This window comes from Streptomyces sp. NPDC048664 (assembly GCF_040650555.1).
In the GTDB taxonomy this organism is placed as follows: Bacteria; Actinomycetota; Actinomycetes; order Streptomycetales; family Streptomycetaceae; genus Streptomyces.
This window is the reverse complement of sequence record NZ_JBEZHK010000040.1, coordinates 1-57671: the sequence shown is the minus strand read 5'-3', so window position 1 is coordinate 57671 and position 57671 is coordinate 1. Positions and strand designations below refer to the sequence as shown.

Annotated in this window: 55 protein-coding genes and 1 pseudogene (1 of these 56 running past the window's edge); 52 read left to right on the top strand and 4 right to left on the bottom strand. The window is 70.3% G+C overall.

Translation table 11 applies throughout. The features are described from left to right. From AB0C59_RS31390 to AB0C59_RS31280, 23 genes are all read left to right on the top strand, one after another. Positions 1 to 501: the 3' portion of a GntR family transcriptional regulator gene (locus tag AB0C59_RS31390; RefSeq protein WP_363010614.1), read on the top strand. Its footprint begins 276 nt before the window's first position; the window shows 501 of its 777 coding nt (coding positions 277-777); the start codon falls outside the window, past its left edge; it ends in the stop codon at positions 499 to 501. Between the two features lie 181 nt (positions 502 to 682). Next, the gene (locus tag AB0C59_RS31385) at positions 683 to 811 is read left to right on the top strand and encodes a hypothetical protein (protein ID WP_363010612.1); all 129 of its coding nucleotides are present in this window, start codon (positions 683 to 685) and stop codon (positions 809 to 811) included. A 711-nt stretch (positions 812 to 1522) separates the two neighbouring features. Continuing rightward, positions 1523 to 3175, top strand: coding sequence for a hypothetical protein (locus AB0C59_RS31380; RefSeq protein WP_363010610.1), 1653 nt, complete (start codon positions 1523 to 1525; stop codon positions 3173 to 3175). Positions 3176 to 4698: 1523 nt separating this feature from the next. Beyond that, the gene (locus AB0C59_RS31375) at positions 4699 to 5652 is read left to right on the top strand and encodes a hypothetical protein (protein ID WP_363010608.1); all 954 of its coding nucleotides are present in this window, start codon (positions 4699 to 4701) and stop codon (positions 5650 to 5652) included. Positions 5653 to 5834: 182 nt separating this feature from the next. Further along, entirely contained in the window at positions 5835 to 6101 is a 267-nt protein-coding gene (locus AB0C59_RS31370) for a hypothetical protein (RefSeq protein WP_031048149.1), read from the top strand. Beyond that, positions 6098 to 7222 (top strand): conjugal transfer protein, encoded by a 1125-nt coding sequence (locus AB0C59_RS31365; RefSeq protein ID WP_363010606.1) that lies wholly within the window; start codon positions 6098 to 6100, stop codon positions 7220 to 7222. Before AB0C59_RS31370 ends, AB0C59_RS31365 begins: the two co-directional genes overlap by 4 nt. Positions 7223 to 7238: 16 nt before the next feature. Beyond that, positions 7239 to 7580, top strand: a complete 342-nt coding sequence (locus AB0C59_RS31360) for a hypothetical protein (protein WP_024126634.1) — start codon at positions 7239 to 7241, stop codon at positions 7578 to 7580. Continuing rightward, positions 7577 to 8140: a hypothetical protein gene (locus tag AB0C59_RS31355; RefSeq protein ID WP_024126635.1), complete on the top strand. Its 564-nt coding sequence runs from the start codon at positions 7577 to 7579 to the stop codon at positions 8138 to 8140. Before AB0C59_RS31360 ends, AB0C59_RS31355 begins: the two co-directional genes overlap by 4 nt. A 42-nt stretch (positions 8141 to 8182) precedes the next feature. Beyond that, a complete protein-coding gene (locus tag AB0C59_RS31350) occupies positions 8183 to 10786 on the top strand; it encodes an ATP-binding protein (protein ID WP_363010603.1) in 2604 nt (867 codons plus the stop codon). Beyond that, positions 10783 to 13215, top strand: a complete 2433-nt coding sequence (locus tag AB0C59_RS31345; protein WP_363010601.1) for a hypothetical protein — start codon at positions 10783 to 10785, stop codon at positions 13213 to 13215. Before AB0C59_RS31350 ends, AB0C59_RS31345 begins: the two co-directional genes overlap by 4 nt. A gap of 132 nt (positions 13216 to 13347) precedes the next feature. Continuing rightward, positions 13348 to 13983, top strand: a complete 636-nt coding sequence (locus tag AB0C59_RS31340) for a hypothetical protein (protein ID WP_363010599.1) — start codon at positions 13348 to 13350, stop codon at positions 13981 to 13983. Positions 13984 to 14197: 214 nt separating this feature from the next. Beyond that, positions 14198 to 15433: a peptidoglycan DD-metalloendopeptidase family protein gene (locus AB0C59_RS31335; protein WP_363010639.1), complete on the top strand. Its 1236-nt coding sequence runs from the start codon at positions 14198 to 14200 to the stop codon at positions 15431 to 15433. Between the two features lie 222 nt (positions 15434 to 15655). Further along, on the top strand, positions 15656 to 16141 hold the full coding sequence (locus AB0C59_RS31330) for a hypothetical protein (protein WP_331724492.1): 486 nt from the start codon (positions 15656 to 15658) through the stop codon (positions 16139 to 16141). A 31-nt stretch (positions 16142 to 16172) separates the two neighbouring features. Then, the gene (locus AB0C59_RS31325; protein WP_363010597.1) at positions 16173 to 18659 is read left to right on the top strand and encodes an ATP/GTP-binding protein; all 2487 of its coding nucleotides are present in this window, start codon (positions 16173 to 16175) and stop codon (positions 18657 to 18659) included. Continuing rightward, positions 18656 to 19690 (top strand): replication-relaxation family protein, encoded by a 1035-nt coding sequence (locus AB0C59_RS31320; protein WP_363010595.1) that lies wholly within the window; start codon positions 18656 to 18658, stop codon positions 19688 to 19690. The genes AB0C59_RS31325 and AB0C59_RS31320 overlap by 4 nt, the downstream gene beginning before the upstream one ends. Positions 19691 to 19726: 36 nt before the next feature. Then, positions 19727 to 21070, top strand: a complete 1344-nt coding sequence (locus AB0C59_RS31315) for a ParB N-terminal domain-containing protein (protein ID WP_363010593.1) — start codon at positions 19727 to 19729, stop codon at positions 21068 to 21070. Continuing rightward, the gene (locus tag AB0C59_RS31310) at positions 21067 to 22182 is read left to right on the top strand and encodes a DUF4417 domain-containing protein (protein WP_363010591.1); all 1116 of its coding nucleotides are present in this window, start codon (positions 21067 to 21069) and stop codon (positions 22180 to 22182) included. The genes AB0C59_RS31315 and AB0C59_RS31310 overlap by 4 nt, the downstream gene beginning before the upstream one ends. A 79-nt stretch (positions 22183 to 22261) precedes the next feature. Beyond that, on the top strand, positions 22262 to 22663 hold the full coding sequence (locus AB0C59_RS31305; RefSeq protein ID WP_363010589.1) for a hypothetical protein: 402 nt from the start codon (positions 22262 to 22264) through the stop codon (positions 22661 to 22663). After that, entirely contained in the window at positions 22663 to 25281 is a 2619-nt protein-coding gene (locus tag AB0C59_RS31300) for a hypothetical protein (RefSeq protein ID WP_363010587.1), read from the top strand. Before AB0C59_RS31305 ends, AB0C59_RS31300 begins: the two co-directional genes overlap by 1 nt. Then, the gene (locus AB0C59_RS31295; RefSeq protein WP_363010585.1) at positions 25281 to 27524 is read left to right on the top strand and encodes a hypothetical protein; all 2244 of its coding nucleotides are present in this window, start codon (positions 25281 to 25283) and stop codon (positions 27522 to 27524) included. The genes AB0C59_RS31300 and AB0C59_RS31295 overlap by 1 nt, the downstream gene beginning before the upstream one ends. 20 nt (positions 27525 to 27544) lie before the next feature. Continuing rightward, positions 27545 to 28015, top strand: a complete 471-nt coding sequence (locus AB0C59_RS31290; RefSeq protein ID WP_363010583.1) for a hypothetical protein — start codon at positions 27545 to 27547, stop codon at positions 28013 to 28015. Positions 28016 to 28177: 162 nt separating this feature from the next. Beyond that, complete coding sequence (locus tag AB0C59_RS31285; RefSeq protein ID WP_363010581.1) at positions 28178 to 28606, top strand: hypothetical protein; 429 nt, start codon at positions 28178 to 28180, stop codon at positions 28604 to 28606. Positions 28607 to 28860: 254 nt separating this feature from the next. After that, entirely contained in the window at positions 28861 to 29367 is a 507-nt protein-coding gene (locus tag AB0C59_RS31280; RefSeq protein ID WP_363010579.1) for a hypothetical protein, read from the top strand. 68 nt (positions 29368 to 29435) lie between these two features. On the opposite strand, the gene AB0C59_RS31275 is transcribed toward AB0C59_RS31280, so the two are convergent. Then, entirely contained in the window at positions 29436 to 29639 is a 204-nt protein-coding gene (locus tag AB0C59_RS31275) for a hypothetical protein (protein ID WP_363010577.1), read from the bottom strand. Between the two features lie 144 nt (positions 29640 to 29783). Here AB0C59_RS31275 and AB0C59_RS31270 point away from each other — a divergent pair, with 144 nt between their 5' ends. Beyond that, the gene (locus tag AB0C59_RS31270; protein WP_363010575.1) at positions 29784 to 30557 is read left to right on the top strand and encodes a hypothetical protein; all 774 of its coding nucleotides are present in this window, start codon (positions 29784 to 29786) and stop codon (positions 30555 to 30557) included. Positions 30558 to 30823: 266 nt separating this feature from the next. Continuing rightward, a complete protein-coding gene (locus tag AB0C59_RS31265) occupies positions 30824 to 32176 on the top strand; it encodes a hypothetical protein (protein ID WP_363010573.1) in 1353 nt (450 codons plus the stop codon). 304 nt (positions 32177 to 32480) lie between these two features. Here the strand turns inward: AB0C59_RS31265 and AB0C59_RS31260 are convergent, their stop codons facing one another. Continuing rightward, on the bottom strand, positions 32481 to 34076 hold the full coding sequence (locus AB0C59_RS31260; protein WP_363010571.1) for an ADP-ribosylglycohydrolase family protein: 1596 nt from the start codon (positions 34074 to 34076) through the stop codon (positions 32481 to 32483). Between the two features lie 306 nt (positions 34077 to 34382). On the opposite strand from AB0C59_RS31260, the pseudogene AB0C59_RS31255 reads away from it, so the two are divergent. The 27 genes and pseudogenes from AB0C59_RS31255 to AB0C59_RS31125 form a co-directional block, all read left to right on the top strand. After that, positions 34383 to 34790 (top strand): annotated as a pseudogene (locus AB0C59_RS31255) (HU family DNA-binding protein); the annotation flags it as partial. A gap of 138 nt (positions 34791 to 34928) precedes the next feature. Then, a complete protein-coding gene (locus AB0C59_RS31250; protein WP_363010569.1) occupies positions 34929 to 35750 on the top strand; it encodes a hypothetical protein in 822 nt (273 codons plus the stop codon). Between the two features lie 14 nt (positions 35751 to 35764). Beyond that, positions 35765 to 36535 carry a hypothetical protein gene (locus AB0C59_RS31245; protein WP_363010567.1) on the top strand — a complete coding sequence of 257 codons (771 nt, stop codon included), beginning with the start codon at positions 35765 to 35767 and terminating at the stop codon, positions 36533 to 36535. Between the two features lie 188 nt (positions 36536 to 36723). Then, the gene (locus AB0C59_RS31240) at positions 36724 to 37074 is read left to right on the top strand and encodes a hypothetical protein (protein WP_363010565.1); all 351 of its coding nucleotides are present in this window, start codon (positions 36724 to 36726) and stop codon (positions 37072 to 37074) included. Further along, positions 37071 to 37676: a hypothetical protein gene (locus tag AB0C59_RS31235; RefSeq protein ID WP_266552566.1), complete on the top strand. Its 606-nt coding sequence runs from the start codon at positions 37071 to 37073 to the stop codon at positions 37674 to 37676. The genes AB0C59_RS31240 and AB0C59_RS31235 overlap by 4 nt, the downstream gene beginning before the upstream one ends. Positions 37677 to 37737: 61 nt before the next feature. Further along, positions 37738 to 38724: a hypothetical protein gene (locus AB0C59_RS31230; RefSeq protein WP_363010563.1), complete on the top strand. Its 987-nt coding sequence runs from the start codon at positions 37738 to 37740 to the stop codon at positions 38722 to 38724. Further along, the gene (locus AB0C59_RS31225) at positions 38721 to 39179 is read left to right on the top strand and encodes a hypothetical protein (RefSeq protein ID WP_363010561.1); all 459 of its coding nucleotides are present in this window, start codon (positions 38721 to 38723) and stop codon (positions 39177 to 39179) included. Before AB0C59_RS31230 ends, AB0C59_RS31225 begins: the two co-directional genes overlap by 4 nt. Positions 39180 to 39245: 66 nt before the next feature. Then, complete coding sequence (locus AB0C59_RS31220; protein ID WP_363010559.1) at positions 39246 to 40607, top strand: hypothetical protein; 1362 nt, start codon at positions 39246 to 39248, stop codon at positions 40605 to 40607. 27 nt (positions 40608 to 40634) lie between these two features. After that, a complete protein-coding gene (locus AB0C59_RS31215; protein WP_363010557.1) occupies positions 40635 to 41945 on the top strand; it encodes a DNA methylase in 1311 nt (436 codons plus the stop codon). 134 nt (positions 41946 to 42079) lie between these two features. Next, positions 42080 to 42637: a hypothetical protein gene (locus AB0C59_RS31210; protein ID WP_363010555.1), complete on the top strand. Its 558-nt coding sequence runs from the start codon at positions 42080 to 42082 to the stop codon at positions 42635 to 42637. A 156-nt stretch (positions 42638 to 42793) separates the two neighbouring features. Beyond that, positions 42794 to 43468, top strand: a complete 675-nt coding sequence (locus AB0C59_RS31205; protein WP_363010553.1) for a GNAT family N-acetyltransferase — start codon at positions 42794 to 42796, stop codon at positions 43466 to 43468. Between the two features lie 92 nt (positions 43469 to 43560). After that, positions 43561 to 43794 (top strand): hypothetical protein, encoded by a 234-nt coding sequence (locus AB0C59_RS31200; protein WP_030578726.1) that lies wholly within the window; start codon positions 43561 to 43563, stop codon positions 43792 to 43794. 217 nt (positions 43795 to 44011) lie between these two features. Continuing rightward, positions 44012 to 44479 carry a hypothetical protein gene (locus tag AB0C59_RS31195; RefSeq protein WP_200402285.1) on the top strand — a complete coding sequence of 156 codons (468 nt, stop codon included), beginning with the start codon at positions 44012 to 44014 and terminating at the stop codon, positions 44477 to 44479. A gap of 61 nt (positions 44480 to 44540) precedes the next feature. Beyond that, complete coding sequence (locus AB0C59_RS31190) at positions 44541 to 44843, top strand: hypothetical protein (RefSeq protein ID WP_051860019.1); 303 nt, start codon at positions 44541 to 44543, stop codon at positions 44841 to 44843. Positions 44844 to 44977: 134 nt separating this feature from the next. Beyond that, positions 44978 to 45343, top strand: coding sequence for a hypothetical protein (locus AB0C59_RS31185; RefSeq protein ID WP_166630434.1), 366 nt, complete (start codon positions 44978 to 44980; stop codon positions 45341 to 45343). Positions 45344 to 45486: 143 nt separating this feature from the next. Continuing rightward, positions 45487 to 46506, top strand: coding sequence for an N-6 DNA methylase (locus AB0C59_RS31180; protein ID WP_363010550.1), 1020 nt, complete (start codon positions 45487 to 45489; stop codon positions 46504 to 46506). Between the two features lie 44 nt (positions 46507 to 46550). Next, the gene (locus AB0C59_RS31175) at positions 46551 to 46904 is read left to right on the top strand and encodes a hypothetical protein (protein WP_363010548.1); all 354 of its coding nucleotides are present in this window, start codon (positions 46551 to 46553) and stop codon (positions 46902 to 46904) included. A gap of 13 nt (positions 46905 to 46917) precedes the next feature. Beyond that, entirely contained in the window at positions 46918 to 47913 is a 996-nt protein-coding gene (locus AB0C59_RS31170) for a DUF4007 family protein (protein ID WP_363010546.1), read from the top strand. A gap of 161 nt (positions 47914 to 48074) precedes the next feature. Further along, on the top strand, positions 48075 to 48683 hold the full coding sequence (locus AB0C59_RS31165) for a hypothetical protein (RefSeq protein ID WP_205383903.1): 609 nt from the start codon (positions 48075 to 48077) through the stop codon (positions 48681 to 48683). Between the two features lie 128 nt (positions 48684 to 48811). Continuing rightward, complete coding sequence (locus tag AB0C59_RS31160; RefSeq protein WP_363010544.1) at positions 48812 to 49498, top strand: hypothetical protein; 687 nt, start codon at positions 48812 to 48814, stop codon at positions 49496 to 49498. A gap of 304 nt (positions 49499 to 49802) precedes the next feature. Then, positions 49803 to 50252 carry a hypothetical protein gene (locus AB0C59_RS31155; protein ID WP_363010542.1) on the top strand — a complete coding sequence of 150 codons (450 nt, stop codon included), beginning with the start codon at positions 49803 to 49805 and terminating at the stop codon, positions 50250 to 50252. Continuing rightward, positions 50249 to 50611 (top strand): hypothetical protein, encoded by a 363-nt coding sequence (locus tag AB0C59_RS31150; protein WP_363010540.1) that lies wholly within the window; start codon positions 50249 to 50251, stop codon positions 50609 to 50611. The genes AB0C59_RS31155 and AB0C59_RS31150 overlap by 4 nt, the downstream gene beginning before the upstream one ends. Then, positions 50608 to 51366, top strand: a complete 759-nt coding sequence (locus AB0C59_RS31145) for a DUF6884 domain-containing protein (protein WP_363010538.1) — start codon at positions 50608 to 50610, stop codon at positions 51364 to 51366. Before AB0C59_RS31150 ends, AB0C59_RS31145 begins: the two co-directional genes overlap by 4 nt. Before the next feature lie 38 nt (positions 51367 to 51404). Next, positions 51405 to 52115 (top strand): hypothetical protein, encoded by a 711-nt coding sequence (locus tag AB0C59_RS31140; RefSeq protein WP_363010536.1) that lies wholly within the window; start codon positions 51405 to 51407, stop codon positions 52113 to 52115. A gap of 75 nt (positions 52116 to 52190) precedes the next feature. Then, positions 52191 to 53360, top strand: coding sequence for a site-specific integrase (locus tag AB0C59_RS31135; protein WP_363010534.1), 1170 nt, complete (start codon positions 52191 to 52193; stop codon positions 53358 to 53360). After that, positions 53357 to 53704 (top strand): helix-turn-helix transcriptional regulator, encoded by a 348-nt coding sequence (locus AB0C59_RS31130; RefSeq protein WP_363010532.1) that lies wholly within the window; start codon positions 53357 to 53359, stop codon positions 53702 to 53704. Before AB0C59_RS31135 ends, AB0C59_RS31130 begins: the two co-directional genes overlap by 4 nt. A 53-nt stretch (positions 53705 to 53757) precedes the next feature. Then, positions 53758 to 56058, top strand: a complete 2301-nt coding sequence (locus AB0C59_RS31125) for a hypothetical protein (protein WP_363010530.1) — start codon at positions 53758 to 53760, stop codon at positions 56056 to 56058. A gap of 70 nt (positions 56059 to 56128) precedes the next feature. Here AB0C59_RS31125 and trxB read toward each other — a convergent pair whose 3' ends face one another. Together trxB and AB0C59_RS31115 are read right to left on the bottom strand one after the other, a co-directional pair. Beyond that, positions 56129 to 57112, bottom strand: coding sequence for a thioredoxin-disulfide reductase (gene trxB, locus AB0C59_RS31120; RefSeq protein WP_363010637.1), 984 nt, complete (start codon positions 57110 to 57112; stop codon positions 56129 to 56131). A 5-nt stretch (positions 57113 to 57117) separates the two neighbouring features. Next, the gene (locus AB0C59_RS31115) at positions 57118 to 57537 is read right to left on the bottom strand and encodes an arsenate reductase ArsC (RefSeq protein WP_363010528.1); all 420 of its coding nucleotides are present in this window, start codon (positions 57535 to 57537) and stop codon (positions 57118 to 57120) included. Between the last annotated feature and the right edge of the window lie 134 nt (positions 57538 to 57671).

Genomic DNA, 57671 nt, shown 5'->3' with positions numbered 1-57671 from the left:
CGCCGCAGTCGGGTACTGCAGCCGGCCTCCGCCATGGAGGTCCGACTGCACGAGGACGGGCTGGTCCGGCCGGCGGATTCCGGCGACAGCGGCCACAACGACATCAGGCGCGGGGATCCCGGTACCGATGCCGCAGCGGTTGAGGCTCTGGCCGTCGCGCCGGACGCCGCACTGTCCGTCCGGCAGGCGGTGCTGCTGCAGGCCGGCACTCCATGGGCACTGCAGACCCTCTTCACCCCGGCCGCGCTCACGGTGACCGCGGCCGAAGCCGCCACCGTCGCGCCGTTCACGGCTGGCCCGCTGCGGCGCGAGGACAGCCACGCCAGCAACTGGGGCGCGAGGCCGGCCACCACCGAGGAGTGCTCGCTCCTCAAGTCCAAGGTCGGCACCACGGTGTTCGAGATTCGAAGAGTCGGATTTACGGATGAGCGCCCAACTTCATACCTTTTGACGGTAGTACGGGCAGATCGCGTGACCATCCGCACAGGAAGCGCCAGTTAGCACCTCTCCGAGTCAACTGCCCCTTTTGGCTGCACTTTTCGACGTCGAGTGAACAACGCGCCGAGTGCGTGTGCACGACGGGTGTCAGGGGATAGTGTGACTTCCGCTTGATCCAATACGCCTCACCTCGGGCCCCCGGCGCACAGCGCCGAGCCCGGCGAACCGAGAAGGCGGTTCTCCCATGACCAGCACCGCACAGGCCCCGAGCGGATCCACCGCGCCGGGCGCGGAGCTGCCGTGGGCGCTGCCCGGCGTGTCCGGGCCCAGAAACGCGAAGGCCCCCTGGAAGGGGGAGTTGAGGATGTCGTAGGTCTTCCGGGCGGGCGCCTCTAGCAAAGGCTGCTCCTCGCCCCTCTCCGCCGGCTTCGGAGTTAGCAGCTCCTCTGCCGGCCGTCACCGCTCAGTCCTGGGTTAGCGGCCCAGCTTGAGCGAGGGCCAGACCGAATGGTCCGGCAATCACTGCCCTCCAGCAGCAATCCCCCCGAGGGGGTTTGTCGTTTCCCGGGGCGACCCGGGAGAACGGGGTCCATCTTGCAGTACACCCATGCCCTTTGTCAGCTCGGACGCCACCGAAGCACACCAATCGCGGCTGTTTTTCGCCCGTCCGTGACGTCAGCACCACGCTGTGTACCCACTCTCGCAATCGGCGCTCCGGCCGGGACCGGCCGCAGCGCGGTCCGGTGGCCGGCCCTTGACCACGTGCAGCCGGCACCCCTTGACCAACTCACTTCCCACTCATGCCCGAGGGGCCTTCACGGCCCCGGCATGGGACTGGTCAAAGGGGCCTGCCGCCACCCCGGACACCCCCTTGACCCGCAGGTCACAGGCTCGCCAGGGAATTTCTCGGCCGGACTGTCACACCGTCGGCTTTTTCGACACCCGTAGCAGCTGAAGGACCCGTTCCTTCAGCTTCCGCCCGAGTGCCCCTCGCCAGACCCCAGACCGCGCGTCCTTGCCGGACGCCGTCGAGACCCAGCGCACCCGAGTCGCCGCCCTGCGGCACCGGTGCGCCAGGAGAAGCGTGCCCCGCACAGCAGCAGTTCCCAGCAGCCCGCCGCCGGCGGGCGATCAGGCGCGCCCGCAGCGCCGCCAGCGGGTGAAGGTGCCCCTGCGCCTCGTCACCAACCCGCACTACGCCGACGTCGCGGTGACCGTCTACGTGAAGGTCACCGCGTTGGCATCGCGTCCGGAGGGATGCACGGCGGCGACCATGACCATCGCGGAGTACGTCGGCCTGTCGAAGTCCTCCGTCGAGCGCGGGATGACGCAGCTGATGCGCCCTGGGCCCGACGGCGTCGTCGAGCTGTCCTCGACCCGGCGTTCCCTGCCCGGCGGGAACGGCACCTCGGCGGTGCGCCGTACCCGGCCGCTGTCCGCGACGGAGCGGTTCGTGTGGATCCCGGTGGCCGCGTCCGAGGACCTCACCCCGCGCCAGCTGCGCGCGTACGCACTCATCGCCTACGCCCAGGCCCAGAAGATCCCCCTCACCGAGTCGGAGATCGCAGGGGCGCTGCACCACCACAGCGGCCGACGGGCCGGCCAGCCGCTCACCACCGCGGCCGCCGGCGAGATCGTCGACGAGCTGGAGGCGACGCGGTGGATCACCGTGGAGCGGCGGGCGGGCGTGCGCGGCCGCCACCACTTCATCGCTCACGACATCCCGGCCGCCGCCCAGGACGCGGCCTGTGGACAACCGTCCTCCTCGGCTGTCGTGCCCTCCTCCACCTCTGGTCCTGGTGAGGGATCGGGTTCGTCGGCTGATGCGGGATCACTCGCGACTATGGAAGAACCTAGGACTGACCGACCTGATGACGAGCGCGGCCTCTTCTCACCCGCCGTAGGCGAGGTACAGGTAGGTGAAGCTGTGGAAAACCGCGGTGCGCAACCTCCGCAAAGCGACGGCGAGGGTGGGCTCGCGCTGCGCGCGGATGACCACCAGACCCCCTTGACCAACCCCTTGACCAAGCCCTCGGGCACCCCCTTGACCAACCCCACCGGCGCCTACGGCGGGCCCGGGCTGACCATCAGCGCACGCGTGCACTCCGTCCTCGAGCCGGTGCACCGGCTCTACCGGCAGACCAGCGTCTACATGCAGCGGCGCATCGCCCGGGAAGTCGGCCGCCTGCTGCGTTCCGGCATCGATGACGCCCGGCTTCGGCAGCGCCTGGAGACGCGGGTCTGCCGTACCTTCACCGACGAGATCCGCGACCCCGGCCGGTGGATCCTCGGCGTCGGACTGCCCCACTGGGGTTGCGGCATCTTCGACTGCGAGGCCGGCGTCCTGTGGAGCAGCGGCCGCCGGTGCTCAGTGTGCGAGGAGATCGTCCGCGACCGTCGCCAGGCCACCGCGCAGCCCGGCGCCTCCACTCTCGCCGTCGTCCACCCCGCCCCCGTTCGCGTTCCCGTCCCGCAGTCCGCTCCCGCAGCTCCCCGGGGCCGGTGCCCGGAGTGCGGCTGCGCCGTCCTGGTGCTGAACCCCGCAGACTCGGCCGCCCCCCGGTGCAAGCCGTGCCGAGAGGAGCACGAGGGTGGACGTGCCAGCGGGCCGTCCCCGTCGGCACACCGCGAGTTGTGCGCGGGGTGGGACGGCAGTGGATGCACCCGTCCGGCGCTCGGTTCCACCGGCCTCTGTGTCCGATGCCGGACCCGCCGGATGGAGTGGGCCGCATCGTGAGCCGCCGCCCACTCCACCTCGTCGAGGCTCGCCAGTGCCGGGTGGGGCCGGTCCCATCCACCGGAGCGCGTTCCACTCCGCGGGCGCCGATGGGGCAGGGATCGGCGACCAACCGCCCCGGTGCTTCAGCAGCCGTTCCGGACAACGGGGCGCAGGCATGGTCGACGCCCATGAACCGGCCCTAGCTCCGAGGCCCCCTTGACCGGCCTCCCCGGCAGCCGGGTTCCTCCTTGACACGTAGTCCAGGTCAAGGGGAAACCTCACTGGCTATCGCCCAGCGCTGAGGCATCGACAACTCCGAAACGACGACGCGGAGTGGGCCGTGGGTGGCGTCCACCCGATGAGTGGACGCCTGCCGGGGTCAGTGTGACGGCCTCCTCCACCCGGCCCACTCGCAGAGCCCACCATCCATCGCTGGCGCCGCGCGCTGAGTGGGTTCCATCCCGGGGCCACTCAGTGCACGGTGGAGCCCACTCAGTGGAGTGGAGCTTTGGCCTCCGTCACCGAGTGGCGCCCATCGGCCCACTCCACTCGATGGGCAGCACTCGATGGATCGGCCATGGCCCATCCACGCGGTGGACTCCACTCGATGCCGCAATGCCGCTACAGCGGTGGCACCCACTCTCAGTCCACCGATGAGGAGTGGACGACAGGCGGGAGACGCCGTCGGCCCGAAGCACCGACCGGTCGTGGGAGCGGAGCGCGTCACACACCCTGGGGTGTCCGCCGCCGGACACCCTCGGGCGATGTCCGCTTCTCTCCGCTCCACCCCCTTGACCAGGTTCACCGCACAAGCCGCTCCCCCTTGACCGGCCTCGCCTCCACCCCTTGACCATGGGCCGGGGCACCTGCTGTTTCCCCTTGACCTCGGCCCGGGTCAAGGGGAAACCCAGCGGCTGCTCACCCTGCATCGCCCGGTGAGGCTGAGGCGCTGCACCGACAACAGCGGCAGCCGACCCGAGAGGCGCTGGCCGGTCGGCGGATGGGCGGCGCGGCCGGACGGGACTTCCTCCCGAGCGCGCGCCGGAGTCGTACAGGACGCTGCGCGGAGGCGATGGCAGCCCGGAGGTTCAGGCCGAGTACGTGGTGGCGTCCATCGCGATGGACGGATGGGTGGGGCGGTGGCCCACCGGGTGGCCGGAGTGCGGGTGGCCCCGAGCGCCCCGCGGCGGGTCATGTCCATCCACTCGGTGTGCTCCATCCAATCCATCCGTGTGCTCCATCCAATCCAGTGGATGGAGCCGGCCGGTGCGCCGCAGTCCATCCACTGCGAGTGGTCTCCACTCCCGCCCTCGGTGGACGTGGGGCGCGCCCATCCACCCCACTGCGCGGACACCCATCCCCCTTGACCACTCCACCCACCCCTTGACCACGGCCCCCTTGCCCAGCTGGGCCACCAGGTGGGCAAGGCCGGTTTCCCCTTGACCTCGTCAGGCCGCAATCGCGGTCAGACCGCGGTCAAGGGGCCCGTCGGGAGTGTGAGCGCCATCGAGACCAGATGGCGCGAAAGGACGGACACGGACGTGGCCACCACCCAGCACACCCCGGCACTCAACTTCTCCGAGTCCACGCCCCGCTACGACACGCTCACCGTGATGAACCGCGACTGGGCTGCGCTCTGCCGCGACCTCCGAGCGGCGGACCGCGTCGCCGCATGGGCCGGGGAACACCCGGACCTCGCCGGAGCGGCCGGTCCCCAGGACGTGGTCGACAAGATCTCCGCGTTCCACCGCCGCGGTGACCTGGACGGCCACGACCGGGTGATGCACCTGCTGGTCGAGCGGGCCGGCGGTACCGGCTTCGACGCCCACCTCGCGTGGCGGGTGGCGGTGCGGGTCCTGCTGCCCAAGGCGGTCTTGATGGCGAAGACGCAGCGGAGGTCCTACGGCCTTCCGTGGGACGACGTCTGCGCGACGGTGCTCGGCGCCGCCTTCGAGGTCGTCCGCACCTACCCGCTCGACCGGCGGCCGCGGCGGATCTTCAACAACCTCGCGCTCGACACCCTGCAGCTGACCCGCCGCACCCTGGCCGCCTGCCTCGACGACGTGGAGGACGTCCAGGAGTTCGCCGCCGGCGTCGCGCCCTTGGCCGAAGCCGAGTCCCACACCCGATACGCGCACGTCGTCGCCAGCGAGGACCCCGACACCCCGCACCACACGGTTGAGCTCGCCGACCTGTTGGTGCGGGCCGCGCAGATGGAGCTCGTCGACGTCGACGAGCCGGCCCTGTCGCGTCACGAGACGCGGACGGAGGTCCTCGACCTGCTGCTGTGGGCGGTGGAGGTCGGAGCGTTGAAGGAGCTCGAAGCCCAGCGCATCGCCCGGTACTACCTGTCCACCTCGCAGCGCCCCGACCAGCGCCACATGACCACCCGGTCCATGGGCCACGAGGGAGACCTGCTGCGGCAGCACGCCAGCCGCGCCGTGCGCACGCTGCGCGCGAAGTCGGACCTCGCGCAGTACCGCGCCGCGGCCTGAGGCCGGCGGCGCCCCTCGGATCGGGCGCCGCAGAAGTCCCTCGAAAAAACTCGGCCCGACTGTCACACCGCGCGCTTTCTCGACACCTGTAGCAGGCGAGAGGGCCGCCAGATCGGTCCCGCCCCACCTGAACACCCCCGTCCCCGCCCCTTCTCGACTCCGGGAGAACCGACGTGACCAGGATGTCCCCGGCCGGCACCGGCCGACAGCTACTCGACGCCGACGAGGCCCGTGTGGCCCGTGCTTCGCGCGAGCTGACCAAGATCGCTGCCGCGCTGGTGAGCCGGCCGATGGACCGTGACCTGCACGAGCAGATGCGCGCCTTCCTCGACAAGGAGTCGGAGGCCTCTCTGGCGTCGTGGGACGTGCTGCTGCAGCGCACGCCGGACCAGCTCAAGGAGCGCATCTCGACGGTCCTGACCGTCCAGGCCCTGCGGACGGCGTCGTGAAGCGGCAGCGCCGGCCGCGCAAGGCGGCCAAGAAGCAGCTCGTCGAGGCGGAGGCCTGGGACGAGGAGGTCGACGAGCCCCAGGAGACGCCGGCGGACGAGCCGGATGAGACCGGGTGGACGACGAGCACGGCCCAGATGGCCGGCCTCTCCCGGCTGGTCCGTGCCGGTGTTTGGGCGCTCGTGGTCTCCGGCCCGGTCCTCGGCGCGCTCGCGTTCCTCTCCTCGTCCGCTCCCGCCCAGGGCGCGGCCAAGCCGGTCGCCGCGGCGACGCCGGCGTCGCCGGTCGGGCCGGCCGGCTTCGCCGAACTGTTCGTCTCCGCCTATCTGCAGGCCGGCCAGGGCACCGAGCGGGAGCTGGCGCCGTACTACTCCGGCTCCGTCGCGCTCGCGGTCAAGCCCGGGACCCGCACGGCCACGCAGTCCACCGTGATCGCGTCCCGCGAGGTCCAGCCCGGCTACTGGTCCGTCACCGTCGCCGCCGACGTCACCGCCCACGACGACAAGGGCAAGTCCACGCGGCTGGGGGTCCAGTACTTCCGTGTCGGCATCCAGGCCACCGGCCCGGCAGGCGCCGGCGGCGCCGAGCAGGGCGCCACCGCCGGCTACGCAGCGACGTCGCTGCCGGCGCAGGTGGCCGCACCGGCCGCACTCAAGCCGGGCGGCCTGGCGTACGAGACCGACCGCGGATCGAGCAGCGCAGACCCGTCGGTCGAGACCGCCCGCGGATTCCTGGCCGCCTACCTGACCGGTACGACCGAGCTCGACCGCTACACCTCGCCCGGTACGCGGCTCCAGCCGATCAGCCCTGCGCCGTACGCCGCGGTGAAGGTGACCGGCGTCCAGGACGACTCGTCCGGCTCGGGCCAGCAGAAGGTGCCGGCCGACGGCACGGTGCTGCACCAGCTGGTCCAGGTCGATGCCACGGACCAGGCCGGCAGCCCGGTCTCGCTGAACTACGCGCTCACCCTCAAGTCCCGCGCCGGCCGCTGGGAGGTCGCGTCCGTCGACGACGCCCCGGCTATTCGCGCGAGCAGCCCGCCTTCGGCGGCGCCGCACACCACCACCCCAAGCCCCGACGCAGCCACGGCATCTGACTCGCCGTCGCCGTCGAACTCCTGAGAAAGAGGAATCGTTCATGCGCACTCTGGCAGCAGCCAACCCCGACCACGTCGTCCTCGCCGGCGACGTCCTCGACTGGGCCAACACCAAGACGGGGCAGGTCCGCACGCTGGTCCTCGCCGTGGCCGCCCTCATGGCGATCATCGCCGTGCTGATGGCCTGGTGGAAGACCCGGTCCTTCGTCGGCACCCTCGTCGCCTTCGTCCTGGCCGCCCTCGTGCTCTGGGGCATCAGCAACCTCAACGTCCTCAAGACCAAGGTCGGCTCCGAGATCGACGACACCGCAGCGTCGGTGTCCGTCGTCCACGTGACCGGCGACGCCCCCGCTCTGGCGGGTGAGGGCTGGCGGGTCTCGTGAGCGCCTCGGAGGAGGAGCTGATCGGGCACTCGTACACGCGAGCCCGTAAGCACCCCTTGGTCATCGGCAAGCTCCCGGGAGCCGGCCGGCTCCCGGGAGGGCCCTACACGATCACCCAGGTCATGACCATGGTGATCAGCTTCGGGCTCCTCGTCATGACCCGGGACCTGTGGGCCCACTTCGGCGCCATGAACTTCATCCTCATGGCACTGATCCCCTGGGGCCTGGCCTGGGTGCTGCGGTACGCGCGGCTCGACGGCCGGGACCCGGCACGCGCCGTGCGCAGCCTGCTCATCTACTCCTCCACTCCGGCCCAGGGACGTCTAGCCGGCAAGCCGCAGCGGGTCGCTCGACCGCGACTGGCGACCGCCACCTGCACGGTGCGCGTCCGGTCCGCCGAGCGGCCCGCCCCGGCGGCCGCCGCCCAGCCCGTCCCGGTGCCCGCTCCCGTGGCCAGGCGCACAGCCCGCCCGGTACCGGTGCCAGCCGCGGCCGTGGCGGCCCGGGCGGAACCCAAGACCGGGCTGCAGGCCCTGTTGGCCTCCCTCGACGAGCAGTGACGAACCGCGTCGTCATCACCACCAGCACAGAAGGAAGAACCCATGCGTCTCCCCGTCCGGCACATCAGCGGCCACCTCATCTGGACCACCGCCGCCACCGTGTGGGCGGTGTGGCGCGTCGACACCGAGAACTACACCCACGCCAGCAAGTCCACGAAGCGTGAGCGGCTGGACTCCCTGGAGGCCCTCTTCAAGTCCCTTCGGGGCGAGGCCCTCCTGCTCAGCCTGTGCCCGAGCGTCGACGCCGCGTCGGTCGTCACCCGCATGACCGCCGGCGTCGACCTCGACGCCTCCCCCGAGTACGTCGACCTGGCACTGAAGGTCCTCGACCAGCTCCAGGACCTCGAACTCACCGGCCGCGTCGACTTCCTCGCCGTCCCCCTGCCCCACCTCGACTTCAAGCAGAGCAGCCGGGCGGTCCTGTCCTCCCTCCAGGTCGAGGTCATGGGCGCACTCGGCCTGCCGGTCGCCCCGATCTCCCTCGCCGAGGAGCGCCAGCGCCTGGAGCAGGCCAACCGCCTGGCGGCCGGCTGGCCCTCCGGCATCAAGATGCGGCCGGCCACCGAGGCGGAGATCCTCTGGATCTACGGGCACAGCGCCCGCCGAGGCCTGAGCGAGCCGCTCCTTCCCGAGGACGGCGCACCGCGCGCCCTGCGCGGCCGCGGGCACACGGTGACCGCCCACACCCAGGTGATCCTGGACGAGGGCGGCCGCGGTACCCGGGCCTCCAAGGGCCCGACCAACCCCTTCAAGCGCCGCTACCTGCGCGCCACCAGCGAACACGGCGACTCCTACCAGGCGTTCTGCGTGCTCAGCGAGATGCCCGAAGCCTTCCGCTTCCCCGGCAGCGAGTATCTGGCGGCGCTGGACGAGTTCAACTTCCCCGTGGACTGGGCCGTCCGGCTGCACGTCGAGTCCGGCTCGAAGGCAGAGCCGAAGAGCCGGCGCCAGCAGCGCGAGCTCGCCCACCAGCGCGGCGAATACGACGGGGAGACCTCCGGGGTGCCAGCCTCCCTCGACAAGGCGTCCTTCGCCCTGGACGAGTACCGCGACCGGCTCACCGCCTCCAGCACCGAGGTCGAGATCCGCGCCACCGTCGCCACCTGCGTGTGGGGAACCACCCCCGAAGAGGCCGACGAGAAGGCGACGTCGCTGGCCAACCACTTCGGCGGCAACGACTACACGCTCGTGAGGCCCACCGGCGACCAGGTCGCGCTCTTCCACGGCATGCTGCCCGGCACCAAGACCCCGGGGCCGATGCTCGACTACACCCAGTACCTGCTGGCCAGGGACTTCGCCATGTCGATGCCGTTCTGCGGCGCCGGCCTGGGCGACGACTCCGGCAGCCTCTTCGGCCTCCAGCTCAACGGCGGCGGCGTCCGCCCCGTGCTCGTCGACTTCTCCCACGGCCCCCGCGTCAACGCCTCGGCATCCGCCGCGTTCGTCGGCGAGCTCGGCTCCGGAAAGTCCGTCGCGATGAAGTGCGCGATGTACTCGATCCTCACCACCGGCCACCGCGCCGGCCAAAGGAACTCCCGCGGCCGCGCCCTGGTCATCGACCGCACCCCGCAGCAGGAGTGGTCGCGATTCGCGAACGCCTGCCCCGGCACGACCCAGATCATCAACGTCGACGAGAACGCCGGCGTCTCCCTCGACCCCCTGCGCGTCTTCCGCGGCCCGCGCGCCGCCCGCTACACCGAGTCCTTCCTCACCCCGCTCCTGGACATCGGCTCGATGAGCATCGAGGGCATCACCCTCGCCGAGGCGATCGAGGCCACCCGGCTCGGGCCCAAGCCCAGCATGACCGCGCTGATGGACACGCTCGCCGACCGGGCCCGCACGCCCGACCCGGAGGAGCCGAACGACAACGCGGTCCGCGCCGCCGCCTCCGAACTCGTGCGCAAGCTGCGGTCGCTGGCGAAGAAGGACCTCGGCCGCGTCATCTTCGACCCCACGCTGCCGGTCGTACGGATCACCGACGCCGACAGCATCGTCTTCGCCGTCGACCGGCTGGGCCTGCCCACCAAGGAGGAGCTCTCCGGGCACCGCCTCCCGAGCCTGGAGGTCGAAAAGCGCTTCGGTTGGCGGCTGATGTACCTGATGACGGCGCTCTGCCGGGAGATCGCGTTCGCCGACCCGAACGAGTTCGCCGGCGTCTTCCTCGACGAGTGCTGGTGGCTCACCTCGTCCGCGGAAGGCTCCAACCTGCTGCTCGAGCTCATCGCCGACGGCCGCAAGCACAACGCCGGCGCCTTCGCAGGTTCGCACGACCCCTACGACATCGGCCCGAAGTCGGAGATCGGCGACAAGATCCGGGCGCTGCTGTCCCACATCTTCGTCTTCCGTCACCGCGGCAAGGCGCTGGCCGCCAGGTGCCTTGAGTTCCTCGATCTCGACCCGACCGACGAGGAGATGCTCAAGGTCATCACCGAGAACCTCTCCCCGCTCAACGTCAGCGAGACCGAGCGCGCCCTGCGGGCCGGCGAGGGCCTCTACCGCGACCTCCGTAAGCGAATCGCGGGGATCAAGGTGCTGATCCCGGCCGACGAGAACGCCGCCGCCGCGATCACCACGACGCCGGGGCAGGGTGCCGAAGAGGACGACGAGGCCGTGGAGTTCGCCGAGGCGGACGGAGCCCTCGCATGAGCCGCATACAGCGAAGGGGGATCAAGCGACGCCTCGGGCTGATCGCCGTCCTGATAGCCCTGTTTACCGTGGTGCTGGCCCCGGCGGCCACGGCAGACCCGTCGCCTTCGCCCAGCACCTCCGCGCCGGCTGCCGGCCCGGCCGGCAAGAACCTGAACCAGAAGCCGAAGGACGGCAGCGACGGCCTCCTCCAGCCGTTCAACGTCACCGACAAGGACGGCGTCCCGATCAGCTCCTACACCGTCAAAACGGATACCGGTGGCTGGAAGGACATCGACCTCAAGATCTGGAACATCGTCGCCCAGCTGCTCTTCGGCGTCTCGAAGTGGGTCATCGGCTTCACCTGCTGGCTGATCAAGTGGGCCCTGAACTTCGGACTGGCCAAGGTCATGGTCGGCCCCGTCGAGGACATCTCCAGCACCATCAAGAACCAGGTCATCGACAGGTTGGGGCTTCCCGGCCTGTTCCTGACGTTCGCCGGCTTCTACTGCGGCTGGCTGATCCTCTTCAAGGAGCGCTCACGAGGCTTCGCCGAGATCGGAGTCTCCCTCGTCGTCGCCGCACTGACCACCACAGTGCTCGTCTCGCCGGCCCAGGTGCTGCTCGGCCAGCACGACCAGGCTCAGCCGCAGGGCTCCACCATGCTGCTCTCGGAGGGGGGCCTGGTGGGGAAGTCGAAGGACTTCACTCTGGAGGTCGCCTCCATCGTGCTGGCCGACGACCCAGCGAGCGCCAAGGGCAGCGCCGACCCCAACAACGTGGCGAAGCCGATCACTGACGCCCTCGTGGAGGCGTTCATCGTCAAGCCCAACCAGCTCATGGTGTACGGGCAGACCTTCGACGGACAGTGCGACAAGGCGTTCCGCGAGTTCAAGCTCGCCGAGTTCAACCTCGACCAGCTCGGGATGAACTACTGGGACGCCGCGATGATGGACTCGATCTACGACACGAACTTCATCGGGCAGCTCACCGAGAACTCGAAGAAGTTCGAGGCCGCGTGCGGGGACGTGAAGCCCAAGGCCAAGCGGGCCTCCGCCGACCTCGCCTTCTCCGCTCTGTTCGTCGCGATCGCCGCCGTCATCGTGGCCATCCTCATGATCCTGGTCACCGGCACGTTCCTCACCGCGCAGGGCTGGCTGGCCTTCGAGGCGATCCGCGGCCACTGGGCCCTCACCGCCGGCATCCTGCCCGGCGGCGGCCGCGCCACCCTGTGGCGCTGGTTCTCCGCGATCACCAAGGCAGTCCTCGGCGTCATCATCTCCATCCTCTTCCTGGCGATCTTCATCCTGATCGTCCTGGCCCTCATCGACGCGGACACCGGCGACGTCCTGGCCGTCAAGTTCATCGTCATCGACGTCACCGCCGTCGCCGGTCTGGCCGGCCACAAGCGCATCAAGCAGACCGCGCAGAGCATCGCGGTCAACCTCAACCGCAAGCTCGTCAACGCCCGCGTCGGCGGATCCCGCCGCTCGGTGTTCAACAGCCCCGGCCGCTATGCCGAGACGGCCCCCGGCCTGAAGCAGATGTGGGGCGAGGCCCGCGGCGAGGCCCGGCGCGTGAGCAGGCCCGTCGGCCAGGGCCTGAAGGCCGCCAAGAACGCCTGGGTCGGCTCGCCGCAGGCCAACCGCAAGGCCAGCCGCCTGCGGACCGCTGCCCGGCTCGCCACCAACGCCGCCGCAGCCGTGGGCACCGGCGGCGCGAGCGCGGCCGCAAAGGTTGCGGCACAGCAGGCGGCCAAGCAGACCCTGAAGAAGCGGTTGGCCACGGCCGCCGCGAACAAGATGTCCCAGACCCGGGGCGGCAGGGCCACCATGGCCACTGGCAAAGCGGCCGCCGCCACCGCCAAGTACGGCGCGAAGGCAACGAAGTTCGCCTTCATGGCCACCGTCGGCGCGCCGGTGGGCATTCCCCGTGGCGTCGCCGCGACCAAGCGGGGCGCCGCTGCGGCCACCGCCCGGGCCGGGCAGGTGCGCGACCAGCTCAAGGCCGTCAAGGAACGCACCATCGACAAGAAGGTCCAGGAGGCGAAGGACTTCGGCGCCGAGTACAAGCGCAACGTCGCCACGGCCGGCAAGTTCGTCGCGAAGCAGGGCACGAAGGCGCAGGTCAACCTCGGCCTGGCACAGATCCAGTCGAACCCCAGGGCCGCGACTCCTCCCGGCCCGCGAGCCGGCGCCATCGCGCCGAAGACTCCTGGGGGCACGCCGACGGCGGCTGGAGCCAAGACACCCGGCAAGCCCGCGACCACGACAGCCGGCACGAAGACGCCAGGTTCGGTGAAGCCCCCGGCCGCCGGGCCGACTGCGGTGCCGAAGATGCCGACCCCGCCCACCCCTGCACCACCGACACCGCCGGCCAAGCCGTCTGGTCCGCCTCGGGCCATCCGGCGAGCCACCCGGCCGCCCGGGCCGCCCAGGCCCCGGCCGTAGCCGGGGCGCGGCCGGGACCTCCAAGGTCCCGGCCGCCCAGATCACCGCACCAGAACCACCTCACGGGGGACCTCCATGCCAAAAACCGATGCCGCGCGTGTACGTGCTCAGCGCGGGACGATCGCGCTGTTCGTGGCTGCGGCTGTCCTGGCAGCTGTTGGTGTCGCCCTGCTCCTCGGGCTCGGTGGAGGCGAGAGTCCCGCCGACTCCGGATCGGCTCCGCGTACGACCGCGCCATCCAGCGCAGCGGTCGGGAACGGCAAGGACGACACACCCCCAGCCGAGACCTCGCCCAATGCCGAACCGTCCGGATCTCATGACGTACCGTCCCCGGACCCGGACCCGGACCCGGCGCCGGTTCCAGCGCCGGTCGACGAGGTGGCCCGGGCCTTCACGACCGCCTGGGCCAGCCACGACGCCCGGCCGGGCCGGGACTCTTCGTTCGACGACGCATCCAGGCGCGCCGCCGCCTACGCCGCCGGGGACCTCGCCGAGGACCTGCGCACCCACACCAGCGGCAGTGCCGGCACGCAGCAGTGGCTGAGCTGGAAGGACCGCCAGATCCAGGTGACCGTGACGGTTCTGCGGGTGTCGCTGCCGGATGGAGCGCCTGCCCCCAGCGAGGACTCCAGCTTCGTGCGCGTGATCTACAAGCTGAAGGAGTCGCCGGCCAAGGGGCCCGCCACCGAGTCGGAAGAGCAGGTGGCCCTCAAGCTGCGCCGCGGCGCCGACGGCAGCTGGCGTGTCGTGGGGCTGCCCAATGTCTGAGCAGGGCGAGTCCAAGGTCCTGCGACGGGTGCTGATCGCGTGCCTTGTCTCCTCCCTGCTCGGACTCGGCCTGATCATCAGCGCCGTACTGGCCCTGTCGTCGGCGATCGGTGAGGACAACACGAGCGACGCACTGGAGAACGCGGGATTCGGCGGCGGCCTGTCGGACACCAAAGAGATACCCGACTGGCTGCGCCCCATCATCCTCGATGCCGTGTCGAGGTACGGCTGTGCGGAGGTCACTCCCTCGCTGATCGCCGCCCAGCTCTACCAGGAGTCCAACTTTCGCAAGAACCCGCCCGACGGCGGAGCCGGCGCGTTGGGCATCGCGCAGTTCATCCCCTCCACCTGGGCGACCGAAGGCATCGACGCCAACAACAAGGGTGGTGCGGACCCGCTGGACCCCGAGGACGCGGTTCCGTCGATGGTGGCCTACGACTGCAAGCTCGCTGATGAGATCCGCAGCGTGCCCGGTGACGTCGTCGACAACATGCTCGCCGCCTACAACGCCGGCGGGAACAACGTGAAGAAGTACGGCGGGATCCCGCCGTACGAGGAGACGCGCAAGTACGTCCGCGAGATCCGGGACCGGGCTGAGCGGTGGTCCGCACCGATGGACGGCAAGACGTCCGGTGGTCTGGCCAAGGTCGTGGCGGGCGCCAAGGAGGCCTACAACACCCCCTACGTCCTGGGCGGGAACTGCAAGCCCCCGTTCCAGGGCTCCAACGGGTGCGACTGCTCCAGCCTGGTCAAGTACGCCTGGAGCAAGGTCGGCGTGAACCTCCCCAGGGTGACGTACGACCAGGTCGACATCGGAACCAAGGTGAACGCGCAGAAGGACCTGCGTCCCGGCGACCTGCTCTTCTCGGGCGGCAGCGCCTCCAGCCCGGAGCACGTCGCCATGTTCATCGGCGGCGGGGAAGTGATCGACGCGCCGCATACCGGTGCCCGCGTCCGGATCAAGCCCCTCTCGTTCTGGAAAGACCGGATCTTGATCATGAAGCGGCCCAACTACACCGAGCCCGGCTCGGGCAGCACGTCGGGCTCGTGGGTCGCGCCGGTCGCCGACAAGCACATCGGCACCGGCTACCGGGTCTCGGGGTCGATGTGGTCGAGCGGCTACCACACCGGGGTCGACTTCCCGGTGCCCACAGGGACCGCGATCCGCGCGGTGGGCCCGGGCACCGTGGTGACGGCCGGCTGGAACAGCGCGTACGGCTACCAGGTGGTGATCAAGCACGGGGACGGCAAGTACTCGCAGTACGCGCACCAGTCCTCGCTGAACGTCTCCGTGGGCCAGAAGGTGAAGGGCGGCGACCGGATCGGATACTCCGGGGCCACGGGCAACGTCAGCGGTCCGCACCTCCACTTCGAGATCCGCACCGGACCGGAGTACGGATCGGACATCGACCCGCTGGCCTACCTCCGCGGTCACGGCGTCGACATCTGACCTTCGGTCGGCGTCACGTGCCCCTGCAAGGGGTCGTGACGCCGACCGAGGCAACACCGCGAAGAAATTCGGAGCGGAGTGTCACACCGAGCCGGATCCCGACACCTGTAGCAGGTGAAAGGCCCGTTTGCTCTTTGGAGGTGCCGCCGTGCTCCCGACTCCCCCCGTGCCCGCTCCGGCCGCCGCGGCGCCGCCGCGCGCCTCGTCCTCGGGCGGTGGGCGGTGACCACGAACGACCTCGTCGACGGCGCGATCGGCTTCATCGGGGATCTTCCGGGTCACGCCGAGCGGCTGGCGGACTCGGTGATGGCCAACGCCTGGTGGGTCGCGCTGCTCGCCCTTGCTGCCGGCGGCGGCGCTGCCGCAGTCCGCTGGGCCCTGTCCCGCGGCCCGATGGCCAAGCGAACGGCTCTGGAGGTGCTGCCGACCACGGGCTTCGACCCGAAGCCTGAAGAGGTCATCCGCTTCGGGCACCAGATGGCCCGCGCGCACAAGAGCGTGTCGCGCTGGCTCGTCTCCTCGACCCGCACCAGCGCCCTCCGTGTCCGCTTCACCTGCTCCAACGGATCGCTATCCATGAGGGTCGAGGGCCCGGACCGAGCGATGTCGGTGCTGCGCCACCAGGGCTACGCCCAGGTGGAGATGCGGCCGGTGGAAGCCGACGGTCGGGCTGCGCGCGAACGGCCGCAGATCCGGCTCGGCTCCTGACGCCCCGAAGCACACCACAGACAGGTAGATCATGACCATCGCACCAGACACGACCGTCGCCCCGCCGGTCGACCTCGCCAAGCCGGCAACAGACGGCCGTGGCAGGCCGGCCACCCGGGAGATGCACTACGCCCGCGCCGAGCTCGCCCTGGCCCTCCCCGACCACCTCGCCCTGCGCGAAGTGCCGCTCACCCCGGATCCGCTCGAGGCCCTGGCCAACGCGGTAGCCGACGTCCGCGAGGACCTCGGTGAGAGCGCCGACGTCGTCCTGGACCTCGTGCCCGTTTCCCCGAACCGTGTCAGCAGCCGCCGCCGGCGCCTGCTGGCACAGGCCCGCCGCAACCCTTCCGACGGGCCGGCCATACCCGGCATGCCCCAGCAGCGCACCAACCGGTTCGGCTTCGACCTCGGCGCGGTGATGTCCGAGATCGCCGCCGAGATGAAAGGCAACCAGGGCGGCGGCGCACGGCAGCGGCAACACCACCAACAGCGCACCACCTACCGCATCACAGACATGAAGGCCGCCATGGGCAAGCTCGTCCCCGGGGCCGAGCCCGTCTTCTCCATGCAGCTGCTCGTGCGCACCTGCGCTCGCGACGAGTACCGGGCCCGGATGCTGCTGGACCAGGTCCTCGCCGCCCTGGAGCCGTGGTCCGGCGACAACCACCTGCGCCCCGTCGGTCTCCACCTCGGAGTCACCCGCGTCCGGGCGGACCACTGGATCTACCGGGGCAGGTTCGACCGCCGCTTCGAGACCGGGCTCTTCGTACCGCGCCGGCACTCTTGGGTGACCGCCCAGGAGATCGCCGGGCTGCTCAAGCCGCCCACCAAGCACAACATGGCTCCGAACATCGCCCGCTCGGGTGGGGTCGTCCCGCCGCCGCCCGCAGCGCTGCCGACGTGGACGGGACAGCGCGGTCTGCTGCCTCTCGGGTGGGTGGCGAAGGCCGGCGGCGGGGAGCGCCTTGCCGGTGTCCCGCTGAAGTACCTGCTCTTCGCCCTGTTCCTCGGTAAGTCCGGCTTTGGAAAGACCGAGATGTCGCTCGTGCAGGCGATCGCGATCGCCCACGGCGGGTTCGGTGTGCTCTTCCTTGATCCCCATGGTGACGGCTGGACCCGTGCCCGGCCGTACCTGGCGCACAAGGAACTGGCCGACCGGATTTGGGAGATCGACCTCACGAGCCCCGAGCTCGACAAGATGGTTGGCTCCTGGAACCCGCTGTCGATGGAACGCCGACGCGAGTCCGAGATCCCCGACATCGTCCAGTACATCGTCACCGGCTTCGCCGCGGCGTTGAACTGGTCCGACTCGGCCGGACGTGCGAAGACCATCCTCACGCGCGCGGTCGAGTCCTTGGTGTACCTGTCGTGGCATGTCTGCCGCGCCGGCCGGCCTGACCTGGCGCCCACGGTCTTCCAGATCCGCACGATTCTCACGGACGCCGTCTGGCGGACCAACGTGCTGCAGTACCTGCCCAAGGACATCCGGGACTTCTGGGAGAACGTCTTCCCGGGCTACAGCAAGGAAGCCATCCCGGTCGTCACGAACATCATCGAGCGGCTGTCCTCCTCCAACGCGATCAAGGCGTTCCTCGGGTCGAGCCGGTCGACCTACGACATCCGGCACGCCATGGACACCGGGAAGATCGTCTTCGTCTGCCCCGCGGGCACCGGCGACGTCGACCGCATCATCAGCTCCCTGCTGATCTACGACCTCTTCCGGGCCGGCCTCTCGCGGCGGGACACCCGGCCCGACCAGCGGCGCGACTTCTACACCTTTATCGATGAGCTGACCAGCGTGGACGGCGCATCGAAGGGCACCCTCGCCCAGATCACCGAGCAGCTGCGCAAGTACAACGTGAAGTTGCTCGCCATGACGCAGATGGCGCAGCGGTTGAGCGCCACCACCAGGCAGGGCCTGCTGCAGAACCTGTCCATCCTGTCGACGACCGCGTCCGACGTCGACGAGGCGACGCTGGTCACCCGCCGCTGGGGCAAGAAGGTCGCTCCCGACACGGTCGTCCAGCTCAACCGGTACAGCTACGTGATGTCCGTGACGCTCGAAGGCGGCACGACCGACCCGTTCCGGGTCCGCGGCGCCTCGGTGGAGGACTTGTACGGCGACTACTACCGGCCGCAGAACGAGGAGCGGCTGGCGCGGGCCATCGACGAGAACCTGCAGCGGCGCTCGGTCCGCGACATCCTCACCGACCTGCGCCGCCTGGACTCGCGGCTGCGCCGGTTCATCGTCACCCTCCCGGTTCCGCCGGACGACGACGAACCGGTCGGCGCCGATCTGCCGCCGGACGAGCCCGACTTCGACGAGGCCGCACCGCCTGACCCCGAGGGCCCGGACGGACCGGTCGACGGCACCGCGTCCGGCAGCGGGGCGGCAAGGCCGCGCGTCCACGACAGCGAAGGCACCGTCATCAGCGGCGCGGAGACGGACCCGGCCGAGGAAGCCCCCGGCAACGTCCGCCCGATCAACCCCCACCAGAACCAGTCGAGGCTCGGATGACTCTGCCCCCTGTCGAAGCGGCCGCCGCGGCGGCGCCCACGCGTGGCTTCGCGTCACCCACGCGCAGCTTCCATGCGATCGGCGGCGAGGTCCTGGAGTTGCTGTACCAGCACCGGGTGCTCTCCACCCACCAGCTGCACGTGCTGCTGACCCTGCCGGAGAAGCGGCCGGCCCGCCCCGTGTACCTGCGCTGGCAGCTCGGCGAGCTGCTCCAGGCCGGGCTGGTCGACCGGATCCGGGCCCAAGGGCCCGGCGGCCGCGGGCGGGTGCAGAGCCAGCCGTTCTTGTGGTTCCTCACCGAAGCCGGCGCCGAGTCCGTCGAGGAGGCCGGCGAACTGCCCGCGCGGCCGTACCGGGTGACGCCCGAGTCCGTCGCCGGTGCCCGGCAGGCGCACACGCTCGCGGTGAACGAGGTCGGGGTCGCCTTCGTCGAGTGGGCGCGTCGGCTGGGACACGAGTGCGGGCCGCTGGACTGGACCCCCGAGGTCGCCAACCGGATCCGCGACGGTCAGCGCCGCTTCGAGGACGACCACGTCATCAGCGACGCCGTCCTCAACTACGTGCACGTGGAGAACGGGCGGCGCACCATGCTCAGCTTCTTCGTCGAACTCGACCGCGCCACAATGACCTCGGCGCGGCTCGCCGCGAAGCTGCAGGCGTACGGCCGACTGTACGAGTACGTCCCGCAGGGCGCGGATCGCACGCGACGCAGCCCGAACGCGACCAGGCCGGCGTGGATGTACAACTACCCGGTCTTTCCCCGGGTCCTGGTGGTTCTCGACGCGGCGCCGCCGAAGGCCGGGGAGCCGGACCGGCGCCCGCAGCGGCTGGCCGCGCGCACCGAGGACCTCTACACGCGCGCCGGTGCCGACGTCCGCCTCAGCCGCCTCAAGGGCGACATCAACATCGGCGTCACCACCTTGCAGCAGCTCCAGGAGCACGGGCCCTTCGCCCCGATCTTCACTCCGCTGCTGCGTGGCACTCCGGCCGCGCGGCCCGGCCCCACCGACCTCTACCTCGCCACGAAGTGACCGGCCGCTCCCCGCGGCCTTGAAGGAAGCAGCGCCATGACCAGTACCTCGTTCGAGGCTCCGCCGGACGGTGGGAGCATGATCCGGCTCACCGAGATCCTGCACCGCAGCGTCAAGCTGCGGCAGCGGCGATTCGAGATGCTGCCGCTACGTGGCCAGGGCGCCCCCTTCACTGAGCCCCACGCCCGCAACCCCTCCGACACCCTGCCGCCGTCGGAACTCGCCGACCTGATCTCCTCCATGTCCGTCATCGGCCTCCTGGAGCCGGTCCTGGCCGAGGAGATCGTCGTCGACGGCAAGGCGCCGACGATCCGCCTGGTCACCGGGGAGCGCCGCCTGCGCGCGATGCGCTGGGGCGCCGTCAACCGGCCGGAGAACCCGCACTTCCAGGCGCTGCCGGCTGTGGTCTGCCCGGGCCCGTTGTCCGAGGAGGAGCGTCACATGTGGCGCTTCGTCGAGAACTTCGCCCGCGAGCCCCTGCGGCCCGGGGAGCAGGCCGCCGCGTTGCTGTACCAGCGGTGCGCCATCCTCGTCGGCAAGCTCCTCAAGGCCGGCAAGCCCGTGCCGCAAGAGGTCTACGCTATCCCCGACCCGGCCGAACGCTTCCTTGCCCTGGAGAAGATCCGCGGCACCGATAGTTCCTGTGCCGCGCCCTGGAGCGAGGTGCTGGACCGCCTGGGGCTGCAGCTCAACGAGCGCAAGGCCGGCGAGCTCGTACGGGCCTTCCGCGCGCTGCCGCGTGACCTCACCGAGGAGATGGACGAAGCCGCGGTACGCCTGAACACGAGGATCAGATTTGCCGAGCTCCGCAACGGCCGGGCACAGGCTGCCGAGGGCATCTGGGCAGCCTTGAAGTCCTCCAAGCGGCTCCACCTGCTCCCGACCGCCGTGAACGTCGGCCTGGAGGAGCCCGAGCTCGGACCAGAAGAGATCATCACCGAAGCCGAGGAGCGGCAGGACGCGGCGAACGCCGGCCGCCGGGCGAAGCTCACCCGGGTCCCCACCCGCGCTGAGGACCAGGAGGAGACCGACGAAGGCGAGGACGCTGCTGTTCCGTCGGCCCTCGGCGCGGATGAAGGGGCAGAGATCGCTGAGCTGGGCCATCCGATGCAGCCGACGGCGCCAGCGGAAGCCGCCGCAGAAGCGATGCCGGCCGACACCGCCCCGAGTCGTCCGGCGGTGGAGTCGAACACGATCCGTACCGCCCTGGACGGCATCCGCGGGCTGCTGGCCGAGGTCCGGGCCGGCAAGGAGATCGCGCGGTACGACCGCGGCTCCCTGCGCCTTGCCCTGCGCGAGCTCCACGACCACCTCGAAGGCGCCACCGCCGACGGCGCGACGGACCACGATGCCACCACCGAAGGAAGCGAAGCAGCATGACCAGTGTCTCCCTGCCCATCCCGACCGTCGGCGTGCCCCTTCCGGGCCGCGGCTGCGACTGCAACAGCTGCGCCTTCTACGCCGGGCCCGACGGCCGGGGCGGCCCGGCGACCGTCGAGCCCCTGTGCACCGGCCAGAACTCCGACTGCCGGTTCTGCGGGTGCTCGGCGGCCGAGGCGGACGCTCCGGCGAACGCGTGCGTGACCCGCAAGTGCCCGATCCGGTGCGGGAGCCGGACCGACATAGCCGGGTGGATGGCGGACGTCGGCGGCACCCTGACCTTCGACGACATCGCCGTCGACAGCACGTTGCCCGACGGCCTGCCTGCCTTCATCCCCATGACCGACGGCTCGGCGGTCACCAAGCTCGACGCCAGCCTGAACTGGCCTGCCTACGGGGTCGGTCTGCGGCGCGTGTTCTCGCCCGACACCCACACGCTCTACAAGCGGTTCACCGAGCAGACCGCCCGCCAGGCCCTCGCCCTCGGGGACCACCAGAAGGCCGTGCTGGTCGGCTACGGCGAGGACCCGCTCGTCGAGGCCTTCTGGACCCGCCGCGGCCGCGACAGGCTCGTCGAGCGGATCGCGGAGCAGGAGTGGGACCTGGTCCTCTCGTGCAACTACAGCATCTACGGGGATTGGCCGCGCACCGAGCACCTGCTCAACATGCGTCGATCGCTGCTTCTCGCGCAGGAGTTCGCCGAGGCCGGCGTGAACGTCGTGCCGAACGTGTACTGGTTCCGGCTCGAGGACCTCCAGCGCTACCTCTCCTGGATCGAGGACACCCAGCCGGCCGGCATCGCCATCAACGTGCAGACCGTCCGCGACAACGCCGACTGGGACAGCTGGGAGCGGCCCGGCCTGCACTTCCTGGCCGAGAACCTCCCGGACGACATGCCGGTCATCCTCACCGGCCTGTCCCGGGCCAACCGCATCGCCGAGATGGCTCAGATCTTCGGCTCCCGGCTGACCCTGATCTCCCAGAACCCCCACCAATACGCCTTGCACGGCGCGGTCATGACCGCCAACGGGCGCGAAGACGTCCACGCCCGGACCGAGGACGCCTTCGCCGCGACCGTCCAGTACATGGCCTCGCTCCTGCCCAGCCGCTGAAACTTCTTCGCCCGCACTGTCACACCGGCGGCTCCTCCCACACCTGTAGCAGGTGAAAGCACCTTTGGGAGGAGCCTCCGTGACGACTGAACCCAACCCCACCGATGCCGAGACGGCGGAGCCGTCGCCGGCCGCTCCGGCCTGGCGACTGTGGATCCTGCTCGTCTGGCACCCCGCGCTCGGCCTCCCTGTCGACCCCGTCGCCGTGCTCGGTCTCGAACAGAGCCGGCAGCCGGCCGAGCGGGGCGTGCGCTGGGTCCCCCTTGTCTATGAGCAGGCCGATCCCTGGCGCGAGCGCCTGGGCGAGACCACCACCAGCGAGGACATCGAGCGCTGGATCGCGCAGTCCGGGGGCGCGTGCTCGCTCGAGCCCGCCGCCGTTCCGGAGGGTGCGCTCGACCTCACGCACGCCGCAGACCTCGTTCTGGACGGACTGCTCGCCGAGGTCATCCCTGCGCTCCCGCCGAGGGGTGACGGCTGATGGGCACTGGCAGCAAGTCCTCGCACGCCTCCTACGCTGTCGGGCCCACCACGGCGTCCGAAGCGGACGACGTGGTGGCCGAGGCGCCCGCGGAGCCGATGTCCGACGAGGAGGTCCAGGCCAAGGCCGACCTCCTGGTGGCGATGAACCTCATGGAGGAGATCGCCGACCCGCCGTTCGCCGTCGACCCCGAAGACGAGGTCCCGACGGATCCCGTCGAGCGGTACGACCTCTTCGTCGGCCAGGTCGAGCAGGCTCAGGAGGCCATCGAGAAGCTGAAGGAGGCGGGTGCCTCCGACGAGGAGATCGAGGCCCACACCAAGGCACTGAAGGCGCAGACGCTGGCCTATCTGAACTCGCTCGACGAGGACGACCTGCGCGAGATCGCCGAGGCCAAGGGCTTCGAGCACCCCGCGCTGGTGGGCCTGTCCGGCAAGGGCCAGCACCCCCTGGTCCACTGGCTCGACCCGGCGTACCCGGGCGACATTCCGTCCAAGGCCAAGATCCAGGCCGCCGCGCTCAGCCGGTACAACGAGCTGCTCGCCGGCAAGACGGTCGGCGGAATGACGCTCGCCGACCTGCACGAGATCGAGGGCACCGAGCCGCCCGTCAGCGGCGGCGCCTGGAAGGCCACGCCGGACGAGGTCGCCTCTTCCGCCCAGGCGGTGACCGCGTCGATCGACGCCTGGAACGAGGCGAAGAAGACCTACGGGCCTCAATCTCAGGAACAGAGGGCCGAGGCCCTGCAAACGATGCTCGCGGCTGAGCAGAAGCTGGCGTCGGCCGACTGTCCCGAGCTCGGCGAGGACCTGGCGAAGGCCAAGGCCGAGGCCAAGTCTGCGGTCGACGAGGCTCTCAACCACACGTACGTGCACGCGAAGGACGTCCAGCCTCTGGTACAGCAGGCTCTCGCTTCGGGGCAGCTGAGCGAGACCGAGGCGATGCACCTCGGTGGTCACCAGCTCGTGGCACTGATGCGGCCGAGCACACCCGAGAGCGAAGTGGAGTCGCTGAAGGCCCTGGCGGCCAAGCGGCAGGAGAAGCTGGCGAACCTCGACGCCGGCTACGCCGCCCACGTCGCGATGGCTCCCGGTGGCGACCAGCCGCTGAACCTGCCGCCGGCGGGCGACCCGGGCGCGCCGCAGGCGATCGCCGCGTGGGCGAAGAACGCCGGCGACGTCCGGGACATGCAGACGGACGTGAACGCCTGGTACCCCTACACCCAGCAAGGCGGTGCCAGCGACACCCCGTACGCAGAGCACCCGGCTCTCGGACCGGGGAAGTACCTTCACCCCGGCGATCTGACCAGCGACTTCAAGTCGTGGGCCGCGAAGCAGAAGCTCTCCGACCTGCGCACCGTCGCGGGCGAGCTGGGCATGGACAACAACGCCAAGGCCACACGTGCCCAGGTCCAGAACTACATAGCCGCGAGCTTCAACAAGAAGTACGACCAGCAGGCCATCAAGGACAAGGTCAACGCGGACGTCGCGAAGAAGGAGGCGGCCAAGGCCGCCAAGGCGGCAGCCGCCGCGGCCCCTTCGACGAAGCCCGATGACGGGTTGGCGTCGGACGAGGCGGTCCAGGCTCTGGCGAGCAAACTGCCGGCGAAGGGCACCGACTCGGCGGCGAAGCCGGCCGCACCTGCGGCGAAGCCGGTGAAGGCACCGAAGCCGGGCTCGTTCAACGCCAACGTCCAGGCCATGATGGCTGCCGTCCAGCACGCCAAGGCGACCAACCAGGACCTGCCGGCCCGCGTCGACGCCAAGGAGGTCGCCAGCTGGACCTTCGGCGCCGGCACGACGGCGTCCCACCTCGGAGGGATACACGCCAAGACCATCCATGCCGCCCCGGACGGATCGCCGTGGATGTTCAAGGCCGATCACAACCATGGCGGCGCACTGGGCCACACCGAGGCCGCCGCATCCCAAATCCTGGCCTTGAGCGGCGTCCCGTCGGTGCCGGTCTACCACCACAAGACCAAGGACGGCACAGCCGGCTCGGTCCAGCCGCTGCTGCAGGGCGCCAAGCCGTTCACCTCCAGCCCGAGCCAGTGGACACAGACCCAGGTGGACACCATCGTGCGGTCGCACGTGGGTTCGTGGCTCATCAGCGACCACGACGGCTACCAGGACAACTGGCTCCAGACGCCATCTGGGGGACTGGTGCAAATTGACCACGGCCAGTCGTACAAGTTCTTCGGTGCGGACAAGCTCTCGGTCAATTACGACCCCAACGGGGTCACTCCCATCCACCAGAAGCTCTATCAGGCGGCGCTCTCGGGCGGCCTTGCCAACGGCGTCAAGATCAATCCAGCCGCCGCACACCCGGTGATCAAGAAGTTCGAGTCCATGCCGGACGCACAGCTGCGCTCCGTCCTGCACTCCACCGCGTACGAGGGCGCCAAATCCGGTGTGGCCTGGGTCCCGCAGATGCGCAGCCGGGCGGCCAAAGCCCTGAAGATCCCGCAATCCCAGGTCACGCATGACCAGATCGCCACAGCGTTCCTGGACCACGCCGTAGAGAGGAAGAACAACTTGCGCGAGAACTTCTCCGACTTCTTCGTCCAGCAACTGGGCCTGCCCTCCGGCGCCTCCCTCAAGCACGGCGGTGGTAGCTGATGGGAACCGGATCGAAGTCGAGCCACCAGAGTTACGCGGTCAGCCCCACCGCGCTCGCCGAGGCCCCTGCCGCCCCGTTGGACATCACCGGTGCGCCGGTGGCAGGCGAGGGGGCCGACCTGGCGGGCGTGTCCGCGGGGGCTTCGGGGGAGGCGGCGTTCGAGGTGCCCGAGCTGCCTGAGCCTGTTGTCGAGCCGGCTCCCCCTGCGGAACCTCCTGTCGACGAGGACCCGCCGGCGGAGCTCGATGGGCTCCTGGGCACCAAATCTGAGCCCGAGCCCGTTGCGGCCGCCGCGCCGTCTGAGGAAGAGGCCCAGGAGGCGTCCGCCGAGGGGGAGCTGCAGAGCAGCGGTGAGGAGCCGTCGGCAGAGGAAGACGTGCTGCTCCAGGCCGAGGACATCGAGGAGGTCGAGGAGGAAGAGGAGGAGACGGACCCCCCGCTGACCCCGGTGCCGGCGGCGCCTCCGGTGGGCGAGCCCACCGGGACGCCGATTCTGGTGGGTGGGGACGACTTCATCAACTCCGAAGCAACCCTGGTCGCCTACGACTCGCCGGACGGACCGCGGGAGGTGCTGCTTACGCACATATCCGAGGAGGCCGAGGAGAAGCTCCTCGACGCGCTGAGTATCCCCGGCACGCACATGGAGGAGATCCAGGTCGAGGAAGAGGTCAAGGAGCGCCTCGACCTCGACAAGGAGAAGAAGCTGGCCGAGCTGACCAAGACCGCAATCACCTCCGTGCAGCACAAGCTCAAGGGCAGCCTGCCGATGTCGGACGCGTCGATCGCCAAGCACCAGGCGGCCGTCGACGCGGTCTCCGCCGTCCTCAACGACCCGTCGATCAGCGACGACGAAAAAGCCATGGCCCAGCACTACATGGACCAGCTGGACGTTGTGAAGGACAAGATCGACAACGGCGGGTCGGTCATGCCTTGGATGGACGCCTACGAGGTCACCGCGACCAAGATGGTCACCAAGCAGATACCGGTGCCCGACGGGGATCCGGAGCCCGGCACGCTCGCCGCGACGGTCCGCAAGGCCAGCAGGATCCAGGCGAACCTCGACCCGGCCACCGGGCAGACGTCCTGGGACGGTGTCAGCCGCTCTTCCGCCAAGGGCACGGAGTACGAGATCGACATGGGCGACGGCTGGAAGGCCGTCTACCGCCCGTACAAGGACAACGACCCGGCGAACACAGAGTTCTCGCTGAGGGGACAGCTTGAAGTCCACGCCCCTGCGGGCGCCGGCCACGGCAAGGACCTCGTGGATCGGCTGGAACAGCTGCACCTGATGAACAAGCCCATGACCGCGGCCGAGGGCGAGTGGACGTACCTGGCGAACAACATCCAGGCCCAGGGGCTGGAGGGCTCCGCCGGCATGAAGGCCGCCATGGAGACGGCCCAGGGACTTCAGGATCTCCAGGTCCAGGAGATCGTGCACCAGCGCATGGAGTCCCTCATGGGGCTCGACAGCGACGCGCTGCAGACGGCCATGAAGAGAATCCACCTGGAGGCATCCCACAAGGTGCTGCCGATGAAGGTCGAGGTCGTCCGAGACGCCGTCGCGAAGGCCTCCGGGTTCTCCAGCGGCGCCGAACTCGCGGCCAGCCCGGGCTACGAGCCGACGCCCTCGACCGGAGGGAAGTGGCTGACCTGGTCCCGCTTCGATGTGACCGGCAAGAAGGCAGAGATCCAGAGTGCATTCAAGGGCCGGTCACTGAGCCACAACCTCAACGGCGGCGATCTCGCCAGTCTCCTCGGCGTCGGGGTCCTGGCCTCCACGGAGAAGCGGGCCGTGATGGGCATCGGCGGGGGACTGGGCTTGAGCGAGCAGGCCGACAAGATGACCGGCGGCGCCAACAGCGTGTTCCTGCGGGTCAAGAAGACGCCCAGCTCCCCCGGTGGGGGTCGGCTGATCTGGGACGACCCGAGCGTACTCATGCAGCGCAGCGACTACTACGCCTACAACGGCGACCATTACGGCGCCATCAACCCCGCGCACCACAACTACAACGCGGGGGCCATCACACGGGACCCGATGAAGATCGCCAAGTTCACCGGCAGCAGCAACGAAATCATGTTCCGGAACGGGATCGACCTGCTGGGGGCCGAGGCTCCCAGCAGGATCGTGTGCCACACCGCCGCGGAGCGCAGCAGCATCCTTGCCTCCCTCACCGCGCGGGGCATCACCCAGCTCGGCGGGAAACCCGTCGAGGATGTCCTGTGCACGGAATCCGACTACTAGGGCTGACCAGGAGCGATTCGATGACAGCAACACAGCAGCAGTGGCGCCAGCGGTTCGCGGACCTCATCGCAGGCAACCACAGCGCGACCGGGGACCCGGTGGATGCCGGCGCGCGACTGGTCGTGTCGGGCCCTGACGGGACGGAGGTCTTCCGCGCTGCTCTCGCCCGCCACTACCGCTTCGAGGACGACGGCGACCAGGTCATATGGATCAGGCCTCTGGTCGGTGGCCAGGACGCCGAGGGCGGCGGCTACCTGTTCAACCTCAACCTGGCTCGGCGGCGATCTCTTTCGGTAGCCAGTGCCGACCTTGTGGACGACGGCGTGGAGATGGAGCTGACCACGGGGCAGAAGGCACGGATCGAGCCGGCCGACGGCCCCGAACTCGAGCAACTGAACCGCTGGGACGACTTCACCAACCGCCTCACCCCAGAGGAGGACGCCGCACTGGAGCGGCTGGACGCGGACTCATGGCACGGACGCTATGCGTGAGCAGCGCCGTCGCCGGTGCCGAAGGGCGGCCGCGGGACGTGTTGGCATGATGTCCCCGCGGCCCGACCGCCGCGAGACGACCACTGGCCGGCCCGGGGGATGGCTACGGCCGGCCGGACGCCCTGGCGGAAGAGCAGGACCCCACTCGAGAGGAGGAAGCACATGGCAGATCGAGCACATCCGGTGACCGAACAGCGGCACGCTGATCTGCGGAGCCCGCTGCCGGAGCACGAGCGCGACCTCCCCGTCGACGTGAGCTGGCTGCGTCGGCGCGCCAAGCTGTTCGCGACGGTGTCCGAGCGCAACTTTCACCTCGTCACCGATCTCGCGGCCTACGCCTCGATCAGCGGCATGCCCTACCTCTCGCACTATGCCGCCCAGGTGTATCTGGGCCCGAAGACCGCACGGCTGAAGGTGCCGTTGATGGCCATCAACCTCGGGCTGGTGACCACGCGCGAGGAAGCCGATCGCGCCCTGGCACACGAGACCATGCACCTGGTCGTCCCCTCGTATGGTCACAAGGCGGCAGCCTTCGCCCGGGCCCAACTCCTGCTTGACCAGGTCGGCCAGCTCACCATCGCGCCGGCATAGGCCGGCCACGTCCGCAGCACACAGGCCGGCCAGCCGCTGCCCCACTCGTATCCCTGGGTGCAGCGGCTGGCCGGCCGTTTATTCCCACCGTCGTGCGTGTTGCTTATTGTTGTTTCAATAGGTACTGTGGTTGATGCCGGACGGGAGATTGCGCCGGCCGAAGCCGCTGTCCGCGGCCTTCGATTCCAGCCCCGGTGTCCATGAGGCGCGCCAGCGCGCCGATACGGACCCGATCCTTTCTTCTCGGAGATCCGATGCCGAGCACCACGAGGACACCTTCCAACCCCATTGAGGCCGCGGCCATCCAGGCCGCGGTGAAGCGCGCACAAACCGGACAGGCCAGCCGGATCGGTCCGGACCCGGCCCTCCATGGCCACGACACCGAGCTGCGGTGGGTGGAGGCGGTACTGCGCCACCGACTCTCGCTCAACTCCCTTGGCCGCCCGGTCAGCATCCGCACCAAGAACGACGACACCCATCCGCTCGTCGCGGACGGCCAGCACTTCCCCGCGGTGGCGCTGTCCATCCCCTTCGCGGACAGAACACTGAACTTCCTCGCGACCTACGACGATGACCGCCGCCTCACCTTCGATCTCATCGGCACGTGCGACCGGTGCGGCAAGCCGGTGCCCATCGAAGAGATCAACTCCCTGGAAGACTTGGGCGACCACCTCCTCCAGACCCGCGACGGCCTCGGGGGATCCCCCCGCCTCCGTACCTCTCCCGCGCACGCCGACGGCTGCCTCGCACGCGGCAACTGATCGCGCTCCCCTCCCCGACGGGCGCCCCCGGCTGATTCAGCCGGGGGCGCCCTGCGTGAGGCAACACCTCACCACGCCAGCAGCCGCTCGGCCGGGTGCTCGCAACCCCGGGGAGGCAGTGCGACGTCCGCGTCGTCGACGTCGCCGGGCCTCGCCGAGCTCCAGGGCCTCTTGAAGCCCGAGGTCAAGCGCACCTCCCACGGCCCACCGGCTTGATCGCCAGTCACGGTGACGACGCCCAGTTCGGCGGCCACCGCCAGAGCAGCGCGCACCGCCAGCGCCGTCGCCAGGACCGGCCGAGTTCGCGAAAGCCGACTGCGGCGTGATCGCGCTCGGATCCACGCACGCATGCGCCCGCACGCGGCATGCCCGGCGCCACGCCCGCCCGCCCTCCCCTTCGGAACACAAGGAACGAGATGTCTGAGAGCACGAACGCGACCGCCCGCACCGCCGCCAAGCGGCTCCTCACCCAGAACTCGGATCTGAGGAGGATCGGCGTATTCAACTGGACATTGCCAGCTTTCGTGATCGAAATGCCTGATGGAAGCCATTTCAACGTATGCCCTCAGGCCGGCGTGTGCGCACAGTTGTGCTACGCCCGGGTCGGCACGTACCGGTTCAAGAACGTCCGCGCAGCACACATTCGGAATCTCCTCCTGTGCCGGGACAATCCGGAGGAATTCGAGAGGCAGATGACCGAGGAACTCATGCACAAGAGGTACGTCGGCAAGTGGATTCGCGTGCACGATTCAGGCGAGTTCTTCTCCGACGAATACCTTCTCACCTGGCTGCGCATCATGCGCAGCTCACCGGGCGTTCGCTTCTACTGCTACACCAAGGAGATCAGCCGCTTTAAGCGGCTTGTCGCCAACGATCCGCCCGAGAACTTCCTCTGGTGCTACAGCCTCGGAGGAAAAGAGGACCACCTCATCGACCTGAGCACTGAAAGGCACGCAGACGTCTTCCCTGACGTCGAAGCGCTGATCGCCGCCGACTACACCGACCAGACGGAATCTGACCTTCTGGCGGTGCTCAGCGAGTCCCCCCTCGTCGGAATCCCGGCGAACCGGATTCCTCACCTTCTCAAAAGGCAAGGGCAGGAGACATTCGGCAGCCTTCAGCGAGCGCGCGACGAGAAGCTGCGCGCGAAGAACGCTCGCGCGGGCCAGAAGTTCACGCTGGCGCACTGAATACTCGCCGGGGTGTCTTCGGGGCCGGACGGACACACGCCCGGCCCCGAAGGCACCTCCGCCGGCGTACGGAGGCACCACCTCGAGCGCGCGTTGCGTATTGTTTTACCGTGATGTACTTTAGCGCCTGCCCCTGCGCGATCGGGGCCGGCGCAGCCGTGGAGCCGGCGGTGCTGGCTCCACCTCGAGCTTGACCGACCAGGCCCCCACCCGCGGGACCTCGACCACGGCCTGCGGGTTCACTGCCGGTCCGACAAGGAGTAACGGTGATTCCCGCCGACGCTGATGAACTCGTGACCTCACAGGACATCGCGGAGAAGTATGAGGCCAACGAAGGCAACGTGGCCTACTGGACCACGCTCCCGGGTTTCCCGGAGGGTTGGCCGTCTGGTCCCGGACGGACCTTGGTCCGCGACGCCGCGTTGGTGGACGAGTGGCTGAAGGAAAACCTTCCGGTCCACTGGGCGAAGGGGCAGGACTCGGACAACCCGTTCGGCCTGCCCGCCGGCAGGCCGAAGGACTTGGTGACGCTGTCGGACATCTGCGCCTGGGAGGGCCAGGCCCTCGGGCGGACGGAGCCGGTGCCGGAAGCCACCCTGCGTGGGTACCTCTCCAGGAAGGTCCTGCCCGGCCCCGACCGCACGCCAGGTGACGGGAAGAAGCCGGAGGTCACGGAGCGGAAGTGGTACCGCGAGACGGCCTACAAGTTCGTGAACCGTAAGCGGCGCATGCGCCGGCAGACGACGGCCGAGGAGCCGGCGGTCAGCGAGCAGCACCCTGCATCCGGCAGCGAGCTTCCGGACCGTTCGACCATCGCGCGCACCGGGCACCTGGACGCCCAGGGCATCGCGACCACGTACAGCGTCAGCGGGCAGACGGCTCGGGGATGGATTCGCGCTGAGGGGTTCCCTGAGGCCGGCGAGCAAGGTTACAGCGCGGCCGAGGTCGACGAGTGGGTGCGCGAGAATCGCCGGAGCACCTGGGCCAAAGCTCAACGACGCGCTCAGCTGTCCAGCCATGCGTGGGCCGACTCGTCGGCAACCGACGAGGACGCCGGCGCCCAGAAGGAACTCGCCGACCGGGCGCCGGCGGCGGAGCCGGCCGCCGAGGCGCAGGGCGAACAGGCGGAGCTCACTGCGGAGATGATTGGTCCGCGGTACGGCGTCTCCGAGTACACCGGTCTCCAGTGGACCAAGGTCAAGGAGAAGCGCGAGGGCGACAAGGTCGTTCGTCGGGCTTTCCCTGCGCCGCGGAGCACGCAGCCGCGTACGTATGACCAGCACGAGGTCGACGCGTGGGTGGAGAAGCACCGTCCGCATGTCTGGGCGGCCTTCAAGGGAACCGGGCCGGCCCTGGTCCACGATCTGCCCGAAGGAGATCCGCGGGACCTGCTGGACATCTACGACTTCGCCGAGGTGCTGGGCATGACTACCCGTGGCGAGGCCCTCGCGCGCGAGACCATCCGTGCCTACCACGCCCGCGGACAGGTCCCGTTCGCCGACCGGACTGCCGATGACGGCAAGAAGCCTCGGGTCTTCCAGGATCACTGGTATCGCGAGACGGTCTACGAGTTCGTCCTCAGCCGCAGGGGATCCGGCCGCTTCGGTCCCAGGCGCTAGGAGGCCTTGGCGGCCTTGCCCTGTCGACCGGCTCCCGGCTGTTGACCGACCAGATGGGCCAGCCCACGGAACGGTTGGGCGGACGGTCGCTGGAAACGAGAGAGCCCGCCGGTCAGGCGACCGGCGGGCTCTCGGCTTTCCTGCTGGGGTCTCGCACGTCGTGGTGAGATCTGTCGGGTGTTCCCGGGTGCGTTGTCCGCCGTGGCGACGAGGGCGTCAAGTTCTTCATGCTCACGATGACGAAAGCGCGGCCTCCGGATGGAGGCCGCGCTTCTGGCTTCAGCGGTGTGGCGCGTCGCCCGGGTCAGCTGCGCTTGCGGAAGAAGCGGCGGCGAGGGCGGGACTGCGGCCGGTACGGCTGCTGCCCGGCCAGTTCGTACACGGCGTCGTGGAGCTGCGGGTGCGCCAGGAGGGTCCAGTGCTTGCCCAGGGTCGCCCAGACCTCCGTCAGGGCGGTGCGGGGGTCCGTTCCCAGGAGCGTGCTGTACGTCGCTGCCACGGCGGGGGTGCGCGAGCGGCCCGCGACGCAGTGGAGGAAGACCCGCTTGCCTTCCTTGCGGAGCCGGAGCACCTGGCGGGCCGCCTGGTCGAGGGCGTAGTGGAGGTTGGAGTTCTCGCCTTCCCTGTCGACCAGCCAGACGCGGACGTGTTCGATGTCGGTCGACGAGAAGATCGGCCCCTGCCCGACGCGGCACAGGGAGACGACCGCATCGACCGGCGGTGTGCCAGCGAACTCGGTCATGGGGAGGTTGCCGAGCAGGACTCCGGCGTCGGCGGGGTGCTGTGCGACGTAGCCCTTTCCGGCGGAGCCGGGGATCTTGACGCGCGGGGCCGAGGGCCAGCCGTCACCGTCGTCCATGCCCTTGCGGGCGGTCAGGACGGCCAAGCGGACGAGATCGGGGCCGGACATCGTGGGCCAGCCGTTCACCGCCTGCTGCCAGGCGAGCGGGATGGCGGACACGCCCCAGCGCGCTCCCAGGAGGGCGCCCGCGATAGCGGCCACGGTGTCCGTGTCATCCCCCGCGCGGACCGCCGCTTCGGTGGCGAGCTGGAAGTGCTGGGCGGGGAACGATCCACGCTCCGGGGCCAGCTCGGGAACGGGCGTATTGGTGATGGCGGACCACGCGGCCTGGAGGGCCGTGACGACGTACCCATTGCGGGTCCAGTGGTGGGGCGGGTTCGCCTCGGCCTCGTCCAGCCTCGTGTGCCAGATCTCCTGTCGGTCCTCGGGGAGCAGCGCGATGCCATCACGGACTCCGTCGAAGTGGCCTTCCAGCACGGCGGTTCGGATGCCCGCGCACCACAGGATGCACGCTTCGACGCACTCGGGGTCGCTGTGGGTGAGAGAGCTGATCATGGTGGCGGCCTGGACCATTCCGTCAGCGTCGTCCAGGTAGGCGAGGGCGACGATGCCGGTCCGCATCAGCGAGCCGTTGCCCGCGCTGAACCGGGTGCGGGCGGTGTAGGCGTCGGCTTCCGCCGTCATGGCCTGGGCGGGCGTGCCCGTCTTGTGGTTCTTCGCGGCGCGGAGCACGCTGCTGGTCTGGTTCCCGATGTCGCTGGCGCCTCCGTCGCGCCAGCGGTGGAAGTTGCGGGCGATCTGGTCGAGTGCGGTCGGGCTGGTGAGGTCGGCGCCGGTGGACGCGACGGCGGCGATGCAGACGTGCATCTGGGTGTCGTCGGAGTACTCGCCGGGCTTGTAGGGGCCCAGGCCGCCGCCGATCATGGCGGGCTGCTCGTCGGGGCCCAGTCGGCGGGCGAACTCGTAGGGGACGCCGAGGGCGTCGCCGCACGCGGCGCCGAGGAGGACGCCGGCTGCGCGGTCGGTGGCGTGGGCATTGAGCGGGTGGGCCGCCGGGGTCAGGGTGGGGATCGTGGGGTCAACGAGCTTGGCATTCACGGGTGTTCTCCCGAGGTCATGTGCTGCGTGAGTGGTCTGAGGGGGGCGGGGCGGGGAGCGCGGCGTCAACTCGCCGTGCGCTCAAACCCGCTGTCGCTACGTCAGAGTGACACGACCGAACTACTTTCGTCAACATGACGATTAGCGTTGCATGTTTCTTTTTCGTTGTGTACTTTAGTTGTCACCGGAGGCGCTCGACCGTCCTGGATGACGCGCCCTGCTTCCCTTCGTCGGCACCGCGCCCCCTGGACATCAGCGGCCGCGCGTCCGGCATCGAAGTGCACGCTCACCTACAGGAGTTCTGCCATGAACAAGGCCCAGCTCGTCGACGCGATCGCGGACAAGATGGGCGGTCGCCAGCAGGCCGCCGACGCTGTCGACCACGTGCTCGACGCCATCGTTCGCGCTGTCGTCGCCGGAGACCGCGTCTCCGTCACCGGATTCGGCTCGTTCGAGAAGGTCGACCGACCGGCCCGCTACGCCCGCAACCCCCAGACCGGCGAGCGGGTGCGGGTCAAGAAGACCTCCACCCCCCGCTTCTGGGCCGGACAGGGCTTCAAGGACCTCGTCAACGGTGACAAGAAGCTGCCCAAGGGCGGCGAGGTCTCCGTCAGGAAGGCCCCCAAGGGAAGCCTCACCGGCGCCTCCGCCGTGGTGAAGAAGGCGGCGGCCAAGAAGGCCGCCACGAAGAAGTCGGGAGCGGGGGCCAAGAAGACAGGCCCGGCGAAGAAGGCCGTCAAGGCCACCCCCAAGAAGTCGCTCGCCTGATCCGCCGTTGCCGGGCCTCCATCCCGGCGTTCCCAGCTCGACGGCCGGGCGCTGGCGCGCCCGGCCGGACCGGAGAGACTTCTGATGAACTACCTCGTGATCGACGGCACCCGCGTCGTCTCTGCCCATCGGACTCTGGCCTCTGCCCATTCAGCGGAGGCGCAGGGGATCGGGCGCAGCACCGAGCCCGGTCCGCTGCTAGGCGGTGAACCGGCTTGGTGGACACGGCAGAACGGCGGTGTGTCGGAGCTCGGCATCCTTCGGACGGACGCGGCCGAGCTCGGCTTCCGCTTCGAACTGCGCGCCTGCCAGGCGCCAGCCGGCTCCTGCCACCACAGGCCATGCGGCACCTACGCCACGTGGGCGGTGAGCCGCTGGTACGGGCTCCTCAGCGAGCTCGCCGTGTTCGTGCCCCTGTCATGGATCTGGGTCGGCAAGCGCAGCGACGACCCCCGCGGCGACGCCCCGCAGTTCCTCGCCGAGGGGCGGGTCCTCGTCGACCGCCTGACCGCAGAGATGCGGGAACCCCTGCGGGTCGCCGAGCTTCCGCTGGCGGACACGCGAACCCTGGACGAGCGGGCCCAGGCAGCTCACGCCCTGGTCGTGCGGTTCCTTGCGGAGCATTTCGGCCCCGCCTCCGAACCGGAGCCCGTCGCGGTCCGTCCGGTCCTCCACGGCCACGAACTGCATCTGCGGCTGGACCCGTCCGTCCCGGCGAACCTGCCCATCTGCGGCACCGCCTTGCCGGGCCGCGGCACTGACGCCACCGGCGCCGAGCCGGACGTACACGCCTGTGACCAGTGCTTCGGGCGCGCCCCCATCGTCCCGCCGCCGATTCTCACCACCGCCGAGTACAAAGCGTGGACCACATACATCGGCCAGCCCGGCTCGCGACCGGCGAATTGAGGAGGAGTCACCTCGTGTCCCAGGCATCAGCCGTCGTCCCCACCGGCTCGTCCAAACAGACGGCGCTTCGCCTGCTCCGGCGCAGGTCCTTCAGCGCCGGGTACCTGGCGCAGGTGATCGACCTTGCCGTACGTGAGGTGGTCCGCAGCCAGTTCGACGAGCCCGACGAGCGCGAAGCGGCCCTGGTCCATCAGCGGCTGACGCGATACGCCGCGAACGGGCGGCCCGGCTCCGCCGAGCTCGCCCGCGCCATGCTGGACGTCAAGCACGCCCTGGACTTGGTGCGGAACGGGCACTACCGGGCATCCGCCGTTCCCGAGAGCGGACTCGACACGGCCGTCTCCGCGGAGCAACTGCTCGAGCTGGTCGCCGAAGTCGGCCGGGATCGTGTGCTCGCGGCGCAGGGGGGAGCCCTGGTCGTCCTCGCGGAGGACGAGGGAGCTAGCACCGTCTACCGTCCGGTGTCCGCCGTACAGGCGAAGGCTCTGCGGCAGGCGGCACGCAGCGCGAAGGAGGAGGCGATCCGCCTTCATGAGGGTGCAGTTGAGGTGCTGAGCCCGCACGTGCGCATGGCTGACTGGAGCAAGGACGACGGGTACGGAGTCGCGGTCGACGTGGTGCGCGACGGAGTGTCGGTGCAGTGGTGGCCGGCCGCAGTGCCCGAGTCCCTGGCGCTGTGGGAGCAAGGAGGAATCCGGCAGCTCTGTGTGGCGCTGCTGTCGGCCCGGTTCACCGTGCCCGAAGGGGATGAGCGGACACCCCACGCCATGATGTTGCGTATTTAGATTCTCGTGTGTACTGTACTTTTGTCTGGTTGATCGGCCGCTCACTCCTCCCCCACAGCCCCTACGCCGGCCCGCGTCGGCGCCGTGAGGGCGGCCGCCAGGCCACTGCACTGCTGCGTGGCGAACCCCGCAGCCCTCCATCTCACCGCCCCGGGCAGCCGAAGCCCGCCTCGAACTGGGAGACCGTCATGGGCCCGAGCACCCCCCAACCGCGCCGGACACCGCCGCTCGACTCGCTCAGGGAACTGGTGCCCGGCGCCGAGCTCGTCAAGGTCCGCGCCAACCCGCGCAACTGGAGCCAGGCCGTGCTCCTCGCTGCGTACACGTGGCCGCAGTACGAGGGCGACCGCCTGGTCCCCCTCGACCACGGCAGCTGCCCGGACGACTCGCACAACACCGCTCTGACCATCGGCGAGTTCCTCAGCCGGTACCGGCAGCTCCCCGTCGTCCGCCAGCTCCAGGCCAGTGACGCCGCCTACACCTTCCTGGTCGAGCTCGCCCGCCCGTCCTGGGAGCTCTCCGGCGGTGATTCCCAGTGAGCGCCCCGGCGATCCCCGCGGCGTGCGCGCACCGTCCCACGCACGGCGGCCTGGTCGTCCCGTACGTCTCGTTCGAGCACAACGGTCTGCCGGTCTTCGGCGGGCTCGACCCAGGCAAACGCACCCGGGCCTTCGAGAACGGCCTGTGCCAGATCTGCGAACGGCCGCTGGAGCGGTGGTTCTACGTGCTGGTCCGCCCCCAGGACGTGGGCATCGGGTATGCGCCGGAACCGGGACTCCACCCGCCCTGCCTGATGTATTCGGAGAAGGCGTGCCCGATGCTCAACGGCACCAGAGCCACCTACCGTTCGGGCGGCGTCATCTCCCGGCATCCGGCGGGCCGTCCGTGCGACGACCCGGCCTGTTCCTGCCCGGCGACGGCACCCACCGCGGAATCCCTGGTGCGCGCCGGGCGCAAGGCCGACGACTGGGACGCCTGGATGCTCTCAGCAGACCAGTACGAGCTGCACCGTGACGGACACGGCGCGGCCGTGGGCATCCGGCTCCCTTCCGACCCGAAGCGTATCCGCCGCGTGCGGGTCTCCCCCGAGCGCAAGCGCGCCCTCGCCCTGGTCGCGGCGCTCCTTGATCTGGGCGCCTAGCCCTTCCCCCCTTCCACGCCTGGCGGGCCACCTTGCCCGCCACGTTCTGCCACCGATGAGGATGACCGTGCTCGCTGAACGCTTCCGCCCCTCCGACATCGAGAGTCTGGTGCGCATCGCAGGCGCCCTGGCCCCCTCACTGGCCGCCGCCGAACTGCCCCCGCCGTACCGTGAACTCGCCCAGCGCGCTCACGCCGAGATCGTCGCGGAGGCCGCCGGCGGCCGGTCCCCGGCCGTCTCCGCCATCCTGGGGCCTCGCCCGGGCCAGCAGGTCTGGATGCTGCGCATCTGGACCCGCCACGAGGACACCACGGCGCCCTACGCCACGGAAGGCGCTGCCCTCGCGGAGCTCGCCTCGCACGTGCGCGGCAGCTGGGCCAACGTGGGCGGCCAGGGCGACGTGCCCGACGAGCCCCCGGCCGACGACGCCGAAGCGGTCGATCTCTACTACGGTCCCGACGGCGATGCGGTGCCCGATCAGGGCTTCGAGCTGTACTGCGAGGAGATCGGGCGGGCGCAGCGCTCCCGGATTGCTCCCCTGAACTTCGTCTTCCCCGACGCTGGGACGGCCGAGGGCCTCAACCGCGCCGCGGTCTTCTACGCCGCCGATGACCAGGGGCCGTCGTGCATCGAGGTGGCCGGCGTGCTCGTCTTCGGTTACCTGGACGCCGAGGACGGCGTCGTGCGGGTCTCGGTCCACCTCGACAGCGCCGACCCCGAGCACGTCGTCCGGCCGGACGGGACCGTGCCGCTGCGCGTCGTCGTCGAGGACACGGTCATCCTCGACGACAGCAACCACTACGCCCCGCATCCCCCCGTACTGGAGCAGCTCCTGGATGCTGCCGACCCGGAGCAGCGGGCCGTGATCTCCTCGGTGGCGGTCTCGGCGGGGCTGATGTGGAGCTGCCCGAGCTGCCAGTGGCACAACCCCCGGGCGACGGAGCAGTGCGAGCGCCCCGGCTGCGGGCGCAAGGTCAAGGCAGCGATCAGCCCGCGGGCCGCAGGGCTCGATCCGGCACCGGTCCTCGCGCTGGAGGGCCCGCGATGACCAGCAACGCCTACCCGCCGGCGCCCAAGCATCTCCGTGCCGCGTGCGCACATCCCTCGGGGCACCTCGCATCGCACGGCAGCCGTACGACGCTCCAGGTCTACCTGGACGACGGCCTGGTCTACCGCAACGACGGCGACGGCTACCGGCTGCCGCCGGAGAAAGCGCAGGCGCAGGGCGTCGGACCGTACGTCATCACCGGCGCCGGACGGCGGTCGATCCTGAACGACTCTCAGCTGGCCGCCGTCGACTCCGCCGACGAGGACGGCGCGCTGAGGGACGTCACCTGGCCCACCGCCGCCTCCCTCGCCCGCCTCGCCCTCGTCGAGTACCGCGACGCCGACGGCGTCCGCCAGCCCACCGACGGCGACGACGGCCGCACCGGCCCGAAGCACCGGCCCTACCTCACTCCCGCAGGCCTCGACGCCGCACGCGCCGCGAAGCCGCAGCCCTGACCCTCCTGTCCTCCGGCGGGTGCGGCCTTTCCCAGCCGCACCCGCCCCTCCCCCACAGGTACGCCCATGACTTCCCTCACGCTGTTCGAACCCGACCTCGATGCCGTCCCCGCAACGCCGTCGTCCGGCGGACCGGCTCCGGCCGAGGTCGCCTCCGCGGAGGCTCTGGCTTCCTTCCGCGCGACGAAGCACAAGTCGCTCAACTTCGGCCTCGGCGTCGACTCGACGGCGCTGGCCCTGGCGATCATCAACGATCCGACCGCCTTCGGGATCGCCGAAGACTTCTCCGACTTCTCGATCGTGACGGCGATGACCGGGTTCGAGTTTCCCGACACGATCGCCGACGTCGAGAACCACGTCCTGCCGTTGCTGCGGGAGAAGGGCATTCGGTACACGCAGGTCGCGCGGGCGGGGCGCCCCGACTCGGCAGGTGTCGAAGTCCTCTCTGACACCAAGAACCCCGGCAAGGTGTTCAGCCGGGGTCCATGGACGCTCATGGACGAACTGGAGGAGAACGGCACGGTTCCCCAGTACGCCGGCGGTCACGTATGCAGCCAGAAGCACAAGGCTTGGACGATCGACCGCCTCCAGCTCGAGCAAGCGGGCGGGCAGACCGTCGGCAAGCTCTTCGGCTATAACGCGGACGAGTACAAGCGCGCGGTCAAGGCGAACAAGTTCCAGGCCAAGCGCAACAAGAAGGCCGGCTACGAGACCTTCGCCCTGGACTACCCCTTGCTCAGGCTCGGCTGGGGCCGCGAGGACGTGCAGGGCTACGTCAAGGACCGCCTCGGCATCGACATGTCCAAGTCATATTGCCCGGTATGCCCGTTTGCTGGGGTGTGCTCGCCCCAGCCGGACCACCTGAAGCGGCTGCGGAAGTACCCCGACCTCGCCGCGCGCGTGCTGCGTCTTGAGTACCTGTCGATGGCCTTGAACGACAACAGCTCCCTCTACAAGGACGACACCCTGTTCAGGCGGGTCACCGACGACCAGAACGCTGAGGCGCTCGGCCAGTTCAATGCCCGGCTGGACGAGGAGCCGTGGGCGGTCTACCGGTTGCAGCGCGCCTACACCGCCGGCCGCCGGCCCGAGTGCCACACCGCGCACGGCGACCGCTGCTCCAAGCCCGAGTGCCGCGACAGCAGCTTCAAGGGCACGGTCTACCGGTCCGTGGAGACTGTCCGCACCGGCAGCCGTTCCGAAGTCGGCACCTTCCTGCACAACGCCGCCACGGCCCTGGACCGCCCCGTCGAGCACTCCACGAAAGCCCACGGCGCCGGCATCGACCGCGTGCGCACCCGCGTCCGGCCGGACGCCAAGACCTACGGCACGGTCGAGGACTTCTACGTGACCGCCCCGGCCGGCGTGCAGGACAAGGCCCGCTCCGGCTTCGCCGGTGTCTGGGCCGCGATGACCGCCGGCCAGTAGTCCCCCCGATCCCCCCTGCGAGGAGAGATGACCACACGCACCCTGCCCCCCGCCGCCTACGACAGACTCACCGCCGCGGTCGCGCGCGACACCGGCGATCGGCGCACGGCCGCCCTCTTCAGCCACGCCGCGGCCCTCGTCCGGCATGCCCACGAGCACGGCCTGGCTCCGGCCGACGAACGCCCGCCGGGTCCGGACGGCCTGCTGAAGTCCCTGGAGAGTCTCGCCGGCTGCCACCCCGCCCTGGCCCCTCTCGCCGATCCGGCCGTACTGCCGCTGTGGGAGCAGCCGCTCGGCTCCGCAGCCTGGACCGCCATCGAGGAGTTCTGGGACCGGCACCCCGCCCTCGAAGACGAGCGCCGCGTGGACGGCTACGCACTGGGCGACGCCTACCAGCTGCTGTCCGACGAAGCCCGCAAGGGGCGCGCCCTGTGCCAGACCCCGCCCTGGGTCGCCCGACTCCTGCTGCGCCTGTCGCTGGAGCCGGCCATCGAGGAGTGGGGGCCGGCCGACGTCCGGATGATCGACCCCGCCTGCGGGACCGGGCACATCGCGGTCGCCGCGTTCCACATGGCCCGCGTCCCGCCGATCCGCGGCCGCCGCTCCGCTCCGGTCGGGCACGGGCCGCGGGCCGTCGAGCGGGCTCTGGCAGCGGTGTCGGGCGTGGACCTTGACGCGTACGCCGCCGCGCTGACCGCCTACCGGCTCCTGGCGTGCTCGGCGTCCGTCCTCGGCGTGAGCCTGGACCAGGTCCCGGCTTCGTGGCCCGTCAACGTGGCCGCCGCCGACTCCCTGCTGGACCGCACCGAGCCCCTGCTCGCCGCCGGCGCCTACCACGCGTGCGTGGCCAACCCGCCGTACATCACCCCGAAGGACCCTGCCGTCCGCGACCAGGTCCGCGCCGCGTACCCGCAGGTGGCGGCCGGCAAGTACTCGCTGGCCCTGCCCTTCACCGCGCTGATGCTCGAGTACCTGGCCGTCCAGGGCGGCTTCGTGGCGCAGCTGACCGCGAACTCGTTCATGAAGCGGGAGTTCGGCAAGCGGTACATCACCGAGTTCCTCCCCCGCTTCGACGCACGCTGGATCATCGATACCTCCGGGGTCTACATCCCCGGCCACGGAACACCCACCTGCATCCTCGTCCACCGGGCCCGCCCACCGGTCGGCGACACGGTCACGGTGATCCGGGGCAACCGCGGAGAGCCCCACGTTCCGGAGGACCCCGCGAGAGGGCTGGTCTGGAGAGCGATCGAGGACGCGGTCGACAACCGGCTTGCCTGGGACCGGTTTCAAGCGGGTGCGGACCTCGCACGGCGCGGCGGGGACACCACTACTTGAGATGTTGCGTATTCTCGATTCACTGTGTATTGTCATTCTTAGTTCGGGCCAACGCCCCGCCACACCAACCCACTTGACGAGCGCCGCCACTCCAGGCGCCGCGCCGTCCCAGCGCATCCGGGGGACTGATACAGATGAAGCGGAACAAGCCGCTCATAAAGCGCCGTAAGGCCGGGACGCAGTACCGGCGGCGGAGGCTGCATCCGTGGGGAAAGCACGCCTCCTCGTACTGGGCGCTGGCCGTGCCCCAGGCGTTCACCGGGACCGGCCAGACCGTCCTCGACATGACCGGAGCAGTGCCCGCGGGCGCAGACGAGTCCAGGCCCGACAGCCCGCGCTACGGCTCCGTGCTGCGCTGGCGGCTCGACCGCGACGGCCAGACCCAGTTCGTCTACGGCATCCAGGTATGGGGACGGTACCGGGGCGAGAGCCCGTCGGCTTACGGCAAGCGCATCTCGGACGCGTTCCGCCGATCCCTCCCCACTTCGCCGGACGTCCACCACGTGTTCGTCGCGGAGCGGCCGGGTTGTGCACGCGGGACGCGGTGCCCGCTCACGCGGCACTGGTACACGGCCATCGAGGCCGACCTGTCGACGCACCAGCCGGATCGGTGCCCGATGGGCGTCCTGAACGACGGCCCGCCCTGGCGCCTGATCGGCCGGACAGTCCCTGACGGCCGCCACATCTACTGACGTCCCCCGGCACAGCCATCCGGGCCGCCCGGCAGCTCTCAGCTCCGGTCGGCCCGGCCTCAGAGCCCATGCCGCCGTTGAGGACCCCTCCGGCGGCCCTCCCTTCCGCCACCCGAGAGGCGATGCACTGCGCCTCACACCGCCCCAGGAGTCACTATGGGTACCACCCGCACACGCTTGCCCGGCATCACCCTCCGCGACGCGGCACCCACCGACGCGGACGCCGTCATGCGGCTCCTCGCCGACGTGAACCCCGACGATCCCGACGCATTCGAGGACGTGCGGCCGAACCTGTCCCTGCCGCAGGAAGGGCCCCTCTCTCACTTCCGGGCCCTGATGGTCGTGGCCGAAAACGACGAAGGCGGGGCGGTCGGCGTCCTCATCGGAGGCGTTCCGCTGTGGCTCTTCGACCATCCGGGCATCGACGTGCCGCTGGCGCACCTTCTGGCGGAACGGACCGCGATCGTCACCGCGGTTGCGGTAGATCCCGGGCAGCGCGGGCGAGGCATCGGGGCCGAACTCATTCGGCATTCCGTGCGCCGCTTCACGCGCGCCGGTTATGGACTGCTGACCCTCAACTGCTTCCCGGAGCTGGAGAGTTACTACGAAGGTCTCGGCTTCTCCATCATGGACGGCCTGAACGTGGCCCTCGGCCCCCTGAACGCGGTCGGGCACCGATGGGGCGATACCCGGGTGGCCGCCCGGCTTCTGGACCGATACACGACCTTCGTCGACGTCCCGGGCCTTACCTCCCCGGTCGTTTCGGGCATCCTTCCCAACACCCGGATGCAGCGTGGCGCGTACTTCGACGGGGAGCAATTCCGCGCCTGAGCCGATCACAGCCCGGGTGTCTGGCCTCCCGGGCGACAGAACTCACCCACGGATGCAGGTATCAGCCGGCATCCAGAACCAAGGAGGAACTGATGCCGGTTGTCGACGGCAAGAGCCCGAGCCCGTGGGTCCGATGGGCGCTGCGATGGGGCGCGCCGAGCGCAGTCGTCGCCCTGGTCAGCGTGTGGGTACTGGAGCCCGCCAGTCTTGTCGGCGCGGTCATTGCGGCCGGGGTGGCACTGACGGCGCTCCTGGTCTTCGTCGGCACGATGCCCCGCCGGCAGCTGCCGGCCCAGCAGCGGGCGCGCAGGGGCGCCGGCAAGTAGAAGGCTCCAGCGAGGCGGCCGGTGCGCCGTTACCCGAGAGCTCGGACGGTGGGCCCGGATACGTGATCGCCCGGCTCGCCCTCGGGGCGAGCCGGAAAGCGTTCACAACCATCTATGGTGTTGCGTATTCGTATTTCAGTATGTAGATTGATTGCATCGCTGGCGGACCTCCAAGTCCACGCCGCACGAAGCCCCTTTACTGCTCTGGAGTCCTCCCATGCTTGCTGTCGCCCACAAGGCAGAGGTAGACGCCGCCCTTCTCGCCTACCGGAGGGGATGGGCCGACGTCTGGCTGACCCTGGTGGACGTCACCACCGACTTGATGCACCTGGCCAGTCACATGCGCGCCGACATCGAACGCTGCCTCGACGGCGACGCGAAGGCGCGACTGGACGAACGGCCCCTGGCCGCCATGCCGAACCTCGACCCGTCCGTCGCGCCGATCCACAACACGGACGATTCGGCCGCCGCAGACCACCTCTTCGACGTGTACGTGCACGCCAGCGACGCCGCTGCCGCCCTCCGCGTGCACATGGCAGAGGACCCCTACCCCACCTTCTCGAAGGCGCTGCACGTGCTGCTCAACGAACTGCGCGCCTACGCCCAGAACCTCGGCTTCGACTTCGACGAGGTCATGCGCGCGGCATCGCAGGCCCACCGGGTCGACCAGCGCAAGGCCAAGTAGCCGAACCCTGCCCCGGTGCCGCTGCCCCCCACGAACGATCCCACCTGGAAGGACCTGGACCATGACCACGCCCCTGATCCCCGCCCCGGCTCGATCGGGCCGCGGCTCGATACGCATGCACCTCGACCGCGGGGAACACCCCGCGACTCGGGTGCCGCTCCTCGGCGCCGATCTCGACAACCCGCCCGCCGTCTGCGGAGGCTGCGCCAACACCGTGTTGAAGCGGCTCGGTGACGGTCGAGAGCGTCTCAAGTGCGGGCTTCTGCCTCGCGGAAGCCGCGGACTGCGCGGCCCAGATCTGCGCGAGTCCATGCCCGCGTGCGTGAAGTACGCCGCGGCCTCCGCCGCACCGCGGAACACCTGATCTTCCCGACCACGCGCCCAGGGCCCTTCCGCCGGAGCCCACGCGGTCCCGTACGCCAAGAGGCGGCGGGCCCCGGGCTCGTGGTCAGGATCCCTCTCCACCACCCGCACCCGCCTCACCACGGAGACGTGATCATGCTGCCCGGCCTCGCCCAGCACATCGACTTCCAGGCCGCCCACAACGACTACACCCGCGGGTTCCTCGTGGTGAGCAAGGCCGACCGCACCACCGCGTACGGGTACGTGTGGGAACACGCCCTCCCGGACGGCACCACCACGTGGGTCGCCCAGCCGGACACGGCCAACAACGCTTCGCGCATCCCCGGGTTCCAGTCCCGGGAGTGGGCCGGGGAGTTCCTGTACGAGCGCGAGTGGCCCAAGTTCGTCCGTCGCGGGGACGACAAGGGCGACGCCCTCCCGCAGCCGGGATGCGCCGAGCGCGCGCCGTGCGGGACGTGCTCCCTGTGCGAGCCCGAGCTGGCCCGCCGCGGAGTCCTCTGAACGAGCCGGCTGACGCCCCTACGCCATCCATCACCACAACGTGCAGGTCCGGGGCTGCGGACGACGCCTTCCCGCTCGCGAACCTGGCACCGGCTTCCTGTTCCTGACCAAAACACACCACCCACCCATGCCCTGGAACCCTCATGCCCGCTGCTGATTCCACCGCCACCCTCGTGACCGAGGCCGTTGACCAGATGCTCACCCACAGGGCTCGGAACTGCACCGACCCGAGCTGCGCCCGGCACGCCGGTACGACCGACTGTCCTCCGATCACCGTCAGCCGTAGCGCCGGCTCCGTCCTCGGCGAAGCGGTCGCCGAAGCCTGGCACGCCGCCGGCGGCAGCCGCCTCGACATCCCCGCAGGGGTCGTCGCGGCCCTCGCCCTGTGGCCCCAGAAGTCCCCCGGTGCGGCGGCCGCCGACACGATCGCCGCGTACATCGCCGCGCAACCCCCGCGCGTCCTGGTCCGCGGCCTGGCCGATAGCGCCAACTACTACTACGGCCTCCGCCCCGACCTTTGGGCCACCGCCCGCCCGCTGTTCGACTGGACCAGGGAGGACCTGCACGACACCCACCTCGCGGGCGTGCGTGCTGTGGCCCTTGCCGCGCTGCGCCATGGAGTCCTCCGGCACACGGGAGACACCGACCCCGCCGAGCGGTCCCGGATCGACCTGATGTCCTGGGTCATCACAGCCCTACGCCACCATCACTCCCGGCGCAGCCTCGGCGAGTACCACACTCCGCCCGACGTCGGCGATCTGATCGCCGCGATGCTGGCCGACGAAGGCGGCACAGGAAAGCGACCCCACCACCGCGGTGAGTGGGCGCTCGAGCCGGCCGCCGGAACCGGAGGGCTCTTCCGCTCCGCGGCGCAGGACCTGCGCCGCGACGGCGAGGACCCGGCGGAGCGCGGCTGGGTCATGCTCGAACTCGACCCCCTGGCCGCCGCTGGAGCCGCCGTCAACACCCTCGTCTGGGAACTGGGCCCCCGCGCGGTCGTCGGATGCGGCGACGTCCTCGCACAGCCCGACCTGGCCGAGGAAACCCTTGCCCGGCAGCGTGACATGGCGCGCCACCGCGACGACGTCATGAAACTGATCGGCTTCGCCATCGCCACTCGCACCACCGAGCAGCTGCTGGACGCCCTCACGACCAGCAGGTAGCCGCCCCGGCCCACGCCTCGTGGGCCGGGCCCGAAGGAGGAACCGTGGCACGAGTCCACGACCACAGCGACAGCCAGGCCGTAGCCCGGGCGCTGCGCGCCGTCATGCCCGCACCCAGCCGTACCAGCGTGTACGTGCTGACCTGCGGATGCCTCGACGCCGAGGGCCTGTTGTCCTGGTACATCGACACCGAGACCCGGTCCTACGAACTCGACCTCTCCCCCGCCGCAGCCGGTCCGAGGCAGGTTCGGCTGACCAGTCGGCCGCTCATCGGCGACGGCACCGTCTGGAGCGAGGACCTCCTCATTCCAGACCCCCCCGCCGACTGGGCGCACTCCCTCGCACGTCTCGTCGCCCGGCTCACCCTCTCCGACCGCAGCCCCCTCTCACTCGACTGAGCAAAGGACCACCGTGCCGAACCGCACTCCCCTGACCGACTGCCTGCCCGGCTTCGGCCGGCACCGCGGCTACCCACCGCGCTACGGGTGGCTCCGCAAGGTCTACGACGCCCTGCTCCAGGATCCAACCGCCCTGCGCCGCCCCGACGCGACCATCGTGCTCGGCGTCGGCAAGAGCATGGTCCCGTCCATGGCCTTCTGGTCCCAGGCCTTCGGACTGGCCGCCCGCAACGGCCAGGACCTGGTGCCCACGGACCGCGCCCACTGGCTCCTGGACGAGGAAACCGGCGTCGACCCCTACCTCGAACTCGACGCCAGCCTCTGGCTGTTGCACTGGTGGTTGATGAGCTCCGAACCGTGTCACGTGCCCACCTGGCGGTATCTCTTCGGGTACTCCCCGTTCAGCCGGTCCAGCCGCGCGGAGCTGCAGGGGCGCCTGGCGGCCGCCGCCGACGCGGCCGGCCACAGGATCCCAGCCGCGTCGGTACTCGCCTCGGACATCGCCTGCCTGGTGAGCATGTACGCGCCCGGCGACCCCACCGCCGCGAACATCGAGGACGAGCTCTCCAACCCGTTCCGCACCCTCCACTTGCTCGACCCCGAGCCGCCCGCCGACCGCACAGCCGACCGCAGCCACCTCGTGGCCCTGCGCCGCATGGCCGGCCGCCACTGCCCCGCGCCCGTCCAGGCGTACGCGAGCTTGACCTTCGCGGCCCGGACCGCCAGCCCCGCGGCCGGCTCCGTCAGCCTGGTGCGGCTCGCCTCCGACCCCCTGGGGCCCGGCCGGCTCCTTCTCACCGGCACCGCCGACCTCCGCCGCGCCCTGCACCAAGTCGCGGACAGGCATGCGGATCTGGCCGTCGTGCAGTCCGGCGACGGCGAGGAGACACTCGTCTACTCGCGCCCGCCCGTCCTTCTCGCCGAGGACGTCCTGGCCGGCGCCTATCCCGCCCTGCGGCCGGCCACCAGCCGTGCTGCGGAGAAGGGGAGTTCTTGGTCCCTGTCCTGACGGACTCCGGGTTCCCGCGGGCGCGGATCGCTCAGACGAGCACAAGCAATGTTGCTTATTAGTATTCTCATGTGTACTGTGGTTCTCGTTGGTGGTGCTCGCCTCCCGGCTTGAGCGCCCCGCGCCCTCCCCTTCCGACGAGACAGGCCCAGGAGACACGCATGCGCATCAAGACCGGTGGACAGCACCAGGGTTGGACCGTGGTCCACCAGGCGCGGCGGGCGTGGCGCGGCTCCTTCGAGGGCGTGTGGCTCGGCGTGGAGGAGTCCACGGGGCACTGGATGGTCGGCCGCCAGCACGACGGGCAGTCGATGGACGACGGCTTCGACGCGGACGGCAACTGGGCCACGTCCCGGCACTTCCGGGAGGGCAACGAGTACCTCAACATGCGCCGGGCTCTGGCCGCGTACGACGAGGAGGCACAGAACGCGAGCGACGTCTGGAACGGGATGTGGGACCAGCGCGCCCACGAGGCCGTCGCCCGGCACCTCGCGCACCGCGTTCCCTTCCCCGCGCCGGTCCGGCTCTCGGCCGGATGGATCGGGCGCGGCCTGACCGATTACCACCCCCCGCGCGGGTCGACGTTCCCGCTCGACGGGCCGGAGGCCAAGTACGAGCTGATCCGCTACCTCCAGGGCCAGACCCGGTTCGACGAGATCGTGACGGAGCCGGGCTCGGTCTCCGAGGAGGAGGCGTACCAGCTGGCCATCAACGCGACGGGGCCGATCCGCTTCGTGTGCCGTGGCGTGACCTTCTACCTGAGCGAATGAGCCCGACGGCACGGGCGCGGGGCCACAGCGCGCACCGCGCCCGTGCCGCCGGACCACAAGTCGTCCAGCCAACCACCGACGTACACACCGAAGGCGAGGACGCCGCCCCTGGGGGCGGTTGAGACGAGATGGACCACAAGAACCTCATCGGCCACGACGACGCCGTTCACGAGGGCCTACTCAACAGCCACACCGGCTTCATGATTGACGTGGCCTGCGACGCGGGCCGGTACGCGGTCGTCCACCACTACGAGAAGCTCGACCCGGCGCGCGTCACCGACGCTCCCCTGACCTGTCCTGAGTGCGTCGCCGCGAACTCCCCCGCCACCGCACAGCTGCACCGCGGACGCATCGCCCATCGGTACGCCGAAGAGGTCCTCGCCCTCGCCGATACCCGCGCATGCCCGCCTGCCCAAGACGACGAAGGGCTCCGACTGGCCTTCGTGGCACTCGCGACAGAGAACCCGCCGCCCCGGGCCCTATACGCGCTGATCAGGGAGCACGTGACCGACATGCTGACCGATCGCGCCCTGGCAGCGCCGGAAGGGGTCCCGCAGGTCCTCGTGCCCTACAAGCGGTACACCGGCGGCACAGTCCAGGCCCCCGTCGGCCCTGGGGACCGCCTCATGCACTACAGCGCCGCCGGCGGGTACTTCCAGTACGTCTGGGTCGATGGGCTCGATGAGTCTCCGGACGGAATCGTCGTCACGGTCCACGAGAAGGACCGGCGTCCAGTCACGTACTCGGCGCGCGAGGTCAGCCAGCGGTACTCGAAGCTCGACCGGGCGGCACCGCTGCCGTCGAGCGGTGGGTGATCGAAGCTGACGGCTACGGCCTGACCTCAAACAGTCCTGGGCAGGCCGGGCACGTACCGTCGCGGCTGATCCCGCCCCCATCCGCAGGTGTGCGCCGGGATAGTGCTCGTCTCTCGCGGCCAGTTCCCCACCGCGATGGCGTCGGCCAGTTCAGGTCTTCTCACCCGCGGCCCGTGCCGGGATCCCCTTGGCCCCAGCACCGCGGCGAATGCGCCCCACCGCCCAACTGACCCTCTCTTTTCAGGATGCTGCGCCGCGCCGTCGCCGCGGCGCCGCCTCACCCGACTCCCGAGGCGCCCACACCATGACCACCGACAGTCCGCACGTTGCCTACCTGGCCCCTTCCGATCCTGCCCGCCCCCAGCCCGGCCGAGACAACGACGAGGAGGCCGACCGCTTCGAGGACTCGGTCCTGACCGCCTACCTCTTCCACCTGACGGCCAAGGGACACCGTGTCCTGCGGCACCGCGTCGTCACGGATCCCGTCCTGGCGTCCACCGACCTCTTCGACGCGACTGCCGGAGAGGTGGTGATGGCCTGTCACCGATCGCACTACCGCGCCCTCATCGCCGCGTACGGAGTGATCAGCGACTGCGCGCGATTCTTCGCCCCGGCCCGCCGCGCACTGCTGTTCACCGCCGAGCCGGGCTCGGTCGCCAAGGAGTTCCTGTCCCACCACAAGATCATCGCGATCTGGCCCGAGGGCGAGTCCTTCGTCCGCGCGGATCCGGCAGCCGAGACAGGCGGAGCGTGAACCGCCAGAGCTTCGGGCCGCCGTCGACGAGAGCCGAGGAACGCGCCTGGCGCGCGGCCGGTCTCCTCGTCGATGTGGCCGGGCGCGTACTGCCGGCCACGGCCCCGCCCTGCGGCTTCTGCGACGGCGAGGACATCGGCGACACCTGCCCGGCGTCCCTGACCTGCCCCACGTGCAAGGCCACGCCCCGACAAAGGTGCTGTCGGCCGAGCGGCCACACCGCCGAGCAGTGGCACCGCAGCCGCGTCCGCGCCGCCGACCTGGAAGACCAGCGCCGCGAGGAAGACGGCGACACCACCCTGCCCGCCCGCTGGGCCGACACCCCACCGGCTCCGACCCCATCACGAGGAACACGATGACCATCGACCACCCCCGCAACAGCGCCACGGACACGTCAGGCGCCGCGGACCGGCCGCGTACGGCCGGATCCTTCACACCCCGCATCACCCCCGCCCAGCGCCGCGCCCTCCTCGCCGGGGCCAGGGACCCGATCGGGCTGCTGCCCAAGTCCGTCAACCTGCGGACCCTGGCGTCCCTCGCCGACATCGGCTACGTCGGCCTGGACCAGAGCCGCGACGTCCTTCGTGGACAGGAGGCGACGCGGGACGCGCTGGACGTCTGGGGCGGTGCTCTGACCGAGGACGGCTGGCAGCGGGCCCGCGCCGAGGGCGCGGGCCGGTTCCGGATCGTCGTCGTCGGCTGCGGAAAGGCCAAGCAGGACCGCCGCGTGACCGCCGGCGCGATGTACGTCGGCACCTTCCACGGCTCCTGCCGGGAGACGGCCAAAGCCCTGCTCCAGGACGGCGGCCGCCAGTACATCCTCTCCGCCGCCCACGGGCTCCTCGACCTGTCCACACAGATCGACCCGTACGACATCACCGTGGGCGACCCCGACAGCGTCAGCGCGGACTTCGTGCAGGCGCAGGTCCGGGAACGCGGCATCGAGTCGGCGGAGGTGACGGTGCTGGCCGGCAGCAAGTACGTGGCCCTCGCCCGGCACTCCTGGCCGGACCTTCAGGCGCCGCTCGCCGGAGCCGGCGGGATCGGGGAGATGAAGCAACGTCTCTCCCAGATCCGTCTCGCCGCGCGGGCCGAAGCCGGGCAGGAGCGGTGAGCGCGCCGCTCGGGCCCGCTCCGTCTCGGTGGGAGGCCATGGCTGCCGGCAGCGCCGAGGGCTGGGCTCAGCGGTGGAGCCGCGGTGTGCCGACGTGGGTCCATACGTCGCAGGGCGGCTTCGACCGGCGCCGCTACGCGGTGGTCGAGCTGGCGGAGGCGCCCGCCCGGGAGTACATCCAGGCCAACCACTACCTGTCGGGGTGGCCGCCGGCAGTCCACCGGTTCGGGCTGGTGGACCTCGAGCCCGCAGGGGGCGACGACGGCCAGGTGGTCGACGGCCAACTGCTGGTGGGTGTCGTCGTCCTGGGCGTCCCGATGAGCCGCCGTGCTTTGACCAGGGTTTTCCCGTCGCTGGAGCCGTATACGGAGGCACTGGAAATGTCGAGGGTGTGCCTGTCCCCCTCGGTGGCGAGCAACGGGGAGAGCTTCACGGTCGCGGGGGCACTGCGTCTGGCCGCGGGCCACGGCGTGCGGGGAGTGGTCACCTACGCGGACCCCGTCGCACGGCTTCGGACCCTGCCGGACGGGCGCACGGCCGGCTCCCCCCGAGGGCACCTAGGGGTCATCTACCAGGCCCTTTCCGCAACTTACACGGGCCGCAGCACGGCGAGGACAATCGTCGTGCTGCCGGACGGCCAGGTGCTCCCTAGTGGAGTACGCGCGGGTTCCCCTGCCCCTGTCTGGGCTTCCGAAGCTGCATTTCAGCAGGCAGGGCGCGCCCTCGGCGGCGTTCACACGTTGGTGTGAGATCTCAGCTGTAGCTCGCAGATTCTGCGAGTAGTCCCTGTAATTTCCCGGTTCGTGTCAGATTCCGAAAGTCGCGTGCTGACGCTGGTACGCCCGATCGCGGACGCCAGCGCGATAGTAGACCCGGCCGCGGTCTCGGTGGAGTCGGGGCTGGCGGACGTCGTCACCTTGCAGCGCCGCCGACAAGCCCGCATGTCCGCCGTCGACGAGGAGAGTTTCTTCCTCGACACGCTCTCGGAGTACCAGTGGGCTCGGGACGCGGCCGGTCTGGCGCCGACGACGCTCGACGGCCTGCTCAAGCCCGTGGTGGAGGTCTGCGAGTACTACGGCACCGTGCCGTGGCAGCTGTCTCCGCGTGAGGTCGACCGCTACTTCGCCGGGCCGGGCAAGCGGGCAGCATCGACGCTGCGAGGAAAGATCAACAAGATCGACGCGTACTTCGCGTTCCTCGAGCAGCGATACGCCGGCGAGATCATGCGGCGCTTCGGCGCCACCGTCGAGTCGCCGATCGACCCGTTCAACAGGCCCCGGCACCGCGGGGACTTCGGCCTGCGGATCCCGCCGTCGCAGACGGCGATGCGCGACTTCCTCGGCCGGTGGCGCGAGGACCTGCCCAACGCCCGGAAGTACCTGGTCGCCTGCCGCGACTACGTGATGACCAAGGTCGCCTACCTCTCCGGTGTCCGCGCCGCGGAGCTGTGCGGCGTGTGCATGGGCGACCTGCACTGGGAGCACGGGCAGTGGGGCCGGTTCGTCGTACTGGGCAAGGGCGCCCACGGCTCGGGGCCGCGGCCGCGCGAGGCGTACATGTTCCAGGAGGGTCGGGCCCTGCTGTGGTGGTACATCGAGGAGATCCGCGGCGAGTTCGGCGACGACATCGAACACCCGCGGGCGCCGCTGTGGCCCTCGGAGCGCAAGCCGACCGCGGTCGCCTCGCTGAACCTGCCGATCGCGCCGGCGATCGTGCCGTCCACGTTCCGCAAGGCGCTGCACACGGCGGCCGCGAACTACATGACCGGCCCGGTCACCGACCTCTTCCCGCACCTGCTGCGTCACGCCTGCGCGACCCACAACTACGAGCGCGGGATGACGTTGTGGGAAGTGCAGAAGGTCCTCGGACACGACTGGGCAACCACGACACTTCGGTACATGGCGACCGCTCACGCCGACCCTGAGCACGCGAACCTGACCGCGAGCTCCCGGGCGGCTCAACGACTGGTGATGGACAAGGGGAACCTACGGTGAAGTGGAACCTTCGGATGGTGGCCGCGCAACGGGACCTGTGGCGGCCGACCGAGGTGCTGGCCGCCTTCCAGCAGGTGGGGTTCAATCCGTCGCTGAGCAAGGTGGCCGCGCTGTGGGGCGGGACCCCGGTCACCGTGCGCCTGGAGGACCTGGACAAGATGTGCGCCGCGCTGAACTGCACGGTCGCTGACCTTCTCCAGGCCGAGCCGCTCGCCGACGCCCAGGCGGCGCCGGAGTCCGGCCAGCGCGCGGTCGGCGCCGAGGAGCAGCCGGCGGCGGGCCAGCTCCGGCCGGTGCCGCGCAGCCGTCGGGGTGCCGGGCCGCGCTCGCTCCCGCCGAACTGAACGGCAGGCCGGTAGCAGTGGGGCGTGGAGAGGGGCGGGCGCGGAGCTGCCCGGTGTGTCTGGGCTGGCTGGTGGTGCACTGGAACCGGGTGTGCGACGGGTGCCGGCCCTGGGCGAGGCGGTATCCCGAGGTCGGGGTGTGCCCGCGATGCCGGCACGAGGCGCACCTGAACACGGACGGGCTGTGCAAGCCGTGCCTGATGGCGATCCGGGCCGAGGACGACGCTGAGTGGGCCCTGGGTCTTGCGGAGGCGCGGCCGCGGCCGGTCCAGCTCATCGTCGGCGGGATGTACGGCGACCGGTCGGCGGACGCCCGGCCGCTGCGCCGGCGCACGAAGAACGGGCTCAAGGTGGGGCAGGGGTGGTGGATCAAGCTCCGGAAGCAGCGCGCTGCCCCGGCCGGGGCGCCGGTGTTGCAGGCGCAGGTGTGCGGCCAGCTTGCGCTGTTCACGGTGCCCAGGGCGCTGACTGACGCCACGGTCAGCGCGATCGTCAGCTGGCCGGTGGCCGGATGGGAGGAATGCCGCCCGGTGATCGAGGCGATGGCGGCCGAGCACGGCATGTCCGTGGGCTGGCAGCACAAGATCGCCGAGATGCTCCGGCTCGCGCTGGCCGTGCGGGAGGCCGAGGGTGCCGTGCGGCTGCCGGAGCCGATGCTTCGGGATCTGCCGTCCAACGGGGACGCGGTGCGCCTGGTCCTGCTGCGGGCCGGCTTGCTCGACCCGGCACCGGAGCCTATGCGGTTCTCCACCACCAACCAGCCCACCACCACCTACATCACGGCCCCGGCGCCGTTGCCGCCGTCCGTGGCGCGGTCATGCCGCGACTGCGATGCCTGGTTGGCCGCCGGCAAGCGGGGCTTGCGCTGCGATCCGTGCCGTCACTGGCGCGAGCTGCACCCTGCGGGCCGGTGCGTCCGGTGCCGGCGGGACGAACTGCCTCTGCGCGGCGACCGGTGCCGCACCTGTCGCCTCTATCGGCACTTGGACGGCTCGGGCCCGGCTGCGGTGCGGGCCACCCAGCTGGTCATCGACCTTCCGCGCGGGGTTCCCGGCCAGGCCCAGTTGATCCCGGTCGCCGAATCCGCACCGGCGGACGGCGAGGATGAGGACGTGTCCGCCCTGCATGCCGCCCGCGGGCAGGAGCCGCTCTTCGGGATGCGGCGCGACTGGTCGCCGGTCATGGCCCGCCTACGCCGCCGCAGCTACCGGGACCTGCCGTTGACCAGCGATGCCTGTGCGCTGACCGAGGAACTGGATCGGCTGCGCCGCGGCCGGCAGGATCCCGCCTACCGCAAGGACATCCGCACTCTGACGATCCTGGTGTACTGGCTCGGCGCCGAGACCCTCTTCCAGGAGCGCGACGTCCACGACCTCGCTCTGCTCGACCCCAACCTCGCGGCCAAGCGGGTCTGCCAGTTCCTCGCCGCCCGGGGCCTGCTGGTCGAGGACCCCGAGCTGCACCGAGACGCGGACGAGATGTGGGTCGAGGCCACCATCGCCACACTGCCGCCGACCGTCGCCGACGAGGTGAATCTGTGGGTCAAGGTCCTGCGCGGCCAGGGCCGGCGCGAGCACGAGGCACGCAGCTACGACGGCATCCGCCGCTACCTCGCCTCTCTCCAGCCAGTCCTCACCGCCTGGAGTCGCAGCGGCATCACGACACTGCGGCAGATCACCAGCGACCACGCCACCACAGCTGTCGACGATCTCACCGGGAGCGCCCGCCGCCAGCTCGCCATCAGCCTGCGCAGCCTGTTCAAGGCCCTGCGCCAAGAGCGCGTCGTCTTCCGCGACCCCACCCGCACTCTGCCCGTCGGCGACCTCAAGGGCATCCCGAAGTCCGTGCCCTCAGACCTCCTGGCCACGCTCCTCGACCGTGCCACAACCCCGCTCGGCCGGCTCATCGTCGCCCTGACCGCCGTCCACGCCCTGCCCGGCCACGAGATGCCCACGCTGCTCACCTGCGACCTCAACCTCGCCCACGGCACCCTCGAAGCCCGCCGCGGCCTGCTGCGCCACACCCTCTACATCGAGGAGTTCACCCACGGCCTCGCCGCTGAGTGGCTCACCTACCGACACCGCCGCTGGCCCGCCTCGACCAACCCCCACCTGCTCGTCAGCCAGCGCACCGCACTCGACCCCGACCACCCGCCGGTCAGCATGACCATGCTGCACCGGCACCTGCCCAAGGGATTCACGCTGGACGGCCTGCGACAGGACCGGATCCTGAACGAGGCGTTCGAGACCGGCGATCCGCTGAAGCTGATGCGCCTGTTCGGCATCACGGAGAAGACCGCCATGCACTACGTCGGGGTGGCCCACCCGGAGAAGACCTCACAGCTCCCCCGGTGACGGCCACCGGCGGGAACGACAGTGGCGGGGCCGCCCGGAGCTTCCGGACGGCCCCGCCTGCGAGTACCGCTCAGGCCGGGACGGCAGCGGTTGCCGGCTCAGTTTCGGCTGTGCCGCGAGCGGCGAGGTAGCGCTCGGCGTCCAGGGCTGCGGCCGCGCCGGTGCCGGCGGCGGTGATGGCCTGGCGGTAGGTGTCGTCGACGACGTCGCCGGCGGCGAACACCCCGGGCAGGCTCGTACGCGTCGTCGGGGAGGCCACCTGGATGTAGCCCTCGCTGTCCAGCTCGAGCTGGCCGGTGAACAGCTCTGTGCGCGGGTCGTGGCCGATGGCGATGAACAGGCCCGTCACGTCCAGTTCGCGGGTGGCGCCGGTGAAGACGTCGCGCAGGACGACGCCGCCGAGCATGCCGTTCGTCTCCTTGATCTCGGCGATCTCGCTGTCGAAGGCGAAGGAGATCTTGTCGTCGGCGAAGGCCCGGTTCTGCATGGCCTTGGAGGCGCGCAGGGTGGAGCGGCGGTGGACGACGGTGACCGAGCGGGCGAAGCGGGTGAGGAAGGTGGCCTCTTCCATCGCGGTGTCGCCGCCGCCGACCACGACGATGTCGCGGTCGCGGAAGAAGAACCCGTCGCAGGTCGCGCACCAGGATACGCCCCGGCCGGACAGCGCGTCCTCCTGGGGCAGCCCGAGCTTGCGGTAGCCGGAACCGGTGGCGATGATCACCGTCTTCGCGCGGTGGACGGTGCCGGCGGAGTCGGTGAGCAGCTTGATGTCGCCGGTGAGGTCGACCTCGACGATGTCGTCGTCGATCATTTCAGCGCCGAACTTCTGGGCCTGGGCCCGCATGTTCTCCATCAGGACCGGGCCGTCGACGCCCTCGGGGAAGCCGGGGAAGTTCTCGACCTCGGTCGTGGTGGTCAGCGAGCCTCCGACGAAGATGGAGCTGCCGAAGAGCAGGGGCTTGAGCTGGGCGCGGGCGGCGTAGAGGGCGGCGGTGTATCCGGCGGGGCCGGAGCCGATGATGACGACCTCGCGCACCTGGTCGGGCTGGGTCACGGTGTTCACGCCTCCTGCTGGGCGTCGATCTCGGCGATGAGGGCCTCGATGCGGGTCTTGATCTCGTCGCGGATGGGGCGGACGGACTCCACGCCCTTGCCGGCGGGGTCTTCGAGGGCCCAGTCGAGGTACTTCTTGCCGGGGAAGATCGGGCAGGCGTCGCCGCAGCCCATGGTGATGACGTAGTCGGACGCCTGGACGGCTTCGGTGGTGAGGATCTTCGGCGTGGCGGCGGAGATGTCGATGCCGGCCTCGGCCATCGCCTCGACGGCCGCGGGGTTGACCTGGTCGCCGGGGATGGAGCCGGCGGAGCGGACCTCGACGCGGTCGCCCGCGAGGTGCTGGAGGAATCCGGCGGCCATCTGCGAGCGGCCGGCGTTGTGGACGCAGACGAACAGCACGGAGGCGAGCGGGGCGGAGGACATGCGTTCTTCCTTCACAAGGTGAGTGGCAGGTGATGCAGAGGGGTGCCTCTATGTCCTTCGTCAAGGCACCCCTGTCGGGTTTGGGGTGATTCGGTCTTGCTGGGGTCATGCGGCGAGCTCGACGTCCGCGGGCG

Bases quoted from the DNA above. Each gene is read 5' to 3' on its own strand.
- AB0C59_RS31185 (WP_166630434.1), top strand. From the start codon at position 44,978: ATGCTGCCCGGCCTCGCCCAGCACATCGACTTCCAGGCCGCCCACAAC.
- AB0C59_RS31315 (WP_363010593.1), top strand. From the start codon at position 19,727: ATGACCAGTACCTCGTTCGAGGCTCCGCCGGACGGTGGGAGCATGATC.
- AB0C59_RS31370 (WP_031048149.1), top strand. From the start codon at position 5,835: ATGTCCCCGGCCGGCACCGGCCGACAGCTACTCGACGCCGACGAGGCC.
- AB0C59_RS31280 (WP_363010579.1), top strand. From the start codon at position 28,861: ATGCCGAGCACCACGAGGACACCTTCCAACCCCATTGAGGCCGCGGCC.
- AB0C59_RS31320 (WP_363010595.1), top strand. From the start codon at position 18,656: ATGACTCTGCCCCCTGTCGAAGCGGCCGCCGCGGCGGCGCCCACGCGT.
- AB0C59_RS31220 (WP_363010559.1), top strand. From the start codon at position 39,246: ATGACTTCCCTCACGCTGTTCGAACCCGACCTCGATGCCGTCCCCGCA.
- AB0C59_RS31290 (WP_363010583.1), top strand. From the start codon at position 27,545: ATGACAGCAACACAGCAGCAGTGGCGCCAGCGGTTCGCGGACCTCATC.
- AB0C59_RS31205 (WP_363010553.1), top strand. From the start codon at position 42,794: ATGGGTACCACCCGCACACGCTTGCCCGGCATCACCCTCCGCGACGCG.
- AB0C59_RS31225 (WP_363010561.1), top strand. From the start codon at position 38,721: ATGACCAGCAACGCCTACCCGCCGGCGCCCAAGCATCTCCGTGCCGCG.
- AB0C59_RS31230 (WP_363010563.1), top strand. From the start codon at position 37,738: ATGACCGTGCTCGCTGAACGCTTCCGCCCCTCCGACATCGAGAGTCTG.
- AB0C59_RS31180 (WP_363010550.1), top strand. From the start codon at position 45,487: ATGCCCGCTGCTGATTCCACCGCCACCCTCGTGACCGAGGCCGTTGAC.
- AB0C59_RS31310 (WP_363010591.1), top strand. From the start codon at position 21,067: ATGACCAGTGTCTCCCTGCCCATCCCGACCGTCGGCGTGCCCCTTCCG.
- AB0C59_RS31190 (WP_051860019.1), top strand. From the start codon at position 44,541: ATGACCACGCCCCTGATCCCCGCCCCGGCTCGATCGGGCCGCGGCTCG.
- AB0C59_RS31195 (WP_200402285.1), top strand. From the start codon at position 44,012: ATGCTTGCTGTCGCCCACAAGGCAGAGGTAGACGCCGCCCTTCTCGCC.
- AB0C59_RS31140 (WP_363010536.1), top strand. From the start codon at position 51,405: ATGGCTGCCGGCAGCGCCGAGGGCTGGGCTCAGCGGTGGAGCCGCGGT.
- AB0C59_RS31270 (WP_363010575.1), top strand. From the start codon at position 29,784: ATGTCTGAGAGCACGAACGCGACCGCCCGCACCGCCGCCAAGCGGCTC.
- AB0C59_RS31145 (WP_363010538.1), top strand. From the start codon at position 50,608: ATGACCATCGACCACCCCCGCAACAGCGCCACGGACACGTCAGGCGCC.
- AB0C59_RS31160 (WP_363010544.1), top strand. From the start codon at position 48,812: ATGGACCACAAGAACCTCATCGGCCACGACGACGCCGTTCACGAGGGC.
- AB0C59_RS31115 (WP_363010528.1), bottom strand. From the start codon at position 57,537: ATGTCCTCCGCCCCGCTCGCCTCCGTGCTGTTCGTCTGCGTCCACAAC.
- AB0C59_RS31155 (WP_363010542.1), top strand. From the start codon at position 49,803: ATGACCACCGACAGTCCGCACGTTGCCTACCTGGCCCCTTCCGATCCT.
- AB0C59_RS31325 (WP_363010597.1), top strand. From the start codon at position 16,173: ATGACCATCGCACCAGACACGACCGTCGCCCCGCCGGTCGACCTCGCC.
- AB0C59_RS31360 (WP_024126634.1), top strand. From the start codon at position 7,239: ATGCGCACTCTGGCAGCAGCCAACCCCGACCACGTCGTCCTCGCCGGC.
- AB0C59_RS31345 (WP_363010601.1), top strand. From the start codon at position 10,783: ATGAGCCGCATACAGCGAAGGGGGATCAAGCGACGCCTCGGGCTGATC.
- AB0C59_RS31300 (WP_363010587.1), top strand. From the start codon at position 22,663: ATGGGCACTGGCAGCAAGTCCTCGCACGCCTCCTACGCTGTCGGGCCC.
- AB0C59_RS31350 (WP_363010603.1), top strand. From the start codon at position 8,183: ATGCGTCTCCCCGTCCGGCACATCAGCGGCCACCTCATCTGGACCACC.
- AB0C59_RS31295 (WP_363010585.1), top strand. From the start codon at position 25,281: ATGGGAACCGGATCGAAGTCGAGCCACCAGAGTTACGCGGTCAGCCCC.
- AB0C59_RS31250 (WP_363010569.1), top strand. From the start codon at position 34,929: ATGAACTACCTCGTGATCGACGGCACCCGCGTCGTCTCTGCCCATCGG.
- AB0C59_RS31215 (WP_363010557.1), top strand. From the start codon at position 40,635: ATGACCACACGCACCCTGCCCCCCGCCGCCTACGACAGACTCACCGCC.
- AB0C59_RS31165 (WP_205383903.1), top strand. From the start codon at position 48,075: ATGCGCATCAAGACCGGTGGACAGCACCAGGGTTGGACCGTGGTCCAC.
- AB0C59_RS31210 (WP_363010555.1), top strand. From the start codon at position 42,080: ATGAAGCGGAACAAGCCGCTCATAAAGCGCCGTAAGGCCGGGACGCAG.
- AB0C59_RS31385 (WP_363010612.1), top strand. From the start codon at position 683: ATGACCAGCACCGCACAGGCCCCGAGCGGATCCACCGCGCCGGGCGCG.
- AB0C59_RS31285 (WP_363010581.1), top strand. From the start codon at position 28,178: ATGGCAGATCGAGCACATCCGGTGACCGAACAGCGGCACGCTGATCTG.
- AB0C59_RS31240 (WP_363010565.1), top strand. From the start codon at position 36,724: ATGGGCCCGAGCACCCCCCAACCGCGCCGGACACCGCCGCTCGACTCG.
- AB0C59_RS31200 (WP_030578726.1), top strand. From the start codon at position 43,561: ATGCCGGTTGTCGACGGCAAGAGCCCGAGCCCGTGGGTCCGATGGGCG.